We start from the raw sequence: 56748 nt of genomic DNA, 5'->3' as shown, positions 1-56748 counted from the left end.
TGGTCCTGCCGGAGACATCCGGATGCTAAGAGGGAATGTGGTGCGACTGCCATGGCAGCCAAATCCACAGCCGCCCCCGCGACTGTAAGCGGAGAGCCCCTGTTCAACCAGCCACTCCTGTTCTCAGGGGGAAGGCGAACAGAGGCATCGACCCGCAAGCCAGGAGACCTGCCAGGCGACAATTGAAACACCGGTCGTCGGGTGCGGCGGCAAAGGAGAATAAAAGATGGCAACACAAACGCAAACAGCATCCGCCTCGCGCGCTGGTATCCTTCCGGTCATGTTCGCGGTGGTACTGGGTCTGGGTATCATCACCCTGACCGGTCACGTACAGGCCGCGGCGCTGCATGACGCAGCACACGACGTGCGCCACGCGACCGGCTTCCCCTGCCACTAAGACCATGTTCAGTCGTATACTGACCAGCGCGTTGTTCGCTGGTGCTGCAGCGGGGCTGATAGCCGCCTTGCTGCAGTTGGTCTTTGTGCAACCTGTTTTGTTGCACGCAGAGCTGTACGAATCCGGTGAGTTGGTGCACTTCGGAGCCGAATCCGTTTCGGCGCATCCCGAATTGCCGGGCATGTTCTCGGAACTGACCCGTGACGCGCTGAGCGTCATTTTCACCATGCTGACCTATACCGGTTACGCGCTGCTGATGGTTGCTCTGATGTCCGTGGCCGAAGGCCAGGGCCACACGATTGATGGCCGCACCGGCGTGCTTTGGGGTCTGGCTGGGTTCATCGCCTTTCATCTGGCGCCTGGCTTTACCCTGGCACCAGAGGTGCCTGGTGTAGCGGCAGCTGACGTCTATGCCCGACAGGTCTGGTGGTTTGCCACTGTTGGTGCTGCGCTTGTTGCGCTGTGGTTGATTGCGTTTGGCGGCAACCTGATCAGCTATGTGATCGCAGCAGCCCTGTTGCTAGCACCCCATCTGATCGGTGCGCCCGAACCGGATGTGTTCACCGGCCCCGTCCCGACCGAGATCGGCGCTCTGTTCGCCGCTCGCGCCTTTGGCATTGGTCTGGTGGCCTGGGTTCTGGTTGGCGCCTTTGCCGGGTATTTCTGGCAAAGCGAAGGCAAACGCGTCGAAGCAGCGGCCTGATCCTCTTATGTAATGACGCGCCGGGTTCTGCCCGGCGCGTTTCTTTTTGCCCAAAAGGAAAGAAAAATGGCACGCTCACTTGCCCTTTTTGCAATCGGCCTTGTGTTCGGTGGTGGTGCTGGTTTTGTGCTGGCGGCAGCCAATGGCGCCACGTTTGACGGCCACGATCATGGCGATCCGTCCCATCACGGCGGCGCGCATGCCGAAGCGATGGCCCATGACCATTCGACCACGGTAAACCTGCCCGCAGGGGCGGACGCCCCCAGCGTTGCAATCGCGCTGACCCAGGACCCGATGGCCGGGTGGAACCTGCACGTCATGCCGCAGAATTTCCGGTTTGCCCCAGAAAACGCGTCAACAGCCGACGTAGACGGCGAAGGCCACGCGCATGTTTACATCAATGGCGAGAAACTGGCCCGGCTCTACGGCAACTGGATACACATCCCCGACCTTCCGAAGGGAGAGGTCGAGGTTTCGGTTTCGCTGAACGCAAACAGCCACAGCGCACTGACGGTCGACAACGTACCGGTCAGCGCTGCCGTGACCGTTCAGGTCGATTAAAGCGCCGGTATCCGCGCGCGCAAACACATCCGAAGTCGCCCGCAGGGTCGGGCGTCTTCGATCCAACCTGCGGGACTGTCCAAATAGGCTTTGCAGGTCGCGACGATGTCTTCGGCATCGGTAACGATATCGACCCCCGAAAACACGTAAGACGCCCGTCCTGCGGCCTGCAATGCCAATGCGGTCGGCTCAGCGCAGCCACTGAAACAGGCGTGATCCGAGATGACGACCCGGCCATTCAGCCCTGCACGCACCAGCGCGTCATCCACGGCCTGCCTCTCGGCCACTCGGTCACGCGTTCCCGCACAACTGCTGCAAATCAATAGGCGTATCGGGTCCACGTGTGGCCTCGTGTTTGATGGTTTGCATGTTTCTGCGGCTTTCTAGACGTCGGCGCAATCCTGAATACGCACGGAAATGTGCGTGCGCGGAACTCGGATTTCTGGCATCACTCAGACAGTCACATTGAACGAGGCACCGTCATGCGCACGCTTTTGGGTTTGCTCTGTCTTCTCGCCCTGCCTGTCCGGGCCGAGGAACCATTGTCGGGTTGGGCAGTGTATCCAACCGTCAAAAGCTATGAAGAACTGGTCGCGGATACGAAGGCTGCGGTGAAGGAAAACGGGTTGATCGTGGTCACGCAGGCTGGTCCGACCAAGGCGGCTGCGGCCCGTGGCATCACTATACCCGGCAATCTGGTGATCGGTGCCTTCAACAACGACTATGCCGTGCGCGTTCTGGAAACCTCTGTCAGTGCAATGATCGAAGCGCCGATTCGTTTTTACGTGACCGAAAACGACGACGGCACCGCCACCCTGTCCTACAAAACGCCCAGCTTTGTCTTTGCCCCCTATGTGTACGAGGGCGGAGAGCCTTTGCGCGATATTGCCCAAGAACTTGACACAAAGTTTCAGTCAGTGGCGGAATCCGCAGCCAAATAGTCACACTGACGTGAACCTGCTTGCGTCTGGCTACGTCCTCCGCAATCTGCTGAGCAACGAAAACTTCGGAGCATAACGAATGCAGGACCTCTCCCCCCGCGCGGCTGACCTTTTGGCCCAAAGACTATACGAGGCCGGATGCCGCCACGCTTTTGGCATGCCAGGCGGAGAGGTTCTGACGCTGGTGGATGCTCTGGAACAGGTTGGGATCACCTTTCACCTGACCAAACACGAAAACGCCGCCGGCTTCATGGCAGAGGCTGTCCACCACCGTGATGGCGCACCTGCCATTCTGGTGGCCACTCTGGGCCCCGGCGCGATGAATGGGATCAACGTTGTTGCCAACGCGCTGCAAGACCGGGTGCCGATGATCGTTCTGACCGGCTGTGTCGATGCGGATGAGGCACTGACCTATACTCATCAGGTGATGGATCACGCGCAGGTTTACCGCTCGATCACCAAGGGCACGTTCACGCTGACGGCCCAGGGCGCAGACGTGGTTGCTGACAGAGCGGTTTCGCTGGCCACACAGCCCCGCCCCGGTCCGGTTCATATCGACGTGCCGATCTCGGTCGCGGACACGCGCGTATCCGGGAGCAAACGCCGCCGTCTGGTCAAACCCGCTGCGGTCGCGCCCGAAGGGAACTGTGTTGAGAAAGCCCGCCGCTGGGTGACCGAGGCCGAACGCCCCATCGCGATCGTGGGTCTGGACGTGCTTTATGACGACTCGCGCAATGTGGTGCAGGCGTTTCTGGAACATTTCAACATCCCCTTCGTGACCACCTACAAAGCTAAGGGCGTCGTGCCCGAGGATCATCCATTGTGCCTGGGCGGCGCAGGTTTGTCGCCCTTGGCCGACAAGCATCTGGTGCCGTTGGTCAAACAATCCGATCTGGTGTTGTGTCTGGGGTATGACCCGATCGAAATGCGCCCTGGCTGGCGCGAGATCTGGGACCCCGAGGAAAAGCGCGTCATCGATATCTCGGCCGTCGTCAACGATCATTACATGCATCAAGCCGGGTTGAATCTGGTCGCCCACACGGGCGCCACGCTAGAAGCCATCGCCAAGGGGAACCCCGCCCGCGCGACGTGGCCGGGTGGTGAACCCGCGCAGGTTAAAGCCGCACTGGCGCAGGCCTTCCCCGCGGATGATGACTGGGGCCCGGCGGCCGTGATCGCCGAATCCCGCGCCGCCCTGCCCGCTGATACGCTGGCCACCGCTGACAGCGGCGCGCATCGCATCCTGCTGAGCCAGATGTGGGAGTGCCACGAAGAACGCGGGCTGATCCAATCCTCGGCCCTGTGTACCATGGGCTGCGCCGTACCGATGGCCATTGGTCTGAAACTGGCAGAGCCTGACCGCCCGGTCATCAGTTTCTCGGGCGATGCTGGTTTTCTGATGGTTGCCGGAGAGCTGTCGACCGCAGCCGAGATGGGCTGCAATCCGATTTTTCTGGTCTTTGTCGACGCCAGTCTTGCGCTGATCGAGTTGAAACAGCGCCAGCGTCAGATGGGCAATATGGGCGTGGATTTCGACCGCCACGACTTTGCCGCCATGGGGCAAGCCTTTGGTGGCTATGGACATACCGTCCGCAACCGCGCAGAACTGCGGTCGGCGCTGGAGCAGGCGGTCAAAGCCGACCGCTTTACCGTCATCGCTGCAGAAATCGAGCGTGGAGGATATGATGGCCGGATCTGAGGGACCGCTGAAAGGCGTCAAGGTGCTGGATCTCAGCCGCATTCTGGCTGGGCCAACCTGTACGCAGCTGCTGGGCGATTTGGGCGCCAACGTAATCAAGATCGAAAACCCGGCCAGTGGCGGCGATGATACCCGGCAATGGGGCCCTCCTTACGTTGAAGACGCTCAGGGCAACCGCTCGGACTTGAGTGCGTATTTCATGTCGGCCAACCGCAACAAGAAATCCGTCGCCATCGACATCACTACGCCCGAAGGCCAGGCTGAAATCAAACGGCTGGCATCGCATGCCGATATCCTGATCGAGAATTTCAAACCCGGCGGGCTGGCGAAATACGGGCTGGATTACGCCACGCTATCGCCGGAGTTCCCGAGCCTCGTCTATTGCTCGATCTCGGGCTATGGCCAGACCGGGCCGAATGCGTCCAAGCCCGGCTATGACCTGATGGCGCAAGGTTATGGCGGGATCATGTCGCTGACCGGCGACCCCGAAGGCGCACCGATGAAGGTGGGTGTTGGCATCGCTGATGTGATGTGCGGAATGTATGCCTGCGTTGGCATTCTAGCCGCTCTGCACCACCGGGATCAAACCGGCGAAGGCCAGCAGATCGACCTGGCATTGGTCGACTCACAAGTTGCCTGGTTGATCAACGAGGGCGTCAATTACCTGACCTCGGGCAATGTTCCGCAACGGCGGGGCAACGGGCATCCCAACATTGTGCCTTATGACGTTTACGAAACTTCGGATGGCCATGTGATTCTGGCCGTGGGCAATGACGGACAGTTCCGCCGTTTCTGCGACTTTATCGGGCGGCCCGAGCTGGCCGATGATCCGCGCTTTGCCACCAACCCGGCGCGCCTGGAAAATCGCGACGCTTTGAACGCAGTTCTGCGCCCGGCGGTTCAAGCCCATGACACTGCCACCGTCATCGCCGAGCTGGAAGACCGCAAAGTACCCGTCGGCCCGGTGCGGACTTTGGATCAGGTTTTTGCCTCGGATCAGGTCGCGGCTCGACAAATGCAGATCGCCATGCAGGCAGCACCAGGGCCGGTGCAGCTGATCGGGAATCCGCTGAAATTGTCACGCACTCCGGTCACCTATCGCGCTGCCCCGCCCGAATTCGGGGCGGACACTCAGGCCGTTTTGAACGCCAAAAATCCATTCGAAGATTGAAACACTGTGTCCGTTTCGGCGGCATGTTGCTGAAACATGCCGTTGAATCGGCGGTTTTTTTCACGTTTTACACACACGGCTTTTCACCAATTCGAGAGCAGAGGCGATACTGATACGACGCCGTCAGAGTCTCTGCTACATCGAATAGTGTAGAAAACTAAAATTGGATCGGACCAATCGCATGAAACAGGATGTTTTCGGACAGATGAACACCCTCAGCCATTCGGCAAGCGTCGAGGCGTGGAACGGTGTTCTGCTTGGGTTCATGGCGCATGCGGCCATTACTCCGCAACATCTGGGCAAGGTGCTGGAGCTTGAGCCCGACTTTGCCCTGGGTCACGCCATCAAGGGGCTGTTCATGGTTCTGCTGGGCCGGCGTGAGATGACGGCGGTCGCGGTCGAGGCCCTGTCAGAGGCCAAAGCCGCGATGGAACGGCAACCGATCTCTGAACGTGAGCGCATGTATGTCGAGGCGCTTGGCCTGTATCTGGAAGATCTGCCCTCGCAGGCGATTCAAAAATTTGAGCAGATTCTGCGCTCCCATCCGCAGGATACTCTGGCGATGAAACTCAGCCACGCAACCCGGTTCGTTCTAGGTGACCCGACCGGTATGCGCCGGTCAATCGAGCGGGTCTTGGCCGCTTATGAACCGGATCACCCAGGACGTGGCTATCTTCTGGGCTGTCACGCTTTCGCGTTGGAGGAAACGGGCGAATACCAAAAGGCCGAGATTGCCGGACGCCAAGCCCTTTGGATGGTTTCGGATGATGCCTGGGGTCTGCATGCGGTGGCCCACGTGCACGAGATGCAGGGCAATGCGCAATTGGGTCTGGACTGGTTGGCCGGACGCGAGGACGCTTGGACCCATTGCAACAACTTCCGCTATCACGTCTGGTGGCACAAGGCACTGATGCATCTGGACCTGGGTCAGGTCGACCAGGTGATGGAGCTGTACGATACCCACGTTCGCCAGGACAAAACGGACGATTACCGCGATATCTCGAACGCGACCTCACTGCTGTCGCGCCTAGAGCTGGAAGGCGTCGACGTAGGCAATCGCTGGGAAGAGCTGGCCGATCTCAGCGCGGCCCGGACCGAGGATGGCTGCGTGGTCTTCGCCGACCTTCACTATCTGCTGGCTTTGACTGGTGATAACCGCAACGAAGCGACCAGCAAAATGTTGCAGCGCATCCAGAAAGACGCGCAACGCAATCAAGGCGATACTCCGGTCCGCATGTCCGACCCGGGTATTGCAGCCTCCAAAGGGCTTGAGGCTTTTGGTGAGGGGCAGTACGCCGCCGCATTCGACTTTTTGTCGAGCGCGCGCAATGGCATGCAACTGGTAGGTGGCAGCCACGCCCAACGTGATGTATTCGAGCGCATCACCATTGATTCGGGCCTGCGCGCGGGCCGTCTGGATGCTGTCGAGCGCATCTTGGACGATCGCCGCGCCAAACGGGCCGGAGGCGAGGACAATTACGCACTTGCGCGCCGCGCATTGATCGACGCGGCCCGCGACAACGGAGACGCACAAAGCGTCCCGGCTGAATAACAAAAACAAAGACCAAGAAGGACAGAACACGTATGGCGACTGCATCGCCCGCTTCTGATTTTGCGCCTGTGGCCGCCTCGGCGGCCGCCCCTGCCCGTGTGCGTGATCCGCGCCTGGATTTTTACCGCGGCATCGCGATGTTCATCATCCTGATCGCACATATCCCCAATGACCCCTGGGCCAAATGGATCCCCGCGCGGTTCGGCTTTTCCGATGCGACCGAGATCTTCGTGTTCTGTTCCGGCATGGCTTCAGCCATCGCCTTCGGCGGGGCCTTTCTGCGCAAGGGCTGGTGGTTGGGTACCGCCCGCGTGGCGTTCCGCATCTGGCAGGTCTACTGGGCACATATCGCACTCTTCTTCTTTGTCGCCATGTCCATGGCTGCGCTGAATGAAAGTGGATTGTTCGAGAAAAACTATATCTCTTCGCTGAATCTGCAGCATTTCTTTAACGATCCTGCGCCGCAGATTGTCGGGCTGTTCACCCTGACCTACGTGCCAAATTACTTCGATATCCTGCCGATGTATCTGGTGGTTCTGGCGATGATGCCGCTGGTCATGGGCCTGTCGCGGATTGGGTTCTGGGCGGTTGCCTTGGCCTCAGTCACGCTGTGGCTCGTGGCGCAGACCGACGTTCTGGACTTGCCGGCCGAGCCGTGGTCGGATCGACAGTGGTTCTTCAACCCCTTCGGTTGGCAATTGCTGTTCTTCACCGGCTTTGCATTCATGCGCGGCTGGATTCCCGCCCCCCCGGTCTCGAAAACGCTGATCTGGGCAGCGGCGCTGTTCCTGATCTTCTCGATGCCGTTTGGCTCATGGAAAGTGTTCACCTGGATCAACGCAGCAGCCCCCGATCTGGCCGACGAAATCCGAAAAGTTTGGCCCGTTACTAAAGAGTTCCGCGACAAGACCGATTTTGGCCTGTTCCGGTATCTGCACTTCCTGTCGCTGGCTTATCTGGGCTGGGTCGTTGCGGGAGAACACGGCCATCGCCTGATCGCCACCGGTCACGGCGCGGCGGCCAAAATTTGGCAATTCCTGCTGACCGTGATCACCAAAGTCGGGCAGCAATCGCTGGCAGTATTCGTTTTTTCCATGGCAGCAGCACGGCTTATCGGCGTCGGACTGGACCTGAGTGGGCGGGATGTTGCCAGTGTGTTCATCGCTAACATGATTGGCTTTGCGATGATCATCGGGGTGGCATACATGGCCGCTTGGTTCAAATCACAACCTTGGAAGTCAAAGAAATGAATTTTACACGTCGTGCATTTCTGGCCTCGACTTCGGCGCTTGCCTTTGCGCCTGCCACATTTGCCACCGGCGGGGAAACCCCCTTTGACCGCAATGACGTCATCGCGATGGCCCGGGATCTTGCCAGCCGCCCCTATGCGGAACGCGAAATGGTGCCCCAGGAATGGCAGGACCTGACCTATCAGCAATACCGCTCGATCCGGTTCCGCCTGGACCGGGCGCTATGGTTTGAAACCGAGACGCCCTTTAACGTCGATTTCTTCACACCCGGCTTATACTTCCCGCGCACCGTCAAGGTGTCGACGGTCGAGGATGGTTTCGCAACGCCGGTCGCGTTTGATCTGAGCATGTTCGACAAATCCGAGGATGTGCCTGAACTTCCGATCGACGACACGCTGGGCTTTTCCGGTTTGCGCCTACGCACCGAGATGCATCGCCCCGGCAAAACCGACGAGTTCTGCGTCTGGCAGGGTGCCAGCTATTTCCGCGCCATCGGCCTGCACGAGGTTTACGGCCTCTCCGCCCGTGGTCTGGCACTGAAAACCGGCGATCCGGATGGTGAGGAATTCCCCGAATTCATCCGCTTCTGGCTGGAGCGCCCAAAACCTGGCCAGCGTGACATGGTGGTTCACGCGCTGATGGACAGCCCCAGCGTGACAGGTGCCTATCGGTTCAACGTCACCGCAGGCGCAGACTGCGTCATGGATATCGAGGCCACCCTGTTCCCGCGCGAAGAGCTAACACATGTCGGAATCGCGCCGGGCACTTCGATGTTCTTGTTCGACCAGACCAATCACAGCCGGTTCGACGATTTCCGCCCCGCCGTCCACGACAGCGACGGTCTGCTGATCCGCAACGGTGCCGGAGAAGTTTTGTGGCGACCGTTGGCAAACCCGACGCGTCTGCAGATTTCGTCCTTCGTTGACATGAACCCGCGCGGGTTCGGCCTGATGCAGCGGAAACGCGAGTTCTCGGACTACGCGGATCTTGAGGCGAATTACCACAAACGCCCCGGCCTTTGGGTCGAACCGAAGGGCGACTGGGGCAAAGGTACTGTAACGCTGGTTGAGATTCCGGCAGATCAGGAGATCTATGACAACATCGTCGCCTATTGGCGTCCGATGGAGCCATACGCAGCGGGCAGCCAGGTCGACCTGTCCTACCGTCTGATCTGGGGGGACGAGCCGCAGCGTACGCCGATGCCGCGCGTGATCAACACCGCCATGGGTGAAAACACCTTTGGCGAAGGGCGCCTAGCCGTCATCGACTTTGAACCCTCTGAGCTGTTCGAAGACCCCGAGGCGATGACGATCTTCGTCAACTCACCCCACGCCGAAACGTCCGAGGGCGTGCTGCAAAGCAACCCCGATACCGGCGGGCTGCGACTGGCCTTTTCCTTCCAGCCGGGTGACAGGAACCACGTGGAACTGCGCGCGCAGTTGCTGAAAGACAAACAGCCTGCCTCTGAGGTCTGGCTCTACCGTTGGACCGTATGACCGAAGATTTGCATATCATGCCGCCCGAGGCACCGCTGGCCATGCCCGCGCAAGATTTCAGCGCGGGCTTCCGTGACGCGCAAGTGCCCGAGGGTCAGCGCCCCTCGGTCGGGTTTTGGCGCGCCTTGGCGTTTTCGCCTGCGATGGCCGCGACTTTAGGCCTGCTGTGGGTAATGAGCGACTGGTTTGGGGCCGAAGGGATCAACCTGATCGAAGCCATCCTGCTGTCGCTGATCTCGTTCAACTTCTTCTGGATTTCCTTCACCGTCTGCACTGTGCTGCTAGGTATGGTTTCCCTGTCGCGGCAGGAACAGCCCAAACGCGAGGGCCGTCCACAGCCCTTGCGCGTGGCGCTGTTGATGCCGGTTTATAACGAGGTGCCTTGGAACGTGCTGGGCAATGCCCGCACGATGCTCGAGGATTTGCGCGCTCGTGGTGGTCAACACTACTATGCCATGTTCATCCTGTCAGACACCCGCGACCCCGAGATCGCAGCACAGGAACAGGCCAGTATCGAGGCGCTGCGAACGACGCTGGCCCCGGGTCTGGAACTGTATTACCGCCGCCGCGAAGAAAACACGGACCGCAAGGTCGGTAACATCGCCGACTGGGTCAGCCGTTGGGGCGCGGATTGGGATGCGATGTTGGTGCTGGATGCCGACAGTCTGATGACGGGCCGTGCCATCCTGCGCCTGACGGATTCACTGGCGCGCGATTTTGGCGCGGGCCTGATCCAAAGTTATCCGCAACTGATCGGCGCGCAATCGGTCTTTGCCCGGATGCAGCAGTTTGCCAACGGCGTGTATGGCATTGCATTCGCCGAAGGTCTGGCGCGCTGGTGTGGACAAGAGGGCAACTATTGGGGTCACAACGCGATTATCCGCACCAAGGCCTTCGCCAATTGCGCTGGTCTACCGAAACTGCTCAGCCTGAATGGTCAGGAAAAACTGATCATGAGCCACGATTTCGTCGAGGCCGGTCTGATGCGTCGCGCCGGTTGGGGCGTGCGGTTCCTGCCGCGCATCCGCGGCTCGTACGAGGAAACACCGCCCACACTGATCGACCATGCGCTACGCGACCGTCGCTGGTGCCAGGGCAACCTGCAGCACCTGAAGCTGCTGGGGTCTGCCGGGTTCCGGGCAGTGTCGCGGTTCCACATGTTCCACGGGGCGGTGGGCTATCTAATGTCGCCGCTGTGGTTCGCCTTGCTGGTGATGTGGGCGCTGATCGGTCAGGGCGAGGATGCCTCGGTCCTGCATTATTTCAGCCCCGACAACCCGCTGTTCCCGCAATGGCCCGAGATGTCGGAAACCCGCCATGTGCTGATCATTCTGGTGATGTATGCGATGTTGCTGGCCCCCAAGGTGCTGGGCGTTCTGGCGCTGCCCCTCAGCGGAGTGCGCTATGCGGATTTCGGCGGCGGTTCCAAATTCCTGACGTCGTTTCTGGCCGAGGTCATCCTGTCGATCCTTTACGCTCCGATCCTGATGGTGCAACAGATGATCGCAGTATTCCGCACGGCGCTTGGTCTGCAAAAAGGTTGGTCCCCGCAGGCGCGGGATGGTGGCAGCTATAGCCTGCAAACGCTGGTCCTGTGCCACATGCTGGAAACCATTAGCGGCATCGCATTGAGTGTGGGTATCCTGTCCGGTCTGGTGTCGATCTGGCTAGCCCCGATTGCCGTCAGCCTTGCGCTGGCGATCCCCCTGTCCGCACTCAGCGGTGTGTCGGCTGGTACCGCGCGGCGCATGGTCGGGATGAAAGAGGATTTTCACGAACCCGCCATCACGCGATCCGCCCGGCGTCATCGGAACGAACTGAAGCGCCTGATCGAGGGTAAGACGGTCATGACCCCTGCCGAGTGATTAGCCGCCCGGCAGGCCTTCGTACCAGTCCACCATCATGTCCGCCCAACCCTTGGGCACTGAGTGGCCACCGGGAAACAGCGCGAATTCCAGCATGCCGCCTTCGGCACACCCGCTCCATCTGCGTCGCATGAACTGACCGGTGGTTGAAAAACCGCTGGGCTTGGTATCGACGCATTCATTGGCAACCCGCCAGATTTCCAGCCCGGCAAAGATATCGCCTTGATGGAACCGGCCACCGCCCAGAATGCGTCCTTCTAACGGCACCACATTGTCGGTCCAGCCGTGGGTGTGGAACATCCGTACCGGGCCTTCGCAGCTTTCGGGATGCGGTCGCCAGAAACCGCCAGATACCGGTACATAGGCCGAAAACGTATCGGGTGCCGCGCAGGCCAGGTAATACACCATGAACGCCCCGGCCGAGAAACCGCCCAGAACCACGCGATCCGCATCCACATCGAAACGGTCCGAGGCATCCTGTACCGCTTCGGTCAGAAAGGCGGTTTCGTCCCGCCCTTCCCAACCGGGAAAGAAGTTCCAGCTTTGGCGGCCATTTCGTTCTGACCCTTCGGGGGCCATGACTGCATAACCGCGCGCCAGCAAAGGCTCGACCATGCTGCGGTTTTTCAAAGTACCGGTTGCCGAACCCCCATAGCCATGCAGAAAGACAACCAACGGTGGGTTATCCGCCTCGGGCAATTCGATGTGGTACCCACCCGAGGCCGTCTCACACACGCTTTCCTGATCGGCACAGGCCGCCAACCCCGCCTGCCCGGCGAATATCAAACCCGCTGCCAAGGTGAATGCCCGGATCATCCTGTCTCTCCTGTATTGTGTTCAACCGGCAAACCGGCCCGTACCCATCCCGGCCCTGCGGCGGACCCCAGCATACCCTCTGGTACGTCAATGATGTTTGTGAACCCTGCCTCGGTCAATCTGTTGCTCAGCCGAGCCGACCTGACCCCACGCGCGCAAATCAATGCAACAGGCGCGTTCCGATCACCGCCGGTCAGCTGTGCCAGCGCCTGTTCGAAATCATCGCGGCGCATATCCAACGGATGCGCCCCCTGGCCAACGCCCGTGGTCTGCCATTCCCGCGGCGTGCGAATGTCGACCAACAACACATCCCCAGACACCGCTTGCTGATGCGCGTCCTGAACACTCAGCCTGTCACCCGCATAATCTTGCGGGATCAAGCGATATTCCCGAACAGCAAAGCCAGCAACAATGGCGGCACCACCGCCCAACAGAACCCATCGGCGTGTTCGGTTTGCTTTGTCTGCCACGCAGCTCCCTCCTGATCCGATGGGATGTGCTTATCACAGCCCGAATTTCGAATCCGCGTTGAATTTCAACCGGCAGATCAAGATCGCGTCATTGTTTCGCACCCCAATCGATGGCGCTAGGACTGCGGGTAAAACTTGCAATAGCTGGACAGTTAGAAAATTATCCTTAAAAACCAGTACTACATTTGACCGCCCAGATCGGAGTATCGCACTTGTCCCTATTCCTCATCGCGGCCCTTCCCTTCCTCGGAGCTGTTTTCCCAGCCCTTCTGATCCGGGCAGGACGAAACGCAGCAGCATCAGCCGCCGGGCTGACCACCTTTCTGGCGCTTATGGGGCTGTTGATTCACATCCCGTCGGTCATGCGCGGAGATGTCGTTACGGCGCGGTTCGATTGGATACCGGCACTGGGACTGAACGCGAATTTCATGCTGGACGGTCTTGGGTTTCTGTTTGCCCTGCTGATCCTGGGGATCGGATTGCTGATCATCCTGTATGCGCGGTTTTACCTGTCACGCGAAGATCCGATGGGGCAGTTCTATACCTATCTGCTGCTGTTTCAGGGCGCGATGGTCGGGATCGTTCTGTCAGACAACATCCTTCTTTTACTTATTTTCTGGGAACTTACATCACTAAGTTCATTCCTTCTGATCGGCTATTGGAAACACCTGCCCGAGGGCCGACAGGGCGCGCGCATGGCGCTGGCCGTAACCGGCGGTGGCGGGTTGGCGATGATCGCGGGGATGCTGATTCTGGGCAATATCGTGGGCTCATATGACCTAAGCGTCATCCTACAGAACAAAGAGCTGATCCAAGCCTCACCGTATTACATGCCCGCGCTGGTCCTGATCCTGCTGGGCTGTTTTACCAAGTCAGCGCAGTTTCCGTTCCATTTCTGGCTGCCGCATGCGATGGCCGCACCGACCCCGGTTTCGGCCTATCTGCACTCGGCCACGATGGTGAAGGCCGGACTGTTCCTGATGGCCCGGATGTGGCCGGTTCTGGCGGGGACGGATGCGTGGTTCTACATCGTGGCAACCACAGGTCTGGTGACCATGCTGATCGGGGCCTGTATTGCCTTGTTCAAAGACGATCTTAAGGCACTGCTGGCGTTTTCGACCGTGTCGCATCTGGGTTTGGTGACGATGCTGCTGGGCTTTGGCACCAAGATTGCAGCTGTGGCGGCGATATTCCACATTATCAATCACGCCACCTTCAAATGTGCTCTGTTCATGACCGCCGGGATCGTGGACCACGAAACCGGAACCCGAGACATCAAACGTCTGGGCGGGTTGCGTCAGTTGATGCCGATCACATTTACCATCGGAACGATTGCCGCACTGTCCATGGCCGGTCTGCCTCCGCTGAATGGCTTCCTGTCCAAAGAAATGATGCTTGAGGAGACAGTCCACACCACCTGGCTGCACTCGCACTATCTGGTACCGGGTCTGGCGTTGCTGGCGGCACTGTTCTCGGCTGCCTATTCCTTCCGCTTTGTCGGGCATGTCTTCCTTGGCCCGCAGCGCAACGATTATCCGCACCACCCGCATGATCCGCCTGTCGGTATGTGGCTGGCTCCAGCCTTCCTGGTGGTGCTGGTTGTGCTGATCGGGCTGTATTCGGCCGCGCTCGTTGGGCCTCTGGTCGCGGTTGTATCCAGCGCCGTAATCGGTGGAGAGAAGCTGCCCTACTACTCACTGAAGCTCTGGCATGGCTTTACGCCCGCGCTTTACATGTCGGCCGTAGCCACATTAGGCGGTCTGTTCCTGCTGGCGCTACACCGTCGTGGCGAACAGCTGTGGAACGCCCTGCCCCGCCCCGAAGCGAAGGTCATCTTCGAGGCTGTCATCGGCGCGTTTACCACGCTCAGCCGCTGGATCACCGACACGCTGCATAACGGAGTGATTAGCCGCTATGCCATCATCCTTGTCGCGTTCACCGTCGGGCTTGGCTACTACGCCTATACAACCGGTACGATCGGACCCGAAACACGCGATCCTCTGCCTATCCAGATCATCCCATTCATCGGCTGGATTTGTCTGGTGGGTGCAACACTGGCGATCATGTGGTTCCACCGCAACCGCCTGCTCTCGCTGGTGCTGATCGGCGTCGTCGGTCTGATCGTCTCGATGGCGTTCAACTACCTCTCGGCCCCGGATCTGGCGTTGACACAGATATCGGTCGAGGTGGTGACGATGATCCTGTTGCTGCTGTCGCTAAATTTCCTGCCCACGGATACCCCGTGGGACAGTAGCGCAGCGCGGCGTTGGCGGGACGCGGCGATCTCAGTGGTGGCTGGCCTTGGCGCGGGCGGGCTGATCTATGCGCTGATGCTGCGGGACTTCGCATTTCCGACGATTTCCGAGTTCCACCTGGCCAATTCCTACAAAGGTGGCGGCGGCACCAATGTGGTCAACGTGATCCTGGTGGACTTCCGGGGCTTTGATACCTTTGGCGAGATCATCGTTCTTGGCATCGCCGCCCTGATCATCTTTGCCCTGACCGAGGCCGTTCTGGGCACCAATGTCCGCAGCTATCTGTTGAATCGTAAGCCGCACTGGCCGCAATCGGGGGATTCACATCCGCTGATGATGGTTGTGGCCACCCGCGTGATGATGCCAATTGCCCTGATGGTTGGTGCCTACATCTTTTTCCGCGGTCACAACCAGCCGGGGGGCGGGTTCATCGCCGGTCTGATCGTCGCGATTGCCTTCCTGATGCAATACATGGCGAGTGGCTACACATGGGCCATCGAACGGCAACGGTTCTACTATCACGGCACCATCGGCTGGGGTGTTCTGATCGCTGCCGCCACCGGGATTGGAGCATGGTTCAACGAACGCCCGTTCCTGACCAGTGACTTCGGCTATCTCCATTGGCCACCCCTGGAAGAGTTCGAATGGGCCACCGCCATCCTGTTTGACACCGGCGTGTTTCTGGCCGTGCTGGGTGCGGTGATGCTGGCGCTGGACAGCCTGTCGCGGTTCGCGTGGCAGCCGGGCATGGCGCAAGAGTTCCCGATGGATATCAACCCGCTACGGGACGACTCGAAAGACGAAGATAAGAAGGAGCAGGCCTGATGGAAGCGCTCGTAGCCTCAGCCGTAGGCATCATGACCGCCGCCGGGATTTTCCTGATCCTGCGCCGCCGCACATTCCCTGTCATTCTGGGGCTGTCGCTGATCACCTACGCGGTGAACGTGTTCCTGTTCGCCACCGGGCGTCTGGCGCTGAATGCGCCTGCGGTTCTGAACAAATACGAAGAGGTTCCTTATACCGACCCGTTGCCACAAGCGCTGGTGCTGACGGCCATCGTGATTTCTTTCGGGATGACTGCGGTGATCGTTATGATCGCGCTTTCTGCTTACTTGTCGTCGAAAGATGACCATATCGACATGACCGCACAAGACAGCGTCGACGGCGCGGGAGAAGACGCATGAACCACTGGATCGTAGCGCCGATCGTCCTGCCCGCGATCCTGGCCCCGTTCATCATCATGGTCCTGCGATATCACCTGGACCTGCAGCGCATCTTCTCGGTCGCCGGTGTAGTGGCGTTGCTAGGGATTGCCCTGACCATCACCGCGCAGGCCGCAGGTGGCGATATTCTGGTCTATGAGCTGGGCGATTGGCCTGCGCCCTTCGGCATCGTGCTGGTGCTAGACCGCCTGTCTGCGATGATGGTCTTGCTGACCGCCCTGCTCGCCTTGCCCATTGTGCTATACGCTATTGCGTCCGGGTGGGACGACAGGGGCAAACACTTTCACGCGCTGTTCCACTTTCAGCTCATGGGCGTCTGTGGTGCCTTCCTGACGGGCGATGCCTTCAACCTGTTCGTTTTCTTCGAGGTGTTGCTGATCGCTTCCTACGGCTTGATGACGCATGGGGGCGGGTCGGTCCGGCTGAAGGCCGGGGTGCAATATGTGGCCTATAACCTGTTGGGCTCGACCTTGTTCCTGTTTGCGCTCGGCACGCTTTATGCCGTGACCGGAACGCTTAACATGGCCGATCTGGCTGTTCGAGTCGCCGAAATTCCGCCCGAGGATACCGCCCTATTGCGGGTTGGAGCGGTTTTGTTGCTGTTGGTCTTTTGTATCAAGGCGGCCGTCTTGCCACTGCATTTCTGGTTGCCTGCCAGTTACGCCAATGCACCTTTGCCCGTCGCCGCACTGTTTGCGATCATGACCAAGGTGGGTGCCTATTCAATCCTGCGCGTCGATACGCTGGTCTTTGGGCCCGATGTGGCTGTAACGCAAGGATTGCTGGGCGACTGGCTGCAACCTGCCGCGCTTCTGACGCTGGCCGTGGGTGCCATTGGTATTCTGGGCTCGCAGCACATCGCACGGATGACGGCCTTTTGTGCCATCGCATCAATGGGCACATTGTTGATCGCAATTTCACTGTTTACCGAAACGGCCACAACTGCCGCGCTGTACTACATCTTTCATTCGACCCTTGCCACGGCGCTCATGTTCTTGGTGGCTGACCTAGTGATGGAACGCCGGGGCGGGGCCATCGCGCCAACGGCCCCGATGGCGCAAAGCGGGCTGGTCTCGGCCCTGTTCTTTGTTGGGGCAATCGCGATGGCGGGAATGCCCCCACTGTCGGGTTTCATCGGCAAGCTCCTAGTGCTGGATACGGCGCGCGACGCACCGGATGCAAACGCAATCTGGGCCGTGATCCTGATCGGGTCGTTCGTCACGATCGTCGGGTTGGCGCGCGCAGGCACGCTGATCTTCTGGAAAAGCCATGACGCACAACACAACCCGGCGCCCGAGGTGGAAGATGACGAGGAAGCACCAGCCCTGCCCGCACCCGAACCAAACCCCGGACTGGCCTTCACCGCCATTTTTGGCATGGTCATGGGGCTTGTGATGCTGACCTTGTTCGCGGGCCCTGCCCTGACTTACGCTGGCAAAACAGCCGAACAGTTGTTCACACCCGAAAACTACATCTCAGCCGTTCTGGGGGGAGAGGAATAATGAGACTTCTGCATCGAATTTTCCCCCACCCGCATCTGACGATCCTGCTAACGCTGGTGTGGATGCTTCTGGCGAATTCGCCTTCGCTGAACTCTCTGGTGTTCGGATTGCTGCTTGGGATTATCATTCCCTTCATTACTCAGCCCTACTGGCCCGACAGACCCAAACTACGCAACTGGCCGATGATCATCGAGTATATGCTGGTGGTGCTGTGGGATATCGTGATGGCCAATATCACCGTGGCCCGTATCATCCTGTTCAAACGCGATGCCGACCGACAGCCCAACTGGGTCTGTATCCCACTTGAACTGCGCACCCCCGAAGCGATCACTGTATTGGCCGGAACCATCACCATGACCCCAGGAACAGTCAGTTGCGATCTGTCGGCACAAGGCCACAACCTGCTGGTTCACTGCCTGGATGCGCCCAACGTGGATGAGGTGCGCGACCAGATCAAACAGCGCTATGAGCGCCGTCTGAAGGAGATTTTCGAATGATCGAGATTGCGATCTGGTTTGCCTTCGCCTGTTTCGGGGCGGCCATCATGCTGTGCCTGTATCGTATCATCTCGGCCGAGGGTGTGGGCACACGTGTTCTGGCGCTGGACACGATGGTCATTAACACAATTGCGCTAATGATTCTTTACGGGCTGGCTCTGGGGACCGAGATCTTTTTCGAGGCCGCCATGATCATCGCCATGCTGGGTTTTGTCTCAACCGTAGCCTATGCGCGCTTTATGCTGCGCGGCAATATCATCGAGTGAGGGCGCCCCAATGTTCATAATCGAGTTTCTAGTCGCCTTCTTTCTGATCGTATCCGGCATATTCGGTTTTGTCGGCTCGTATGGGATGATAAAGTTGAAGGACCCGATGTCGCGTCTTCATGCCCCAACCAAAGCGACGACGTTAGGTGTGGGTGGTGTGCTGCTGGCGTCGATCTTTCATTCGGCAGTGATCGAGCAGCATATTTCCCTGCACGAGCTGCTGATCACCCTTTTCCTGTTCCTGACTGCGCCGATCACGGCCCTGTTCATTGCCAAATGGCATATTCATCGCCATGAAAAGCCCGATAATCTGCCTGACGCAGGTGAGGATGAGCTTTGGGCCACTCACGCGGTTGAGCAGGTCGAAGACGTTCCAGACCACACAAAGACCTGAATTCCATGCATCACCCTCCGCTGCCCCTGACCCGTGATCTGGTTCTGATAGGCGGCGGGCATACCCACGCGCTTGTACTGCGGAAATGGGGCATGAACCCTTTGCCCGGTGCGCGGGTGACGGTGATCAACCCCGGTGCCAATGCCCCCTATTCCGGTATGCTACCAGGCTTCGTCGCCGGACATTACCAGCGTTGGGAGCTGGACATTGATTTGGTGCGCCTTGCCCGATTTGCCGGTGCGCGCGTGATCCTGAGCCCGGTTGATGGTATCGACATCGACCGGCGTCAGATACATGTGCCTGGCCGACCACCCGTGGCCTTCGATGTGGCGTCGGTCAATGTGGGGATCACCTCGGACATGCCCGCCCTGCCCGGATTTGCTGACCATGCAGTTCCCGCCAAGCCGCTGGGACCGTTTGCCTCCAGGTGGGCGGAGTATCTGGATGGCAGCGGCCCCGCCTCAGTCGCCGTGATCGGCGGTGGGGTCGCGGGGGTAGAACTGGTTATGGCCATGGCTCATGCCCTTCGCGCCAAAACCCGCACAGCGCAGGTGACACTGATCGACAATGCCCGGGCCTTGGCGGCGACGGGGACCAAGGCGGGCGCGACCATTCGTAAGGCGGTGGCCGATCTGGGGATTGAGCTGATCGAGCATGCCGCGATTTCACGCATCGAACAGGATCATGTTCTGCTAGAGGATGGCCGCAAGGTTCCCGCCGAATTTATAACCGGGGCTGCCGGTGCCCGCCCCTATGACTGGATCACCCAGACGGGCCTTGATCTGCATGACGGCTACATCCGCGTGGACGCCCATCTGCAATCCAGCGATCCGGCGATCTTTGCCGCCGGAGATTGCGCCCATCTTGCCGATAACCCTCGTCCCAAGGCCGGTGTCTATGCGGTCCGAGAGGCTCCGGTCCTGTTCAACAATCTGCGGGTCGCTCTGGGGGCCGGGAAGATGCGGCGATATCAGCCGCAGAAAGACTACCTAAAACTGATCTCTTTGGGTGGTAAATCGGCACTGGCCGAACGTCTTGGAACCTCGTTCAGCGGGCCAGTGATGTGGCGATGGAAGAACCATATCGACCAGAGCTTCATGAATAAATTCCGCAACCTGCCCCAGATGGCACGCCCCGCCCTACCGCGCCACCATGCAGCGGGCATGCAAGAAGCCCTGGGGGAAAAACCCATGTGCGGCGGCTGTGGGGCCAAGGTTGGACGCGGCGCGTTGCAAACAGTTCTGAGTGGCCTGCCAAAGCCGAACCGGGACGACATCACCCCCTTGCCCGGGGACGATGCCGCCCTGCTGACAACCGGCGGAGCGCGGCAAGTGATGACCTCGGACCACCTGCGCGGCTTCACGGATGACCCAATGCTGATGACGCGCATCGCCGCTGTTCACGCACTGGGGGATATCTGGGCCATGGGGGCCAACCCACAGGCGGCGACGGCAACGATCATCCTGCCGCGTATGTCCCCGCAATTGCAGCACCGCACCTTGTCCGAGATCATGACGACGGCCACCGAGGTCATCCGCGACGCCGGGGCAGAAATCGTGGGCGGTCACAGCTCACTCGGGGATGAGATGACCATCGGCTTCACTCTGACCGGACTGTGCGACAATGACCCGATCACTTTGTCCGGGGCACGTCCTGGGGATGCATTGATCCTGACAAAACCCCTGGGCAGCGGGGTGTTGATGGCCGCTGAAATGGCGGGGCAAGCTGATGGCAGTTGGGTGGCCGATGCCTTGCGGCAAATGGTTCAGCCGCAAGGCGCAGCATCGCGCATTCTGGCCGGGGCACATGCGATGACGGATGTAACCGGATTTGGACTGGCCGGACATCTGATGGGCATGTGCGAAGCCTCGGATTGTGGTGCAGTCTTGGATCTGGACACGATCCCTCTGATGACTGGCGCGCTGGAATTGGCCGCTCAAGGTGTCCGGTCGACAATCTTCGAGGACAACCGCGCAATCGTTCCGGGCATTCCATCCTCGGACAAGGCCGACCTGCTGTTTGACCCGCAAACTGCTGGGGGACTACTGGCCGCCGTCGCATCCGATCAGGCGCACGAATTGTGCGAACAGCTAAGGCACGCGTGCTATCCGGCGGTCATCATCGGGCATCTGACTGACACTCCGGGTTTGCGGCTTCAGAGCTGATCCAGAATTTCTTCAACCCGAGCGGCTGCGGCGTTCAGGCCCGCATCGTCCAGCGCCGCCACGTCGATTTGCGCGATAATCTTCGCGGCGCGTGTTTTGGAGGATTTGGCATAGGCCGGGTCATAATGTTGTTCCATCAACGCCCGCGTCAGCGCCCGTTTATCCCCCGCATCGATCAGCGCTAGCCATCCATCCACCACATCGTGTCCTCGATGGAACCGTAGCGGAGACAGGCGATCGCGCAAGCGCTCGGTATCCGAGAGGATATCGTCGTAAGCCTTGACCAGATACGCGGTACGCGCCTTAAGGGAAGCGGACACCTGAATCCGCGGTGCCGTCCGCAACGCAGTCCACAAGCTTGGCGGCAGGATCAGCGAACCGATCTTGGAGGATTCAGCCTCGACAACCACCGGGCGCGCTGGGTCCAAGCCGCACAATGCGGCGGATAGAGCGGACTCGAAGGCTTTCTGGCTGGGTTGCCCGCCCGGCATTTCACCTAGCAAAGATCCCCGGTGGTTGGCTATGTCTTCGAGGTCCAGAACCTGAACGCCGCGCGCCTTCAAATACATCAGCAGGTCAGTCTTGGCTGTGCCCGTATACCCATCGAGGGCCACCAACCGGTGCGGCAATGGATCGTCATAGAGGTAGCGATTCACCAATCGGCGATAGGCTCGGTATCCGCCATCGACCACTTCGGCCCGCCAACCGATCTGTTGCAACATCCATGTGAACGACCCTGATCTCTGTCCGCCACGCCAACAATAGACCAATGGTTTCCAGCCGCCCTCGTGGTGCGACAGGCTGTGTTCTATGTGATTTGCCGCGTTCCGAAACACCAGCGCTGCGCCCAGCTTGCGGGCCAGAAACGGACTTTCCTGCACATAGATCGTACCCACCTGCGCGCGTTCTTCGTTATTAAGCACTGGCAGGTTGATGGCGCCGGGCAGATGATCCTCTGCAAATTCAGCGGGGCTGCGCACGTCGATCACAGTGTCAAAATCATGCGCATACAGGCCGGGTAGATCAGAAAATTTCAAAGCCATGCCAACGGTCTATCCTGCGAACTTTGAAATGAAAAGGCGCCCAGTCACGCCGGGACAGGTTCAATCAGGTCCGGCCCGTTCGCCCGGTTCGAATTCACTGCTGGATCAACGCGGTAGAACTCCAAGACACCCTCGGCCCCGGGTTGCATCAAACGTGCCGCGCCTTTCCCCGCCTCCCCTAACCACAAAGGCCAATCGTCAGGCTCAAGGATCAGTGGCATCCGATGATGAACGGCGCTGAGGTGGCGATTTGCCGGTGTTGTTACGATGGCGCAAGTGCCCTGCTGCGTACCCTCAAAGCCCCAATCCTGCCAGACCCCGGCAAATGCAATCGGTGCGCCATCTTTGCGGTGGATGTACCATGGCAGACGTGTTCCCTGTTCAGTTTTGGTCCATTCATAGAACCCTGTTGCCACGATCAGGCAGCGTCGTTCGCGGCAGGCGGCGCGAAATGCAGGCTTTTCGGCCAGAGTTTCGGCACGCGCATTGATCAGCAAAGGACCGGCGGTTTCAGTCTTGTACCAATGCGGCAGGAACCCCCAGCGCAGCGAATCCAACTGGCGACCACCTTCGCCAACGCGCACCACATGCACTTGATTTGTCGGGCAAACATTGAAGTTCGGCACAGCAGGCAACGTGTTTGCGGGCCGTGCTGAAAACAGCTGCGCCATTGCGTCATTTGGAAGGGTTATTGCAAACCGTCCGCACATGGGTAATGAACCATCAATAATCGTTTCATACAGGCACAGGGTGTCACGGGGTCACATGCAAAATCAAACAGCGAATACCCTCAAAGGCAAGGCGGTGGCTGCTTTGGAAGCAGGCAAGCTGCAACAGGCGCTGAAAAAGGCACAGTTGGGCGTTAAGAAATTCCCCAAGGATTCTGATTTCCACGCCATCTCGGGCTTTGTGCTGACCGAAATGAAGCAATACAAGAAATCTATTCCGCATTTCGTCGAAGCGTCACGAATGAAGCCAGACGACCCTCAATTCGTGGAAAACCTGGCAAATGCGCTTATGCAGACCGGACAGATCCCCAGGGCGCTGGAATATACTGAACAAAAGCTGGAACAGTTCCCAAACAACAAAGAACTGAACCGCGTCCTGGATGAGATTCACCTGAAAGGCAGCAACTGGCGCCTGGTCATTGAACATGCGAGCAAGAAGCTGCAAGCCGAGCCTGACGATGTGAACCTTCTGGGCAAACGGGCCCGTGCCTATTCGAAAATTGGATTTGTCGAGGACCACTCGCGCGATGTTTCTCGCGCCTTTGAGTTGGAACCGGAAAACATAAAGATTGCTTTCGCAAAGGCCGTGAACCTGCACCAAAGCGGTGACAAAAACGGGTCAAAGGAAATCTTGCAGCGTATTCTGGATACAGATCCCGAAAACATGAGCGCTTTGCTGCAGTTGTCCCTTGTAACCTCCAAGGATGACGGCCCGAAACTGATGGAGGCGGTCGAGACCGCAATCGCCAACAAGGACGAAGACTATCAAGAGTTGGAGTTCGCCAAGGCACACCTGATCTCGGTAATTGACGATCTAAATGCCGCCATGCCTCAATTTGTGCGAGCCAACAAGGTACAACACGATAGCAACCCGTACGACGCCGCTGAGGAAGAGAAAAAGCTGAACCAGATCACCGGTCTGTTCCCCATTGGAACCGATTTACCCGCAGCCGGATCAAGCGATGGGCCGGTTCCGATCTTCGTTCTGGGTCAGCCCCGTTCGGGCACCACGTTGATGGAGATGATGCTAAGTTCGGCGCCCGATATCGCCGGGTGTGGTGAGTTGACGTTGGCGTCTGACCTGTCGCATGAATTCCAATTGGGCAATCAGCGTTTTGACGCTGAAAAAGCCACTGAATTTGCGCAGCAATTCCGCGAACTGATGCCACCGATTCCTGACGGATCGGTCGCGTTCGTTGACAAGATGCCGCACAACTATCAGCTTGTTGGTTTCTTGTTGGCCGCCTTCCCCAATGCAAAGATCATCAACATGCTACGTGACCCCCGTGATGTGGGGTTGTCGAAATGGATCCGGCGGTTCCCGGCTGGTGGGATGCGTTATGCGTCGAACCTGACAGCCATTGCTCATTCGGCGAATATGTACCGCCGCTATATGGCACATTGGGATACCGTGTTCGGTGACCGCATACTGACCGTTCCTTATGAAAAATTAGTGGCCGATCCGAAAACCTACAGCCAACAGGTTGCTGCGTTCTGCGATATCGAATGGAACGAAACCATGATGCATCCCGAGAAAAACACCAAGCAGGTCAGAACGGCCAGTATCGATCAGGTCCGCAATAAGATCTCGACCAAATCCATTGGTGGATGGCAGAGCGTGTCCGAACATCTACGCCCCATGCTTGACGGGTTCGATCCCGCGCTCTGGCCCGAATACGATTTGGGCTGAGTGCGCCCGAAACACGAAAGGCCGCATCAGGGATGCGACCTTTTTCTTTGCTATGTCGCAGAGTTACTTCTGCTTGATACGGCCGTCCAGATAAGGCTGATAGGGCGCATTTTCAGCCAAGTACTCAGCCGTGACATCTGCCAGGTCCGGACCAAAGTCATAGGCATTCTTGTCGTCGCCTTCGAACATGTTGTACCCGTCGCCGCCGTTGCGGACATAATTGTTGGTCACAACCAGATATGTCGCTGCCGGGTCAATTGGCGCAAAACCATCACCCTCGGCAACCATGACCTCGGACACGCGCCCTTCGTTCGGCGCAACCATTGGATCCCAGATGAATGTCAGACCCGCAACCTGCGGAAAGCGGCCCTTTACATCTTCGACCTGGCTTACGCCGTTCTCCAGCGCATCGATCACCCCCTGACCACTGATCTCGAAGGTAGACAGGGTATTCTGGAATGGTAGCACCGTCAGCACCTCGCCCATGGTTACTTCGCCCGGGTCGATTGAGGCCCGCAGCCCGCCTGAGTTGGCAATCGCAATCTGCACGCCTTGATCGGCCACACGCGCCAGCATGGCGTCGGCGACCAGGTTGCCCATCTCACATTCCTGCACACGACAGACAGAACGGTCCCCCTCGATGGCGTCTGCTGCATTCGCCACCACCTTGTTGCGGATTTCGTCCAGCGGCACGGCCAGTTCGGCGATACGGTCCAACGCGGACTGATCCTCGGTCACGGTATTGTCCATGATCAACGGCTCGCCCACCGCCTCAAGCACATTGCCCTCATCGTCGAAGGTTACGTTCAACTCACCCAGAAACTTGCCATAAGCATAGGCCTGCACGATCTGAACACCGTTGACCACGGTCGGGTACGGACCCGCTGCCTTGTCGGACACGTTCGACAAGTAAGTGTTCGAATGACCGCCGACAATTACGTCCACCCCGCTGGTTTCCTGCGCTACGCGTTGATCAACACCATAGCCGGAATGGCTGAGAACGATGATTTTATCAACGCCTTCGCCGGTCAACTTGTCCACTTCGGCCTGCACTGCGGGGGCCGGATCAGAAAAGCTGATATTTGGACCAGGAGAGGCAAGATCATGCGTGTCTTCCGGTGTCAGGCCAATCAGGCCGATCTTTTCCCCGCCCACTTCGATGACAGTCGATTTCTTGATCTTGTCGATCAGCAACTCTTCGTCGGCAATATCCGCGTTCGACATCAATACCGGAAATTCCACCGAGTCGATGAAGCCGCGCAGCACTTCGGGGCCATCGTCGAATTCGTGGTTGCCCACGGTCATCGCGTCATACCCCAGCTTGTTCATGAACTCGGCTGCGACCTTACCCTTGTAATAGGTATAGAATAACGAACCCTGAAACTGATCCCCACCATCGACCAGGATCGAGTTTTCGGCCCGCGCGCGCGCGTCATTCACCGCAGTAACCAACCGGGCCGAACCGCCGAAACACTTACCTTCTGCTTGGTCTTCCTCATCGCAAGCGCTGTCGTATTTGTTGATCGGCTCAAAACGCGCGTGGAAATCGTTGGTATGCAGAATCGTCAATTTATAATCGGCTGCGGCCATACCTGCGGTTAGGCCCAGAACTGCAGCAGACGCCAAAAAGCGGGTGAACATCTTCATACTCCTTGTTTTTTGTTTGGCGTGATGGTGCGCCCGCCAACAAGAAGAGTCAAAGGGGGAAATCCGTCTTGATTCTGCCCGTCGCGCGGGGCATCACCACCTCATGCTGATTTACAAGATATTCAGGGCCGAGGAATGGGCCGCACTGCAGGATCAGGGTGCCTCGGATGGCGCACCGATTGATGTGTCTGACGGATATGTCCATTTCTCGACCGCCCAACAGGCGGCTGAGACCGCAGCCAAACACTTTGCCGGTGTCGAAGGTTTGACCTTGTTGGCCTGCGATGCCGATGCCATGGACGATGATCTGAAATGGGAGATCTCGCGCGGTGACGCCTTGTTCCCGCATCTTTACCGGCAGATCCGCATGACAGATGTCGTCTGGTCGCGCCCCCTGCCTTTTGACGGGCAAGCCCACCAATTCCCCGAGGGGATGGAATGAGGTCTTTTGTCGACCCTGACCGCACCCAGTTTGAAGCGTTCAAGGCGCTGGACCGTGATCATCCGATCGAAATGTTGAATCTGGTCAAGTTTCGCGACATGGCCGAATACCCGACGGGCCACGAACTGGCGGATGCCGGGCTGACCGGCGCGCAGGCTTATCGAAATTACGGCGCGGAAACCGCCCCGATTATCGCGCGCCTTGGGGCGTCGATCCTGTGGCGCGGCGCGTTTCAGACCACTCTGATCGGCCCGCAGGACGAAGATTGGGATGAGGTATTTATCGCCCGCTATCCGACTGCACATGCGTTTTTGGAAATGGTGACCGACCCGGATTATCAGGCTGCGGTTATTCACAGGCAGGCTGCGGTTGCAACTTCGCGCCTGATCCGCTGCGCCCCGGCCAAAGGTGGAGAGACTTTCGGATGAAACTGACCGAGAAACTGGGGCTGGCGGTCCTGCACAAGATGGACCCTGAAGCCGCCCATGGCATGTCGATCAAGGCGTTGAAGGCCGGGCTTGCCCCGATGCCCGGGCCGGTCACATCGCCGCGGCTGAAAACTCACGTAGCTGGACTGGACCTGCCCAATCCGGTCGGTCTGGCTGCGGGGTTTGACAAGAATGGAGAGGTTTTGACCCCCCTCTCACGCACAGGCTTTGGCTTTATCGAAGTGGGCGCTGTTACACCACGCCCGCAGCCCGGCAACCCCAAACCTCGCTTGTTCCGCCTGACCGAGGATAAGGCCGCAATCAACCGCTTTGGCTTCAACAACGAAGGCATGGAGGTCATGGCGCGCCGTCTGGCCGACCGCCCCAAGAATGCGATCATCGGGCTGAACCTGGGCGCGAACAAGGACAGTGACGACCGCCCCGGCGATTTTGCCAAAGTGTTGGCCCATTGCGCCGAGCATCTGGATTTCGCCACGGTCAATGTCTCATCCCCCAACACCGAGAAACTGCGGGACCTGCAGGGCAAGGCCGCGCTTGGCGCATTGCTGGGCGGCGTGATCGAAACTCGCAACGGTCTGTCCCGGCCTTTACCCATTTTCCTGAAAATTGCCCCTGACCTGACCGAGGCCGAATTGCAGGACATCGCCGATGTGGCGAAGGAAACAGGCGTTGACGCGGTGATTGCAACCAACACTACATTGTCCCGCGATGGGCTGCGCAGTGGGCATAAGGGTCAAACCGGCGGCCTGTCCGGCGCGCCCTTATTCGAAAAATCGACACGTGTTCTGGCACAGCTGAGCCAGCTGATCGAGGGCAAAATCCCGCTGATTGGCGTGGGTGGTATCAGCAGCGCGGAACAGGCGTATGCCAAGATCTGCGCCGGGGCATCTGCCGTGCAACTTTATACCGCGTTGGTGTATGGCGGTATTTCTCTGGTCGCAGATATCGCGCAAGGTCTCGATAAATTGCTGGAACGAGATGGATTCAACAACGTCGCGCAAGCAGTTGGAAGTAAACGAAAGGATTGGCTTTGATTTCATATTGGCACAACCCGCGCTGTTCGAAATCCCGCGCCGGGCTGGCTCTGCTGGAAGAGAATGGCGCGCAGATCGAGGTTCGGAAATACCTGGAAGACGCACCCTCGACCGATGAGCTGCGTACGGTGCTGGGCAAACTCGGCGTCAACGCCATAGACATGATGCGCACGGGTGAGAAAAAGTTCAAAGAACTGGGTCTGACCAAAGCAACCCCTGCTAATGAATTGATCACCGCAATGGCAGAGAACCCCATCTTGATCGAGCGCCCTCTGGCAATCGCAGGTGACAAGGCTGCCATCGGACGCCCACCCGAAAACCTACTTACGCTGATTCAGGCCACTTGCGCCTCAAGCCTAGGATAGCGCCAGCCCATGGTGACGCCGCGCGCGATGTTCAGTACCATCAGCGCGGCCCACAAGCCGTGGTTACCAAAGGCCGGCACCAGTAGGAACAGGGCCGCCACATAGATCGCAACTGATTGAACCATCGCGTTGCGCATCGCACGCGTCCAGGTGGCCCCGATATAGATGCCGTCGAACATCCAGCTTGCCACCCCGATTGCCGGGGCCAGCGCGGCCCAGATAAGATAGTCTCGCGCCGCCGCGCGCACCTCGGCCGAAGTTGACATCAGATCGATCAGCGCAGGCCCAGCCAAATAGAACACAGCCCCCAGCAGGAACGCCCCACCTACGCCCCATTGGGACGCCATGATTGACGCCCGCCGGACCTGAGACCGGTTCCGCGCGCCCACGGCACTGCCGACCAGAGCCTCGGCGGAAAAGGCGAAGCCGTCCAAGGCAAATGCGGTGATCTCAAGAAACTGCAGCAAGACCTGATTGGCAGCCAGGTTAACGTCTCCCAGATCGGACCCAACGAACAGAAATGTCGTGAACGCGCCCGTCAGCAGAACAGATCGGATCATGATGTCAGCATTAACCTGCATCATCCGGCGCAATCGCGCTGCGTCGAATATACGTGGCCAGTCGCGCCATTGATTCCCTGTGAACGCTTCGCGGCACAGATACAGGCCCAGCGCCAGCCCGGTCCATTCCGCGATCAGGGTAGCAATGGCCACACCTTCGACGCCCCAGCCCAACCCAAGCACGAACCACAAGTCCAGCAAGATGTTCAACCCGTTCATCCAGACCTGCAGGAGAAACACGCCCCTTGTCTGCTCTATCGCGATCAGCCAACCCGTAACGGCAAAAAGCGCGATGGTTGCCGGGGCACCCCAAATGCGGATTTGCAGGTAATCCTGCGTCAACGCCTCAACCTCGGGGCTGGCGGGTGACAGGGCAAACGCCCCCCAGAACAGCCCGACTTGCGTGAGAATAAAGAACAGCCCCGCCGCGCCGCCCAACAGCAGCCCGCGCATCAATAGCGCACCGGTTTCCGCCGTATCCCCTGCCCCGCGCGCCTGCGCCGCCAGACCGGTCGTGCCCATGCGCAGAAAGCCAAAGATCCAATAGATCGCAGACAGGATAACCGCGCCCATACCGACGGCCCCGATGGGCGCAGCCAACCCCATCTGACCGACTACACCGGTATCCACAGCGCCAAGTATCGGAACCGTGGCATTCGACAGCACAATCGGAACGGCGATTTTCAACACCCGCGTATGTGTCAGGGGTGCCGAGGCGTGCTGCGTCACGGGTTACTCTCTTTCCGCTTTCGGCTGCGGCATCAGGAAATGCCCCGTGGCCTGCGCGATGGGTCGTGCGTGATTGTCCTGCCAGGCCTCGACCCGGACCGAGGCATAGCGCCTGCCGGACCGGCTGACAAAGGCGCGCGCATAAGCATCCCGCGGCAAGCCAGAGCGTAAGTAGTCAACCGTGAAATCAACGGTTTTTGGAAATCTCACCGCATCGGCTTTGAACAAATCTTCGGCCTCGATCTCACCGCTTTCGATGCGGGGAAAGAAGTGTTCCCAACTCAGCGTGATGACGGCCGTCACCTCAAGAAATGCGGCTGTAACCCCGCCATGCAGCGCGGGCAGCAATGGATTTCCGATCAGCTTGTCGTCAAAGTTCAGCACCCCAGTCAGCTCATCGCCGCGTCGGTCGAAGGTGATATTGAGAAAGCGGATGTAAGGAACTCCGTCGACAATCGCCTTCAGGGCCGCGTCGCGACGTTGCTTGACCACCTGCATGGGTTCGGGTCGGGGACGCACCATTACAATCCCTCCACCGTAAAGGCGCCTGCCGCTGTTGCGACCGGGCGTTCTTGATCGTCGTCCATCGCGGTTGCCCGAACAAAAGCAACATTGCGCGTAATGTGGTAGCAGGTCGCACGCGCCGTAATGCTCTGCCCCGGCGTCGCTGCGCGCATATAGTCAATTCTCAGGTCAATTGTGGCCGTCCCGCCCGGAGCGGACGGATGGGACATAACGGCCGCCCCACAGCATGTGTCCAGGGCGGCAAACACAGCGCCGCCATGGATAACGCCAGTTCTGGGGTCTCCGATCAGATCCGCATTATACGGCATTGAAATTTCAGCCTCCCCATCGCTGATGGTCGTCAGTTTCAGACCAAGCGCTTTGGCATGCGGAATCGCCTCAATGAACTGGCGGGCAATCTCTACTTTGTCGACCATGTATACGTGTCCTTTGAATTCCGTCCTTTATGAGCCTGCGCTTTGCAAAAGAGCAAGACCGCCTGTTGCGCTTGCCGCCACGACGCCCTAGTTTGCTGCTGAGGAGACAACAAATGACTGACAACCGTTTGTCATTAAACGAGATGTGCGAAGAGTTCGACGTAACCAAGCGCACTTTGCGTTATTACGAATATATCGAACTGCTGCAGCCCGAACGCGAAGGCCGCTCGCGTTATTATGGGCCGCGGGAATGCGCGCGGATGAAACTGATCATGCGTGGGCGCCTGTTTGGATTCTCGCTGGAAGAGATTCGCCAGTGGCTGCTGATCTATGAAGATCAGGGGGATCAGGCGCAAATGGCCGAGTTTATAAAACTGGCCGACCGGCAGATGCCTGAACTGCAAAAACAGCGTCAGCAACTGGACGAGGCGATGGAAGAACTGCAGCGCCTACGCGACCAGACCGCTAAATCTCTGGGTTGATATTCGACAGGATCAACTGGCCTCTCTTGACCTTTAGAACATTCTGCAAGCGCAGCGCTGCGTCAGAATTACTGTCTGACCGTTAGGCGTCAGCCCCCGCCCCACAGCTAAATTCCGTTACGTAACGATTTCAATTGGGCGTTATCCGCACCTTGACGCGAGAGGATGCTACGTCAACTTTCATAGTGACGTAGCGTTTGCATTACGTGAACGTCATCTACGTGTTGTAACGTGCGCATCAACTGCGCAACTGACTTTGATAGACGCCAGTGACAAGAGTGCTGAAACCATGACCGAAGATCTGATGACCATCCGTGAAATGTGCGAGACATATGATGTCACGCCGCGCACTTTGCGATTTTACGAGGCCAAGGAACTTTTGTTTCCGATCCGCGAGGGCCAGAAACGTCTGTTCACCAAACGTGACCGGGCGCGCCTGAAACTGATCCTGCGCGGCAAGCGCTTTGGCTTTAGCCTGGAAGAGATCCGGCAGCTACTGGACCTGTACCATGTGGGCGACCAGCAAATGACCCAGATGACCCGTACGTTTGAAATCGCACGGGAACGTCTGGCAGATATGGAAGCCCGCCGCGAAGAGCTGACGCAAGCCATTGACGATCTGAAAGAACAGCTGCGCTGGGGCGAAAAAGTCATCGCCTCGATGAAGAACGAGAACAAAGCCGCCGAGTAACTCTGGCGGCCCAATCCCCGGACATCTGAATTTAAGGGAGCTTCAAATGCCCGTCTATAACGCGCCTACAAAAGACACTCAGTTCATTCTGCACGATGTTCTGAAAATCTCAGACTCGGATATTCCGGGGTACAGTGAACTGGAATCCGAATTCACCGGTGCCGTTCTGGAAGAGGCCGGCAAGGTCGCGGCCAATGTTTTACATCCCCTGAATGTGGTGGGTGACACCGAAGGGTGCCGGTTGGAAAATGGCATCGTGTACACGCCCACAGGCTTCAAGGACGCGTTCGAGCAGATGAAAGAAGGCGGCTGGACCGGCCTCGACATGCCCGAAGAGTATGGCGGTCAGAACATGCCCTACGTCATCGGCACGGCTGTGGGCGAGATGTTCTCGGGCGCAAACCAGGCCTTTACAATGTATCAGGGCCTGACCCATGGCGCGGCCTCGGCCATTCTGGCGCATGGCTCGGACGAGCAGAAGAACAAGTACCTGCCCAACATGGTCAGTTGCGAATGGACTGGCACCATGAACCTGACCGAACCGCATTGCGGCACCGATCTGGGCCTGATGCGCACCAAAGCGGAACCGCAGAGTGACGGCAGCTATAAGATTTCCGGCCAGAAAATCTTTATCTCGGCCGGCGATCACGACATGGCCGACAACATCATCCATCTGGTGCTGGCCAAGATTCCCGGCGGTCCCGAGGGTATCAAGGGCGTGTCGCTGTTCATCGTGCCCAAGTTCATCGTGAACGAAGACGGGTCACTGGGTGAGCGCAACGGCGTCTCAGTCGGTAAGATCGAAGAGAAGATGGGCATCCACGGCAACTCGACCTGCGTCATGAACTATGACGAGGCCACTGGCTGGTTGCTGGGCGAAGAACACAAGGGCATGCGCGCCATGTTCACCATGATGAACGAGGCGCGTTTGGGTGTCGGCATGCAGGGTCTGTCTCAGGCCGAGGCTGCGTTCCAGAACGCCTTGGAATACGCCAAGGACCGCCTGCAGGGTCGCGATGTCACCGGGGTGAAGAACCCGGACGGTCCCGCCGATCCGCTGATCGTTCATCCCGATATTCGCCGCAATCTGATGGATCAGAAAAGCTTCACCGAAGGGGCCCGCGCTTTCATCCTGTGGGGCGCGACGATGATCGACAAGGCGCACCGGTCGGGTGACAAGGACGCGGACGGTCTGATCTCGCTGCTGACGCCGGTTATCAAGGGCTTTTTGACGGATGAAGGCTACGACATGACCGTTCAGGCGCAGCAGGTCTATGGCGGCCACGGATACATCGAAGAATGGGGTATGTCGCAATACACCCGCGACGCCCGCATCGCGATGATCTACGAAGGTGCCAATGGCGTTCAGGCGCTGGACCTGGTCGGTCGTAAGCTGGCGCAGGACGGCGGCAAGCACGTCATGGCGTTTTTCGAGATGGTGAAAACCTTCTGTAAGGAAAACGGCGGCAAGGATGAGGCTTATGATAAGGCGTTCATCGAACCGCTGAAGGCCGCGTCCAAGGATCTGCAAGCTGCCGGCATGTATTTTATGCAGGAAGGGATGAAGAACCCCAATAACGCTTTGTCAGGTTCGTACGACTTCATGCACATGTTCGGCCATGTCTGCCTGGGCCTGATGTGGGCGCAGATGGCCAAGGCAGCGCAGGACGCGCTGGATGGTGGTGCGTCGGACAAAGAGTTCTACGAGACCAAGCTCAACACTGGTCGATTCTACATGGCGCGCCGCCTGCCCGCCACGGGCATGCATCTGGCGCGCATCCAGACCGGCGCGGAAACGGTCATGGCGCTGGAGGCCGCCAACTTCTGAACATAACCCGGCCTTGGGGTCCTACCCCCGAGGCCGGACTTTCGAAAGAGAGACAATGCCAAAACGTTTTCGCCTGACCCGCCGCTTTCCGGTCGCTATGACCGAGGACAGCTATCGCAAACTGCGCGGCTTTGCGCGCGAGGCCGGGTTGGACGAAGGTGAGGCGTTATCCTTTCTGTTCGAGAATTTCAACAGTGTGATCAATGAGGACAAGCTGACCCGAAGGCTGCGCGAATTCAATTCTGAGCTTGAGGCGCGCAAGCGATGATCAAGGCGCAACAGATATTTGCTCGCGCTCAACTCGAGGTTGGGCGCCTCCGGCGGGAGTATTTTTGAAAAGATGAAAATGTGATGCGTCCCTGCCACCGGGCGCACTCACCTTCAGGACAGGGACGACTTCACCTTTTACGGTCATCGGCTCTCCAGCCTGTACCGCTCGGCCATATCAAAGGAACAAGGTTGATAAACAGTGAACGCGAAGTCTTCATCTTTTCAAAAATACTCGAATCCAACCTGACCACGCACACCACGGGAGGGGTGATCGCATGACTATCAAACTGCACTGTTTCGGCGAAAGCGGAAATTCCTACAAGGCCGCGCTGGCGCTTGAGATGTCGGGACTGGACTGGGAGCCTGTCTTTGTCGATTTCTTCAACGGCCAGACCCGCACATCCGAATACCGTGCCGACGTCAACGAGATGGGCGAAGCACCCGTTCTGATCGATGGCGATTTCCGCACCACGCAATCCGGTGCCATTCAGGCCTATGTGACCGAGAAATCTGGCAAGTTCGGCGGCAAGGATCGCGACGAGAATTACGAGATTTTCCGTTGGGTTCTGTGGGACAATCACAAGCTCAGTTCGATGGCCGGGCTAACCCGCTTTCTGATCAACTTCTTGCCTGAACAGCACCGCAACCCGGATGTTATCGCCTTTAACCAAGGGCGGTTGAAGGCGGCCTATCAAATCCTGAACGACCATTTGGACGACCGTGACTGGATCGTCGGTGATGGCGTGACCAACGCCGACATCAGCTGCTGCGGCTACCTCTATTACCCCGAACCATTCGGCTTTGACCGCGCCGATTGGCCCCATATCGATGCCTGGCTGACGCGCCTTAGCGAGCAGCCCGGTTGGAAACACCCCTATGACCTGATGCCCGGCAAACCGTCGGATCGAGCTTGAGGAGAAGACCCATGACCGAAGCTTACATTTATGATGCCCTGCGCACCCCGCGCGGCAAAGGCCGCAAGGATGGCAGCCTGCACGAGGTAACCTCAGTGCGCCTGTCCGCCCTGACCCTGAACGCGATGAAAGAGCGTAACAACCTGGAAGGTCACGCCGTCGAGGACGTGATCTGGGGCAACGTCACGCAGGTGATGGAACAGGGCGGCTGTTTAGCGCGATCGGCCGTGCTGGCCTCCGATCTGGATCAATCGATTCCCGGCTTGGCGATCAACCGTTTCTGTGCCTCGGGGATGGAAGCCGTAAATTTGGCGGCAAACCAGGTCAAAGGCGGCGCCGGCCAAGCCTATATCGCAGGCGGCGTAGAAATGATGGGCCGTGTGGCAATGGGCAGCGATGGTGCCGCGATTGCCGTTGATCCAACGTTGGCGATGGATACCTATTTTGTGCCGCAGGGTATCTCGGCCGATATTATCGCAACCGAGTATGGGTTCAGCCGTGATGACGCCGATGCGCTGGCCGTTGAATCTCAGAAACGCGCTGCGGCCGCTTGGGAAGACAACCGGTTCGAGAAATCGGTCATCACCATCAAGGATCAGAACGGCCTGACCATTCTGGACCGCGACGAGTACATGCGCCCCGGTACCGACATGCAGAGCCTTGGCGCGCTGAACCCCTCGTTCGCGATGATGGGTGAGCAGATGCCGGGCTTCGACAAGGTCGCGATGATCAAATACCCGCATCTTGAGCGGATCAATCATATCCACCACGCGGGCAACAGCTCGGGCATCGTGGATGGTGCTGCCGCCGTACTGATCGGCAACAAGGAGTTTGGTGAGAAATACGGCCTCAAGCCGCGTGCCCGCATTAAGGCAACTGCCAAGATCGGTACCGATCCGACCATCATGCTGACCGGCCCGGTTCCGGTGACCGAGAAGATTTTGGCCGACAATGGCATGCAGATTAGCGATCTGGACCTGTTCGAAGTGAACGAAGCCTTCGCTTCGGTCGTGTTGAGGTTCCAGCAGGCATTTGACGTCGACCCTGCTCTGGTTAATCCAAACGGCGGCTCAATCGCGATGGGTCACCCGCTGGGCGCGACCGGTGCAATGATCATCGGCACGTTGCTGGATGAGTTGGAGCGTCAGGACAAAGAAACCGGTCTGGCCACGCTCTGCATTGCATCCGGCATGGGTGCGGCAACCATTATCGAGCGGGTCTAATGCCCAAGCTGGACCTCTCACAGATCCCGTTCAAGGGGGGCTCGTCTTATCCCGGCAAACTGGCGCAGGCGACCGCCGGTCGTTTTGTGCAGCGTGTGGGCGATGCGGGCGGGCTGACCCAATACGGCGTTAACATAGTGCGGCTGGAACCGCAGGGCATGTCCTCACTTCGCCATTACCATATGGAGCAGGACGAGTTTGCCATCATCCTCAGTGGCAGTTGCACACTGATCGACGACGATGGCGAGCATGACTTGCAGCCAGGCGATTGCGCCGCTTGGCCTGCAGGTGAGGCCAATGGCCACCACCTTGTGAACAAAACCGATGCGCCCATGACCTTTCTGGTCGTGGGCACACGGACCCCGACCGAGACCGGCTATTACAGCGACATAGACATGATGGTGAAGGATGACGAAAACGGCTTCGCCTTCACCCGCAAGGATGGCAGCCCGCTGACGGCTGACCAGATTGGAGATGACAATGACTGATTTCACTCTGACCAAAGACGCGGACGGCGTCGCCTTCATTACCTGGGACGCTCAGGGCAAATCCATGAACGTCATGACCCGCGAGGCATTCGAACTGGTCAGCGCACTGGTCGATCAGGCGCTGGAAGATGATGAGGTCAAAGGCGTCGTTATCACAAGCGGCAAGGAAGGCTCATTTGCTGGCGGCATGGACCTGAGCACGTTGGCCACCATCCGTGAGGAAGCAGGCGATGAACCGGCGCAAGCCCTGTTCGACTTTGTCATGGGCGGCCACCACATCCTGCGCAAGCTGGAACTGGCGGGCATGGACCCCAAGACGAAAAAGGGCGGCAAACCGGTGGTCTGCGCCATTAACGGCACCTGCGCCGGGATCGGGACCGAGATCGCGCTGGCCTGTCACCACCGCGTTATGACCAGCAACCCCAAGGCCAAGATCGGCCTGCCCGAGATTCTGCTGGGCATCTTCCCCGGCGGCGGCGGCACCACGCGCTTTAGCCGCATGGTTGGCGCGATGGCTTCGGCCCCTGTTCTGCTGGAAGGCAAGATGATGGACCCGGCCAAAGCCAAGGGCGCGCAGTTGATCGACGCCGTGGCTGACGATCCGGTAGCTGCCGCGAAAGAGTGGGTTCTGAACGCAAAAGACGCCGATCTGGTAAAGCCGTGGGATGCCAAGGGTTACAAGATGCCCGGCGGTGCGCCCTATCACCCTGCCGGGTTCATGACCTTCGTCGGTGCCAACGCCATGGTGAACGGCAAGACTCAGGGTGCTTTCCCGGCAGCCAAAGCATTGCTGAGTTCGATCTACGAAGGTGCACTGGTCGATTTCGACACCGCCCTGCGGATCGAGGCGCGGTGGTTCACTTCGATCCTGATGAACCCGTCATCTTCGGCAATGATCCGGTCGCTGTTCCTGAACAAAGAGGCATTGGAGAAAGGCGCGGTGCGTCCCAAGGATGTGCCCGATCAGCGCGTCAAAAAGGTCGGTGTTCTGGGCGCTGGTATGATGGGGGCTGGTATCGCACTGGTCAGCGCTCAAGCAGGTATGGAAGTGGTTCTGGTCGACCGCGATCAGGAAGCCGCTGACAAGGGCAAGGCCTATACCGAGAGCTATCTGGACAAGGGTATGAAGCGCGGCAAGGTCACGGCTGAAAAGAAAGAGGCCATGCTGGATCGCATCACCGCGACCCCGGATCTTGATCACCTGAAGGGCTGCGATCTGATCATCGAAGCAGTCTTCGAAGACCCGGGCGTGAAGGCCGAGATGACCCAGAAGGTCGAGGCGATCATCCCCGAGGATTGCATCTTTGCCTCGAACACCTCGACTCTGCCGATCACTGATCTGGCCAAAGCATCCTCGCGGCCTGAACAGTTCATCGGTATCCACTTCTTCTCACCGGTCGAGAAGATGTTCCTGGTCGAAATCATCAAGGGCAAGGAAACCGGGGATCGCGCGGTGGCCAAGGCGCTGGATTATGTACGTCAGATCAAGAAGACGCCGATCGTGGTCAACGATGCGCGCTTCTTCTATGCCAACCGGTGCATCATTCCCTACATCAACGAAGGGGTTCGGATGATCGCTGAGGGTGTAAACCCTGTGCTGATCGACAATGCCGCACGTCAGTTGGGCTTCCCGGTGGGGCCAATCCAGCTGACCGATGAGACCTCGATCGATCTGGGGGCCAAGATTGCCCGCGCGACCAAGGCGGCGATGGGCGATGCCTACCCGGAAAGCCCCTCGGACGATCTGATCTTCTGGATGGAAGAACAGGGTCGTCTGGGTCGCAAGGCAAATGCGGGCTTCTTCGACTATGACGACAAGGGAAAGCGCGTCGAATACTGGAAAGGCCTGCAAGAGAAATATCCCCATGCGGAAGACCAGCCTGACCTGATCGAAGTGCAGGAACGTCTGATGTTCGCACAGGTTCTGGAAGCGGTCCGCGCGCTGGAAGAAGGTGTTCTGGAAGACATTCGCGAAGGTGACGTGGGCGCGATCCTTGGTTGGGGCTTTGCGCCTTGGTCGGGTGGTCCGCTCAGCTGGTTGGACATCATCGGCACGCCGTACGCGGCCGAGCGCTGTGATCAGTTGGCCGAGGCCTATGGCGAACGTTTCGCCTGCCCACCGCTGCTGCGTGAGATGGCTGAGAAAGGCCAATCCTTCTACGGCCGCTTCAACCCCGAGGCAAAAGCCGCCTAAAGAAAAACGCTGGCGCATGCCCCCATGCGCCAGCGTTACTTTGCAGTCTCAGATACAGCTTCCCAGTCAGATCATCATGACGGGCCGTCCCGGGCGCCCAGGACGACGTGCACCTCTGGCCGGTCTGGTCGGTACAATCGGGTGATCAAAGATCGGTGCAGGCAGCGAGCCCAGTGAATTGGCCAGAACGGCAATATCGCGACGTCTTCCGGTCAGATAGATCAAATCCGCAGCAGCCTCGGCCGAGACAACCTTATATGACGCCCTACCAGAGACATTACGTGATCCAAAACGCCCCGACGGGCAGAAGGCCCGGAAGCCGCCCTCGATATAGATCACCTCATCCTGATCGAAGAACAGGGTGCTGATATCGAAACAGGACGCAGGCACATTCGAAGTGATGCGAAACAAGCCGCTCAGCAACCTTGCCGAAACAACAGGCAGGCTGACCGGCAGCGCGATCGGATCATGGTCCAGCTTGGTGTTATCCAACGCCACGCCCTGTTCCGGCATCAGCCAGACCGGCCGACCATTATAGGCCGCATGTGAAGGTATGCGCACCGGCATGCTATCGGCATTGGTTTCATCGGGCGGCACCGTAATGCAATCCGTCGCAATGCGATTTATCGCCTTGAAACCATTGTCCAATGTACGAATGAGGTCGCCAACCTGAAGCTCTTCTACCAGCTTCCATCCACCTTTGGTTGCAACCTTGGTTCCATGTACCAGACCGCCCCGGCGTGCGTTCAACGCGGCCTGCGGTTCAGCGGTGCCCTGGTACTCAGAACGCTCTGCAAAATCAATGACACTCTCTACTTTCAACAAGAACCGAACCCACTCTTTACTCACTACAACTACGTTCGATGATTAACACAGGATTAAGTGGGATGACTTATTTTTGACATATTACGGCCAGATTTGCACCATTTCGGGGTCGATAAACGACCTACACCCAAACAACACCGCGAAAATTAATAAAATTGGGCTCGAATTGGAAACTATGCGCGGTCAATCGCATCAAATGCATAGCCGAATCTAGCGATGTCTTCAGCACAGGCTTCGGCCACAGCATTGGCGGTCTGATCCGAATAATACTCGCGGTAATCTTCCAATCGCTCGGATCGATTGAGCCTGGGTAAGCTTAGGTGAAAACCCAAATGGTCGAACAATGGGGCCGCGTCCTGATCGAAGTATTCCAGCCGAATGTAGAACCGGCATTGTTCGACTCCATCCACACGGGTCATATAGTGCCGCGCCGGGTTCCGCCGGAATGACTGCGTCGTATCGGGGTGCAAGACAAACTGGTCAAAAGTCAGAGCCTTTGCCAGCGAAACCGCTGGGTGGTCAAAACCTTGCACGCGCAGCCAGTGATAATAGCTGACGATCCGGTCCCACGGGTTGCGCACTATGGTGAATGTGGTCAGCGACTGCAACTCCTGGACCGACAGAACTCCGTCAATATCGGTCAGGGTCGAATGTTTCCATAACCGTCCCCTGCCCTTCAGCGCCTTGGCCCGTTTGCGGCGCTTCACAGCTTTGGGCGTATCCCCGATCAGGATGTCATCCTTCATTGCCCGTGCTTCCAGCGCCTGTGCCAAAGACGTGCCGCCAGTTTTGGGAATATGGACGAACACATAGCCGCGCCCGCGCGAGATGATCACGCTGCCTCTCCCACCGCGGCCGCGCGCTTTGAGCGCCAGCCCAGCAACGCTCCCGCTGCCGCGATCAAGCCAATCCCCAAAATTTGCATGACACCAATCGTCTGATTCAGTGCCACCCAGGCGAATAGCGGGCCGAAAATCATCACCGAATATTCGAACACAGCTACATAAGAGGTCTCACCGATCTGATAGGATTTGATCAACATGAAGACTGCAATGGTTGAGCCGACCGCCTGTATGACGACCCAGATCAACGCGGGTTGCATCTGCCAGACCATACCGCGCGTCACGAACCCGTCGGGGAAGGAATGTGGCACGAACGAGAACACAGCCAACCCAATCGCCCCAGCAAGCCCAAGCGTGATAATCATGGCCGCCAACAGGGCGACCGTGCTTTCCTGTGCGCAGTGGCTGCGTGTGACGAGGGAACAGAGGGCATAAAATAACCCTCCGGCCACTGGTAGCAGCGTCTTGGCGTCAAACTCATAAGGGTTGAGTTGCAATACGCACAAGGTCCCCGAGAACCCGATCACAACTGCCAGAATGCGCCAGGGGCCGATCCTCTGCCCCATTGCCAGTGCCGAGATCAACATCACAAAAATCGGGGATGTGAACAGGCCCGCCAGTGCCTGCGCAATCGGCATCAACGCCAGTGAGGCGAAGTAGAACAGCATCGCCAGTGTGATCAGTACACTGCGCAGAATAACTGGCCCCAACCGCCGCGGGCGCAAGCTGCCCATTCCCAACAAAGACAGGACGACGATCAGAGGCAGCATCATCAGGGCGCGGATCAGGTGGAACTGCCACAGGCCGATCGTTTCGGCCAACAAGATCACCACGTTGTCGATGACCCCAAGGATCGCCATGGCGCTGACCATCAGGACCGAGGCCAATATCGGTGAGGTCTGAGTATCTGCCTGCATTTTGCACCCCAGTAGCAAAGTGGTGCGTGACACTCTGATCTGCCGCGCGTCGCGATATACAGCACAATTACAAATCGGCGCGCAACAGGTTTGCGCCTTTGGATTTTACCATGCTAAGCTGAAACAAAATTAGTACGAGCATTCCTCACCTTGAAGACAGCACTTAAACAGTACCAGCGGATCGAAGCGACCGGTCTGTGGCGTCCCTCGCCCGATGTGCAGCGGCGCGAGGTGGTGGTGTCGATTGGTGAGGCCACGCTGACGATCTCGGACTTCAACGAACAGGCGCTGACTCATTGGTCCCTGGCCGCGTTGGTGCGCCAGAACCCCGGCGATTTTCCGGCCCTGTTCAACCCCGACGGTGACCCGGACGAAACGCTGGAGCTGGAGGAAGCCGAGACCACGATGATCGAGGCCATCGACCGCCTGCAGCGCGCCATCGACCGGGCGCGACCGCATCCCGGCCGGTTGCGTTGGCTCAGTGTTGCAGGTGTGGTGGCCGCCGTTGCCGCGCTGTTGCTGCTTTGGATGCCGGCTGCGCTGCAAAACCATGTCGTCTCGGTTGTGCCTGACATCAAACGCGCGGATATCGGGAATACCATCCTGCAGCGGATCGAGCGGGTCTCGGGTCGGGCCTGTACTTCCGAAGATGCGCAGGCAGCGCTTGATCAGTTGGCCGCGCGCACCGGCGTTCGGAAAATCGTCATTCTGCCCGCAGGCGTGCAGACAAGCCTTAGCCTGCCGGGTGGGATCGTTTTGCTGAACCGGGCGCTGGTCGAAGATCACGAGGACCCATCGGTCGCAGCTGGCTACGTCATCGCCGAACGTGCCCGCACGCAGGCGCAGGACCCGTTGGATGATCTGCTGGACCGCACCGGCGCCACAACGGCTTTCCGCTTGTTGACGACCGGAGAGCTGACGCCGGCGAATATCGACGCTTACACCGAACAGGTTCTGTCCGAACCCCGCCCGTCCCTGCCCGAGGATGATCTGTTAGAAGTGTTCGCCCAGGCCGCGCTACCGTCGACACCATACGCCTATGCCGTGGATGTCACGGGTGAGACGGTTCTGGGCCTGATCGAGGCCGACCCGATGGCGGGCCGCCCCTTGCAACAGGTACTGCCGGACCGCGATTGGGTCCGGCTACAAAATATCTGCGGCGAATAGCTTACTTGGTGCCAAACATCCGGTCACCCGCATCGCCGAGACCAGGCATGATATAGCCTTTTGAATTCAATTCCCGATCCAATGCCGCGGTGACAATTTTGACATCCGGGTGGGCTTCTTTCATGCGCTCCACGCCTTCTGGTGCGGCCAGCAGGCACAGGAACCGGATATCGGTGGCCCCGGCCTCTTTCAGCAGATCAATCGCTGCGGCCGAGCTGTTGCCGGTAGCCAGCATCGGGTCAACGGCGATGACCAGACGGTCCTTCAGCCCTTCGGGGGCTTTGAAGTAGTACTGTACCGGTTTCAGCGTTTCCTCATCCCGGTAGAGACCAACAAACCCAACGCGGGCCGAGGGTATCAATTCCAACACCCCGTCCAGCATCCCGTTCCCGGCGCGCAGGATCGACACCAGCGCCAGTTTCTTGCCGGCCAGAATGGGGGCGTCCATCTCCTCCATCGGGGTTTCGATGTGGCGTGTGGTCAGCTTCAGCTCGCGCGTGACCTCATAGGCCAGCAGCAATGTGATCTCACGCAGCAATTGGCGGAACACGGCAGTGGACGTGCCCTTGTCCCGCATGAGCGTCAGTTTGTGCTGCACCAGCGGGTGGTCAACGACGGTCAGGTGTTCGCTCATGATCTCTCCAGTCTTTTCTTGACCCGCGCGCGGGTGTCATCATCGCAAAAGGCAGCCGCAAGGGCCGTGTCGTTCAGGGCGGCAAAGTCCTCGGCCTCCCAACCGAAGGCTTTGCCCAGCATCTCATATTCACGCCGCATGGTGGTATGGAAAAACGGCGGGTCATCGGTGGAAACGGTGACTTTGACGCCTGCATCGCGCAGTTTCGCAATCGGGTGGACGTCGAAATTGGGAAACAAGCCCAGAACCACATTTGATCCGGGGCAAACCTCGAGCGTGATTTCACGGTCGACCAGTTCGCGGATCAGGTCCGGGTCTTCGATGGCACGGACACCGTGACCGATCCGTTCCACCCCCAGATCGCGGACCGCATCGCGCACGCTTTTGGGGCCGCCGAACTCTCCGGCGTGGGTGGTCAGGCGCAACCCGGCCTCGCGCGCGCAGTCAAAGGCCCATTTGTAATCGCTCTGCGTGCCAACAGACTCATTACCACCCATGCCGAAACCCGTAATCCAATCTCCGGCGGTTTCTGCAGCGCAATGGGCGCTGATCTTGGCCTGCTCCGGCCCAAAATGGCGGACACAGGTGACGACGCCACGCAAGGTGATGTCGAACTTGCGCTCAGCCTCGTCCGCCGCGTCCTGAATAGCACTCAGGTAATCGCGCCAAGCATCCAAATCCCCGCCACCGCAGAAATCAGGACTCAGGAAGGTTTCGGAATACACTACACCATTCGCCGCGCTTTCTTCGAGGATCGCGAGGGTGAGACGGCGGAAATCCTCGGGCGTTTTCAATACTTCGCAAGCGGCCTCATAGACGCTGAGAAAATGGGCGAAATCGCGGAAGTCATAGCTACCGTCCGGCTTGAAAATTCCGCTCAGGTCTATGCGCTTTTCATGCGCCAATTGGCGTATAAAGGCGGGCGGGGCCGCGCCTTCGTGATGCAGGTGTAGCTCGATCTTTGGCAAGTCTGCGACGGTCATAGAAAACTCTTCCCTGGCCCCTGTGCCGGAATATTCAGGTGGTGTGCAATGCTGGCTGCGACGTCGGCGAAATTGATCGCACCAATCCGGCCTGCACCTTGCCCTGCGATCAGAACAGGCACTTGTTCGCGCGTGTGGTCCGTGCCGATCCAACTGGGATCGTTACCGTGATCAGCGGTCAGCAGCATCAGATCTCCGGGGCGCAGCTTTTGCAGGATCAAGCCGATTTCACGGTCGAACCATTCAAGCGCGCGGGCATACCCGCTGATGTCGCGACGGTGGCCATAGAGGCTGTCGAACTCAACGAAATTGGCGAATGTCAGGCTGCCCTCTTCGGCGTCATCAACCAGATCGGACAAATGCCCCATCAATTCGGCATCCGAGCCCTTACGTAAAGTGTCGATCCCCTGCATCGAGAAAATGTCACCTATCTTACCCACCGCATGCACGCGCCGACCGGCATCTTGTGCCCAGTTGGTCAGAACCGGCGCCGGTGGTAGGATGGCGAAATCTTTGCGGTTAGTGGTGCGGGTGAACCCGTCTTCTGGCGATCCGACGAAGGGTCGCGCGATAACGCGCCCAACTTTCATTTCATGCAGACGTGGGGCCAACGCTTTACACATGCCTAACAAGCGGTCGAGACCAAAGCTTTCCTCATGCGCGGCGATCTGGAACACGCTGTCGGCTGAGGTGTAGCAGATAGGCCATCCGGTCCGCATATGCTCGGGCCCCAATTCGGCAATGATGGCCGTACCCGAGGCGTGGCAATCACCCAGAATGCCGCCGGTTCCGGCGGCCTCGGCGGCGGCACGCGCTAAATCAGGCGGGAAGGACGGCGTTTTATCCGGGAAATAGTACCAATCCCACGGCACCGGCAGCCCGGCCAGTTCCCAATGTCCCGAAGGCGTATCCTTGCCCGGTGAATGCTCGCGCGCGCAGCCCCATAGACCTGCGGGAGTGACCTGCAATCCGGGCGTTTCTGCGCCCGATGCCAGGCGTGTCGCGGCCCCCAAGCCCAGCGCATCCAGATTGGGCAGGTGCAATGGCCCTGTGCGACCGTCTTCTGCCCGTCCGTCAGCGCAGGCCTGAGCTATATGGGCCAGCGTGTTGGCCCCGGTATCGGGGGTTTCTCCGTTAAAAAAGCGGTCCGCATCCGGTGCACCGCCGATGCCCACCGAGTCCATCACCACCAGAAAGGCACGGGTCACGGCCTGATCCTTTCATGCACAAGCATTGGGGTCATGGCTGTGTCTTTGCCTATCGTGATGGCCCGCAGGACCGTGTCGGCCGCCTGTCGTGCCGCGTCTTCGCGGGCTGCGTGGACCACGGCCAAGGGAGTGCCTTTGTCGACCTTGTCCCCCAGACGAACAATGCCCGACAAACCAACCGCGGGGTCGATGACGTCGTCTTCGACCTGCCGCCCACCACCCAAGGCGACCACGGCGAGGCCCAACGCCTCACCGTCGATTGCCGCAATGTAGCCCGCATCCGGTGCCGGAACTTCAAGGATCACGCTTGCTTCGGGCAGGTAGCGTGACCAGTTGTCTACAAACTGTAGCGGCCCGCCCACGGCGGCCATCATACGGCCGAACCGTTCCGCCGCACGGCCATCGCGGATCACACCAGTGATCTTGTCGCGCCCCTCATCGGCGGTTGAAAACATACCTGCATCGGCCAGCAAAACCCCGCCCAGTTCCGCCGAAATTTCAGCCAATGGAGCGTAATGGTCGTGGGTCAGGACATTCATCACCTCGGCCACCTCCAACGCATTGCCCAGCGCCGGAGCCAAAGGTTGGTGCATGTCCGTAATCACCGCCGACGTCCGGCACCCTGCTGCATTTGCAGTTTCCGTCAGGGCCTTTGCCAGCTTGCGGGCGTCTTCCAGCGTTTTCATGAACGCGCCGCTGCCCACCTTGACGTCCAACACCAAAGCTTCGGGGCTCGCCGCCAGTTTCTTGGACAAGATCGACGCGGTGATCAGGTCCAGGCTTTCCACCGTCGCCGTTACGTCGCGGATCGCATAAAGCCGCTTGTCAGCAGGCGCGATCTGCCCGGTCGCGCCGACAATGGCCGCACCGGTATCGCGCAGGATCTGGGTCAGACGATCCTGCCCGATCTGGGTACTGACGCCCGGAATGGCCTCAAGCTTGTCCAGCGTACCGCCGGTATGACCCAACCCACGGCCTGAGATCATCGGGACAAAAGCCCCCAATTCGGCCAGCGCTGGGGCCAGCACCAAACTGACGCTGTCGCCGACCCCTCCGGTCGAGTGTTTGTCGATTACCGGGCCATCGAAATCCCAGCTTAGAACGTCTCCGCTGTCCCGCATCGCCACCGTCAGATCGGCGCGGCCCTGCGCGCCCAGCCCACCCATGCAGACGGCCATGGCAAAGGCCCCGGCCTGCGCGTCGCTGACACCACCGTCGGCAAGGCCCTGCGCGAACCAGGTCAGTTCCTCCGCGCTGGGCACTTGTTCGCGGCGCAACTTGGCAATGATCGAACGGGCGTCCATAGCCTCAGACATCCGCCATGTGCGAGGCGTCAAATGCACCCGGCAGAAGGTCACCGATGGTGGTTTCCAGTTCGGCGCCATCGACGCTGGCCAAGGTCACCTTGACGTCACGCTTGCCGAACTCGGCCAGTTTCTGTCGGCACCCCCCACAGGGCGGTACCGGCTGCGGCGAGGAGGCAACCACGTAGACTTCGGTCAATTCCTGTTCGCCTGCCGCGACCATAGCAGCGATGGCACCAGCCTCGGCGCAGGTGCCTTCGGGATAGGCTACGTTTTCGACGTTACAGCCTGCAAATACCTGGCCCGACGCTGCTCGGATCGCTGCGCCAACCTTGAAATTGGAATAGGGCGCATAGGCTTTTTCCCGGACAGACAGTGCTGCATCTTTCAAAGTCATGGCGATTCCCCAATTTTTGATCATCTGGTCAGAAAGTCATACCCTAAATGAAACCGACCGGGGAGTTGAAGCCCCGGACAGCAGATTCCTGGGCCAAAATACTCTTAGTCCAGCGTTGTGTTGAACGTACCGGGCAAGGTGACCTCAAGCAGTTCAATATCCTCGGACGGGTCGGACAGACGTGTGCGCATGCCGGGTGGGATGACAAAGGCGTCGCCCTGCTCCAGCCGATAGGGATTACGGCCTTCGCCCTCCAACGTGACCTCGCCCCCCATGACAAAGGTAAAATGGATATCGGTGTTGTGTGCAGCCCAAACCGGATCACCCTGCCCCTTGCGCACGACCTGCACCCCGGCAACGCCTTTGGTGTTCTCGGCAATCGTTGTGTCGCGGCAGATAAAACCCGGCAGGCGGAACGGGGCCCATTCGGCCCCTTCGGCCTGATTGAAGACAAACCGTTGACCCTGCCATTCCCGGTCAGGGCGGTAATGGGGCGTGGGCAGGTCCATTTCATGATCAATTTCGGTGACGTGTTCTGCGGGGACACCAATTTCGATCACCTGCACATTGTCCGAGGCCTCAAGCACGCGGTGGCGGATTTCAGGCGGCTGGATAAAGCAATCGCCCGCGGTCAGGCGCATCTTGTCGCCTTGATCCTCATAAACCACATCCACCCATCCGTGGATGCAGAAAATCAGCTGAAAACCGACCTTGTGAAAATGCACCATGTCCGGCACTGGCCCGCCGTCAGGAATGCGGATATGGCTGGCGATGATCGATCCGCCCAACCGGTCTGGCACCAAATCACGGTAGTGCATTCCGGCCCGCCCGATGATCCACGGGGCCTGATCCTTGAGCCTGCGCACCACGAAAGAATGCACCGTTTCCGGCATGACCATTGGCGGGTTCAACTCATCAATCTCGATCCGTGTGCCGTTCGGGGCCACCAGATTGCGCTGGCCACCTGCAAATTCATCCGGGTTGTCTGTCAGGATGCGCAACGTGCCGGGGGACTCGGGCGCGTCTTTTTCGATCCGCACACGCAGGCCGTGGCCGGAAAACACGGCGGTGCGCGGATCGTCGGCGGGATAGATCATGTCCATCCGCATCCCCAGAACCTTTGTATAAAACGGGATGTCGTTGCGCAGTTCCTGCGTGGGCAGGCGGATTTCAGCGCATGTCCGAGTTTGGGATTTGCTCATCTGATGTTCCATCGGGTTTGGATTTTGGCCATCCGATCAGAACGGCGGCCAAAATGCCAATCGAAAAGAACATCTCCAGCGTTTCTTCCAGCACGAATAGGCGAGTTGCCATGATGGTCGTCATCTGGTCACCCAAGGCGCTGCTGACCTCTTCCAGACCCTGCGCCACGACGGCACACATACCCGCCAGAAAGAACACCAGCAGAAATGGCGCCCGTTCTTTTAGTGCCCGCCACCCATTTGGAACCCCATGCCAGACGACCCCGCCCAGCACGATCACCGCCAGGGTTACACGCACAATCGTCATATCCAGAAGAACATCCATCCCGTGCAGAATGAAGTACGGAACACTGTCTACGGCATAAATATCAGCCTCAAGCTCTCGTTCCGCCAACAGCAGCAGAACCACGCCGATGTATAACCGGCTGATCCCGCGATACCGTACCAATGCGGCGATACCAGCCACCAGCAATGCCGCGGCCGAACCCGTTTCGATCAGACCGCCTTCCTGGTTGAATGCCTCGGCCTGCATCGGCCACACTGAAATCGCACACAATACCAACATGGCCAGAACAAGGGCTGCGCGAAACGCAAAATGTTCAGTTCCAAACTTGCCGGTATTCAGCGATAGAGTCTTATCAACCTCGCCGTTTTCTTTAGAGCGCATGCTGTTATTCTCGGTCCAGAAGGGGGTGTGTTCGAAAGTCGCGGGAGTTTAAGTCTTTTGCCACGGAAAGCAACCACAGCGACAAAACGGCCTTGTTTGCCGAATTAAGTCGCACAACGTAGCCAAGCAGAAAAAAATAGTTTAAGGCTAAATCAAATTTGAAAACGGAGCTGAGACGCCATGTCCGACACACCCAGCCTGCGGCAGGCCGCGCTTGATTACCATGCCTATCCAAAGCCCGGAAAGTTGGAGATCAAGGCGACAAAACCCATGGCAAACGGCCGTGATCTGGCCCGCGCGTATTCCCCTGGCGTGGCCGAGGCCTGCCTTGAGATTAAGGCTGACGCGGCTGAGGCCGAACACTATACGGCACGCGGCAATCTGGTGGCGGTCGTCTCGAACGGGACAGCGGTTCTGGGGTTGGGCAATATCGGCGCGCTGGCATCCAAGCCGGTGATGGAAGGCAAGGCCGTTCTGTTCAAGAAATTCGCCGGGATCGACTGTTTTGATATTGAGGTCGATCAGCCCGACCCTGAAAAGCTGGCCGATATCGTTTGCGCACTGGAACCGACCTTTGGCGCCATCAATCTGGAAGACATCAAGGCACCCGATTGCTTTACCGTCGAGAAGCTGTGCCGTGAGCGGATGAACATTCCGGTCTTTCACGACGATCAGCACGGCACCGCCATCGTGGTAGGCGCCGCTGCCAGAAACGCACTGCACGTTTCAGGGAAGAAATTCGAGGACATCAAGGTTGTCTCGACCGGCGGCGGAGCGGCAGGGATCGCATGCCTTAGCATGCTGGTCAAACTGGGCGTAAAGCGCGAGAACATCTGGCTGTGTGACATTCATGGGCTGGTCTATGAGGGCCGCGCCGAAGATATGAATCCGCATAAGGATCAATTCGCGCAAAAATCCGACCTGCGCACTCTGGACGACGTGATCGGTGACGCCGACCTGTTCCTAGGCCTCAGCGGCCCCAACGTCCTAAAACCGGAAATGGTCGGAAAAATGGCCAAGCGCCCGATCATTTTCGCATTGGCGAACCCGACACCGGAAATCTTGCCACAAGCCGCGCGCGAGGTGGCCCCGGATGCCATCATCGCCACCGGGCGCAGTGACTTTCCCAATCAGGTCAACAATGTTCTGTGTTTCCCATTCATCTTCCGCGGTGCCTTGGATGTAGGCGCGACCGAGATCAATGACGAGATGCAAATTGCCTGCGTAGAGGGTATCGCGGAAATGGCCCGCGCTACCACCAGCGCCGAAGCCGCCGCAGCTTACAAGGGTGAGCAACTGACATTCGGGCCGGATTACCTGATCCCGAAGCCCTTTGACCCCCGCCTTGTTGGTGTGGTCTCTTCGGCCGTTGCCAAAGCTGCGATGGAAAGTGGCGTGGCCAAGCGCCCGATCGCCGATCTCGAAGCGTACAAAGAGCGCCTGAACCAATCCGTGTTTAAATCCGCCCTGCTGATGCGCCCGGTCTTTGAGGCCGCATCGGTCGCCTCGCGCCGGATCGTCTTTGCCGAGGGCGAGGACGAGCGGGTGCTGCGCGCGGCCCAGGCCATTCTTGAGGAAACCACCGAAACCCCGATCCTGATTGGCCGCCCCGAAGTGATCGAAACTCGTTGTGAACGGCTAGGGCTGGCGGTACGTCCGGGTCAAGACTTTCAGATCGTCAACCCACATGACGACCCGCGCTACTACGACTATTGGTCCTCGTACCACCAGATCATGCAACGCCGCGGCGTCACCCCAGATCAGGCCAAGGCGATCATGCGCACCAACAACACGGCCATCGGGGCCATCATGGTGCATCGCGACGAAGCCGACAGCATGATCTGCGGCACGTTCGGCGAATTCCGCTGGCATTTGAACTACGTGGAGCAGGTTCTCAACGATGGCGACTTGCGCCCCCATGGCGCCCTGTCGCTGATGATCCTGGAAGATGGCCCCCTGTTCATCGCAGACACCCATGTGCGGCAACTGCCCACCCCTGAAGAACTGGCCGAGACCACAATAGGCGCGGCCCGCCATGTGCGCCGTTTCGGAATCGAGCCCAAGATCGCCTTCTGCTCACAATCGCAATTCGGCAATCAGGCCGAAGGGTCCGGCAGGCGACTGCGCGATGCCATTGCGATCCTGGACAGCGAACCCCGCGATTTCATCTATGAGGGCGAGATGAACCTGGACACTGCTTTGGATCCAGAACTGCGCGAGCGGATCTTCCCGAACTCACGTCTAGAAGGTGCCGCAAACGTGTTGATTTTTGCTCATGCGGATGCGGCCAGTGGCGTGCGCAATATTCTGAAGATGAAAGCCGACGGGCTTGAGGTCGGGCCGATTCTGATGGGCATGGGGAACAAGGCACATATCGTGACCCCGTCCATCACCGCGCGTGGATTGCTGAACATGGCCGCGATTGGCGGCACTCCGGTCACGCATTACGGCTAGTTCGCCCCCCGGTCGAAATGTAGAACAGGACTAAAGAGCCCTGTCATTGCTACGCGGTGCACAGGAAACGTTATGGTATTGCGACCAGTGTTTCAGATGCCATCGCGTCGCTTGATGCTGTGTCGCCGTGTCTTTTATACTAGGTACTTGCCAGAGACGGCCCAAGGGGCACGGCCCTATGCCCCGTCAAAACGCCAGCCAAGTTGATTCCTGCGTAGCGCATGATTTGCATGGTAGAGTTTGCACATTTGCAAAACCGCTGTACGCCTGCCAACAAACCTTTCAAAAGCACGCATTTTGCAAAAATTTGCATAGCAATGTGACCGAAGTTGCAAATATTTTGCGATAAACTGACGCGCCATCTGCTGCACGGCTTGCCCGGTTTGCTAAGGATGCCTAACACATTCCAAAAGCTGTGTTGGAGGAGGGCGCCATGGCCTATCAGGACGTATATGAAAGCTGGAAGAACAACCCAGAAGGGTTCTGGATGGAGGCCGCCAAAGGGATCGATTGGGTTCAACCTCCGACCAAGGCTCTGTTTGACGAGAACGCGCCGCTTTATGAATGGTTCTGCGATGCCAAGGTCAACACCTGCTGGAATGCAGTAGACCGCCATGTCGAAAGTGGCCGAGGCGAGCAAACGGCCATCATCTATGACAGTCCGATTACCCACACCAAGCGCGAGATTTCATATGTCGAGCTGCGCAACCGCGTGGCCACGTTGGCAGGGGCATTGCGGGCGAAGGGTATCGAAAAAGGCGACCGGGTCATCATCTACATGCCGATGATCCCCGAAGCGCTTGAGGCGATGCTGGCCTGCGCCCGTTTGGGGGCCGTGCATTCAGTGGTGTTCGGCGGCTTTGCCAGCAACGAGCTGGCGGTTCGGATCGATGACTCCAGGCCCAAGGCAATCATCGCCGCGTCCTGCGGGATGGAGCCGGGCCGCGTGGTTCACTACAAACCGTTGCTGGACGGTGCTATCGACATGGCCAGCCACAAACCCGATTTCTGCGTGATCTTCCAGCGTGAGCAGGAAGTAGCGCAACTGATCGAGGGGCGTGACTTTAACTGGCATGGCTTCCAATACGGGGTCGAACCTGCGGAATGTGTGCCTGTGGATGGCAACGATCCGGCCTATATCCTCTATACCTCGGGCACTACCGGCGCACCCAAGGGTGTGGTGCGCCCCACCGCCGGTCATTTGGTGGCACTGAACTGGACGATGAAGAACATCTATGACGTCGACCCCGGAGACGTCTTTTGGGCGGCGTCGGATGTGGGTTGGGTCGTGGGGCACTCCTATATCTGCTATGCCCCGCTGATCCATGGCAACACCACGATTGTATTCGAAGGCAAACCTGTCGGCACCCCCGATGCGGGCACCTTCTGGCGGGTGATTTCCGAACACAAGGTCAAAAGCTTCTTCACCGCCCCTACCGCCATTCGCGCTGTCAAGCGCGAGGATCCCTCGGGTGAGTTGATCGCAAAATACGACCTGTCCAACCTGCGCGCCTTGTTTCTGGCCGGTGAACGCGCCGACCCCGATACGATCGAGTGGGCACAGGACGCGCTGAAAGTGCCGGTGATCGACCACTGGTGGCAAACCGAAACTGGCTGGACTATTGCCGGAAACCCGCTGGGGATCGAAGAATTGCCGGTCAAGCTAGGGTCTCCCGCCAAGCCGATGCCGGGTTATGACGTGCAGATTCTGGACGAAGGTGGCCATCCGATGAAGCCCGGCGAACTGGGTGCGATTGCTGTGAAGCTGCCGCTACCCCCGGGTACGCTACCAACCCTGTGGAATGCGAAAGAGCGGTTCAAAAGCTCGTACCTCAACCAATTCCCCGGCTACTATGAAACCGGCGATGCGGGCATGATTGATGAGGAAGGATACCTCTACATCATGGCGCGCACCGATGACGTGATTAACGTGGCCGGTCACCGCCTGTCTACTGGCGGGATGGAAGAGGTTCTGGCCGCCCACCCTGACGTCGCCGAATGCGCAGTGATCGGTGTTTCAGATCAACTCAAGGGTCAGATGCCAGTAGGCTTCTTGTGTCTCAACGCGGGTTGCGATCGCGACCACGGCGAGGTGGTGCAGGATGTGGTCAAGCTGGTGCGCGAAAAGATCGGCCCGGTGGCTGCATTTAAACAAGCCGTTGTGGTGGATCGCCTGCCCAAGACCCGATCCGGAAAAATTCTGCGCGGGACTATGGTGTCGATTGCCGACAGCAAGGAATTCAAAATGCCCGCAACTATCGATGATCCGGCCATTCTGGACGAAATCACCGTGGCTTTGAAATCCATCGGCTTTGCGCAGTAGACAAGCCTCGGGCGGCCTTTGGTCGCCCGCTGCACGGCTTTCCCTTGCAACCGGACACAAGGCCCCTACTGTCTGCTCAAGACAGTGAGGCCCCATGACACATACAGACATCTGGCGTCTGACCGCCACCGACCTGACCGCCCTGACCCGCAGTGGGGATCTGAGCGCCGAGGACGCGGTGCAAAGCTCCGTTGACAGAATGCATCAGGCCAACCCCGGCCTGAACGCAGTGGTCGAGGACTTGAGCGCCGAGGCGTTGGAGCGCGCACGCGCCCTTGATCAGAAGCGGACACAGGGCGCACAAACCGGTCCGCTGCACGGGGTGCCAGTCACAATAAAAATCAATGTCGATCAAAAAGGCCATGCCACCTCAAATGGCGTTGTGGCCTTGAAAGACGTGATTGCGCCTGATGATGCGCCGATTGTCCGTAACCTGCAAAACGCCGGGGCGGTGGTGATCGGGCGCACCAACACGCCCGAGTTCTCGTTTCGCGCTGACACAGACAACCCGCTGCATGGGCGCACGCAGAACCCCTGGGGTCGGCACATCTCGCCCGGCGGCTCGTCAGGGGGCGCAGGGGCTGCCGTAATGGCCGGGATCGGGGCGTTGGCGCATGGCAACGACATTGGCGGCAGCTTGCGGTTTCCAGCCGCCGCCAACGGTGCAGTTACCGTAAAGCCCGGCCTGGGCCGCGTGCCTGCCTGGAACCCAAGCCAACAAACCGAGCGCGGATTATTGGCGCAATCCATGTCAGTACAAGGGCTGATCACTCGCTCTGCTGCCGACCTTCACCTGTCGATGCCCAGCCTGATTGCAGCAGACCCGCGTGATCCGTTTCACGTCCCGATGCCTTGGCGCGGTGCGCCGATGGATGGCCCTATCAAGGTAGCCTTCACCAAAGACACCTTTGGCTATGCGCTGCATCCCGAGGTCGACAGGGCCCTTGACACCGCGCGCGATGCGCTGAATGACGCGGGCTATCAGGTGGAAGAGGTCTCGCCGCCGGACGTATTCGACTGTGGCCGAACCGGGTACCGTGCGCTGATGGGCGAAGTTTTGACCCTTTTGAAAAGCGATATCGAGGCCGCCGGATCTGAAACCATACGTAATATCTTTGACGTTTATTTTCAGGAGTTTCCGCCCATTCTCGGCACCGAACTGCTGCAAGTAATGGCAAAACGCAGCCACTATGCGCGGGAATGGTCGTTGTTCATGCAGGATTACCCTTTGGTCCTGTCACCCTTCCTGCCGCAGCCCTTCTTCAAACCTGACCGGGACACCGAAGGGCCAGAAGGCGTGCATGAGGTTCTGGGTTGTGCGGTCTATTCCTACGCAATGAACTTCCTGGGGCTTCCTGCCGCTAGTGTGCCCGCGCGTCTGGCCGAATTGCCGCAAGGGCCGCAACCGATCAATATCCAGATCGCTGCGCGTCAGTGGCGCGAGGACATGGCAGTTGACGCCGCCGCCGCGATCGAAGCGCGCGTGGGTCATATGTGCCTGCCGCTATGGCAAAATATGGAAGAGCGCACTTGAATACGCTCAATCACAAAAATAGACCCCGGGTTCTTGTACCCGAGGTCCGCTTGCTTAAATAAGCCCGGAAATCTGACAACGAGCGTAGCACCACCTACCCTCGCCGGCGCGAAAACTGCGCAATCATTCGAAAACGCCGTCTGGTGGCCACTCACTCCCACCTTGGCGTGTTCTCCGGGCAAGTTAAGATTACCAAAGGGTGAGTCAAACGCCTGTGAACTGGATCACACAAGTTCGAAAAAGTTCACTTTTGAGAGATCAGGTGAACTGCTCCGAGATCAAACGCTCTTCTAATCCGTGCCCGGGATCGAAAAGAATACGGTGTTGGATCGTGGGTTCCGAGCGAATCTCAACCCAGTCTATATCCGGAAAGGAAACAGAATCCGCGTCAGCCATGACTGGACGTTTATCCGCGTCCAGCACGTCGAAACGAACCTTCGCGATCTTGGGCAACAGGGCCCCACGCCAACGGCGTGGACGGAACGCGGCAATCGCCGTCAAGGCCAGAACATCCGACCCAATAGGCAATATCGGCCCGTGCGCCGAATAGTTGTAAGCCGTTGATCCGGCGGGCGTAGATAGCAAGGCCCCATCGCAGACCAACTCATCCATCCGCACCCGACCATCGACACTGATCTTCAACCGCGCGGCCTGCGGACCGGCCCGCAGCAGCGATACCTCGTTGATCGCAAGCGCTTCGTGCATTTTGCCGGATTGATCCATGGCCTTCATCGCCAGCGGATTGATCACCTCTTCTTCAGCCGCGGCCAAACGGTCCAACAAGTCGTCCTTGTGGAATTCATTCATCAAGAACCCGATGGTGCCGCGATTCATGCCATAAACGGGCGTGTCCAGATGCTGCATGTTGTGCAGCGTGTGCAACATGAATCCATCGCCCCCCAACGCGACCACTACATCCGCATCTCGGGGCGCTGCATTGCCATACCGTTTCACAAGGCTTTCCCGTGCAGATTGCGCCACTTTGACGTCGCTTGCGAGAAAGGCGATTCTCTTTGTCATCTTTTCCGGTTTCCGGTGTTGTACATTTGGTTCCGAAACAAACATACCTTTCCCCAATAGGCCAGACTTGACGCCGTAGCGGGCCAAATCGTCGCTTTACAGCTTTTGCATATGAATCGTTTCCGATAGGAAATCCGCAAGATTCTTACCCAGCCCTGTGGAGCCCCAATGAACGCTAATCTTCGTGATACCGGTTTTTTCACCCAATCCCTATCCGACCGTGACCCTGAGCTTTTTGGTTCGATCACATCTGAGCTGGGCCGCCAGCGCGACGAGATCGAGCTGATCGCGTCCGAGAACATCGTCTCTGCCGCCGTGATGGAAGCGCAG

At 58.7% G+C, this 56748-nt stretch carries 54 protein-coding genes, 1 pseudogene and 1 riboswitch (1 of these 56 only partly in view); of the genes and pseudogenes, 35 read left to right on the top strand and 20 right to left on the bottom strand.

The features are described 5' to 3' along the window. Nucleotides 1-190: riboswitch (cobalamin riboswitch) on the top strand (it extends 17 nt beyond the left edge of the window). 36 nt (nt 191-226) lie between these two features. From ACR0AJ_RS05690 to ACR0AJ_RS05680, 3 genes are all read left to right on the top strand, one after another. After that, complete coding sequence (locus tag ACR0AJ_RS05690) at nt 227-397, top strand: CbtB domain-containing protein (protein ID WP_170349258.1); 171 nt, start codon at nt 227-229, stop codon at nt 395-397. 4 nt (nt 398-401) lie between these two features. Then, complete coding sequence (locus ACR0AJ_RS05685) at nt 402-1100, top strand: CbtA family protein (RefSeq protein WP_170349259.1); 699 nt, start codon at nt 402-404, stop codon at nt 1098-1100. A gap of 66 nt (nt 1101-1166) precedes the next feature. Then, on the top strand, nt 1167-1661 hold the full coding sequence (locus ACR0AJ_RS05680; RefSeq protein WP_170349260.1) for a hypothetical protein: 495 nt from the start codon (nt 1167-1169) through the stop codon (nt 1659-1661). On the opposite strand, the gene ACR0AJ_RS05675 is transcribed toward ACR0AJ_RS05680, so the two are convergent. Continuing rightward, the gene (locus ACR0AJ_RS05675) at nt 1658-2002 is read right to left on the bottom strand and encodes a DUF1636 family protein (protein ID WP_170349261.1); all 345 of its coding nucleotides are present in this window, start codon (nt 2000-2002) and stop codon (nt 1658-1660) included. The two genes, ACR0AJ_RS05680 and ACR0AJ_RS05675, sit on opposite strands and share 4 nt — an antisense overlap. Nucleotides 2003-2143: 141 nt before the next feature. Here ACR0AJ_RS05675 and ACR0AJ_RS05670 point away from each other — a divergent pair, with 141 nt between their 5' ends. The 7 genes from ACR0AJ_RS05670 to mdoH all read left to right on the top strand — a co-directional run bounded on the left by ACR0AJ_RS05670 (nt 2144) and on the right by mdoH (nt 11635). Next, nucleotides 2144-2602 (top strand): DUF302 domain-containing protein, encoded by a 459-nt coding sequence (locus ACR0AJ_RS05670; protein WP_170349262.1) that lies wholly within the window; start codon nt 2144-2146, stop codon nt 2600-2602. Nucleotides 2603-2681: 79 nt separating this feature from the next. After that, entirely contained in the window at nt 2682-4301 is a 1620-nt protein-coding gene (locus ACR0AJ_RS05665) for a thiamine pyrophosphate-binding protein (RefSeq protein WP_170359226.1), read from the top strand. After that, the gene (locus ACR0AJ_RS05660) at nt 4288-5472 is read left to right on the top strand and encodes a CaiB/BaiF CoA transferase family protein (RefSeq protein WP_170349264.1); all 1185 of its coding nucleotides are present in this window, start codon (nt 4288-4290) and stop codon (nt 5470-5472) included. Before ACR0AJ_RS05665 ends, ACR0AJ_RS05660 begins: the two co-directional genes overlap by 14 nt. Before the next feature lie 181 nt (nt 5473-5653). Beyond that, nucleotides 5654-7024 carry a tetratricopeptide repeat protein gene (locus ACR0AJ_RS05655; RefSeq protein WP_170349265.1) on the top strand — a complete coding sequence of 457 codons (1371 nt, stop codon included), beginning with the start codon at nt 5654-5656 and terminating at the stop codon, nt 7022-7024. A gap of 32 nt (nt 7025-7056) precedes the next feature. Next, complete coding sequence (locus tag ACR0AJ_RS05650) at nt 7057-8274, top strand: OpgC family protein (protein WP_170376005.1); 1218 nt, start codon at nt 7057-7059, stop codon at nt 8272-8274. After that, a complete protein-coding gene (locus tag ACR0AJ_RS05645; protein ID WP_226688252.1) occupies nt 8271-9770 on the top strand; it encodes an OpgD/OpgG family glucan biosynthesis protein in 1500 nt (499 codons plus the stop codon). Before ACR0AJ_RS05650 ends, ACR0AJ_RS05645 begins: the two co-directional genes overlap by 4 nt. Next, a complete protein-coding gene (gene mdoH, locus ACR0AJ_RS05640; protein ID WP_480647169.1) occupies nt 9767-11635 on the top strand; it encodes a glucans biosynthesis glucosyltransferase MdoH in 1869 nt (622 codons plus the stop codon). Before ACR0AJ_RS05645 ends, mdoH begins: the two co-directional genes overlap by 4 nt. Here the strand turns inward: mdoH and ACR0AJ_RS05635 are convergent, their stop codons facing one another. After that, nucleotides 11636-12451 carry a CE1 family esterase gene (locus ACR0AJ_RS05635; RefSeq protein ID WP_480661551.1) on the bottom strand — a complete coding sequence of 272 codons (816 nt, stop codon included), beginning with the start codon at nt 12449-12451 and terminating at the stop codon, nt 11636-11638. It lies immediately after the preceding gene. After that, entirely contained in the window at nt 12448-12921 is a 474-nt protein-coding gene (locus tag ACR0AJ_RS05630) for a rhodanese-like domain-containing protein (protein WP_170396413.1), read from the bottom strand. Before ACR0AJ_RS05630 ends, ACR0AJ_RS05635 begins: the two co-directional genes overlap by 4 nt. A gap of 212 nt (nt 12922-13133) precedes the next feature. Here ACR0AJ_RS05630 and ACR0AJ_RS05625 point away from each other — a divergent pair, with 212 nt between their 5' ends. Genes ACR0AJ_RS05625 through selD form a run of 7 tightly spaced genes read left to right on the top strand, consistent with a single transcriptional unit; the run spans nt 13134 to nt 21223 of the window. Continuing rightward, nucleotides 13134-16001, top strand: coding sequence for a monovalent cation/H+ antiporter subunit A (locus tag ACR0AJ_RS05625; protein WP_480740329.1), 2868 nt, complete (start codon nt 13134-13136; stop codon nt 15999-16001). After that, complete coding sequence (locus tag ACR0AJ_RS05620; RefSeq protein ID WP_170517312.1) at nt 16001-16360, top strand: Na+/H+ antiporter subunit C; 360 nt, start codon at nt 16001-16003, stop codon at nt 16358-16360. Before ACR0AJ_RS05625 ends, ACR0AJ_RS05620 begins: the two co-directional genes overlap by 1 nt. Further along, nucleotides 16357-17901 (top strand): monovalent cation/H+ antiporter subunit D, encoded by a 1545-nt coding sequence (locus ACR0AJ_RS05615; RefSeq protein ID WP_170549680.1) that lies wholly within the window; start codon nt 16357-16359, stop codon nt 17899-17901. Before ACR0AJ_RS05620 ends, ACR0AJ_RS05615 begins: the two co-directional genes overlap by 4 nt. Further along, a complete protein-coding gene (locus ACR0AJ_RS05610; RefSeq protein ID WP_170349274.1) occupies nt 17901-18398 on the top strand; it encodes a Na+/H+ antiporter subunit E in 498 nt (165 codons plus the stop codon). Before ACR0AJ_RS05615 ends, ACR0AJ_RS05610 begins: the two co-directional genes overlap by 1 nt. Then, a complete protein-coding gene (locus tag ACR0AJ_RS05605; protein ID WP_058282485.1) occupies nt 18395-18664 on the top strand; it encodes a K+/H+ antiporter subunit F in 270 nt (89 codons plus the stop codon). Before ACR0AJ_RS05610 ends, ACR0AJ_RS05605 begins: the two co-directional genes overlap by 4 nt. A 10-nt stretch (nt 18665-18674) precedes the next feature. Beyond that, complete coding sequence (locus ACR0AJ_RS05600) at nt 18675-19058, top strand: Na+/H+ antiporter subunit G (protein ID WP_170549683.1); 384 nt, start codon at nt 18675-18677, stop codon at nt 19056-19058. A gap of 5 nt (nt 19059-19063) precedes the next feature. After that, nucleotides 19064-21223, top strand: a complete 2160-nt coding sequence (selD, locus tag ACR0AJ_RS05595) for a selenide, water dikinase SelD (RefSeq protein ID WP_480740327.1) — start codon at nt 19064-19066, stop codon at nt 21221-21223. Here the strand turns inward: selD and mnmH are convergent. Both mnmH and ACR0AJ_RS05585 read right to left on the bottom strand, forming a co-directional pair. Then, on the bottom strand, nt 21214-22266 hold the full coding sequence (gene mnmH, locus ACR0AJ_RS05590; RefSeq protein WP_480740325.1) for a tRNA 2-selenouridine(34) synthase MnmH: 1053 nt from the start codon (nt 22264-22266) through the stop codon (nt 21214-21216). The genes selD and mnmH overlap by 10 nt on opposite strands. A 44-nt stretch (nt 22267-22310) precedes the next feature. Next, nucleotides 22311-22976 (bottom strand): SOS response-associated peptidase, encoded by a 666-nt coding sequence (locus ACR0AJ_RS05585; protein ID WP_170349278.1) that lies wholly within the window; start codon nt 22974-22976, stop codon nt 22311-22313. 55 nt (nt 22977-23031) lie between these two features. Here ACR0AJ_RS05585 and ACR0AJ_RS05580 point away from each other — a divergent pair, with 55 nt between their 5' ends. Further along, nucleotides 23032-24684 (top strand): tetratricopeptide repeat-containing sulfotransferase family protein, encoded by a 1653-nt coding sequence (locus ACR0AJ_RS05580; RefSeq protein ID WP_170410505.1) that lies wholly within the window; start codon nt 23032-23034, stop codon nt 24682-24684. A 63-nt stretch (nt 24685-24747) separates the two neighbouring features. Here ACR0AJ_RS05580 and ACR0AJ_RS05575 read toward each other — a convergent pair whose 3' ends face one another. Next, on the bottom strand, nt 24748-26325 hold the full coding sequence (locus ACR0AJ_RS05575) for a bifunctional metallophosphatase/5'-nucleotidase (protein ID WP_170349281.1): 1578 nt from the start codon (nt 26323-26325) through the stop codon (nt 24748-24750). Nucleotides 26326-26434: 109 nt separating this feature from the next. On the opposite strand from ACR0AJ_RS05575, the gene ACR0AJ_RS05570 reads away from it, so the two are divergent. The 4 genes from ACR0AJ_RS05570 to arsC are packed head-to-tail and all read left to right on the top strand — an operon-like array spanning nt 26435 to nt 28621. Next, a complete protein-coding gene (locus ACR0AJ_RS05570; RefSeq protein ID WP_170349283.1) occupies nt 26435-26773 on the top strand; it encodes a DUF952 domain-containing protein in 339 nt (112 codons plus the stop codon). Beyond that, nucleotides 26770-27201 (top strand): DUF1330 domain-containing protein, encoded by a 432-nt coding sequence (locus ACR0AJ_RS05565; protein WP_170349285.1) that lies wholly within the window; start codon nt 26770-26772, stop codon nt 27199-27201. Before ACR0AJ_RS05570 ends, ACR0AJ_RS05565 begins: the two co-directional genes overlap by 4 nt. Then, complete coding sequence (locus tag ACR0AJ_RS05560; RefSeq protein ID WP_480740322.1) at nt 27198-28256, top strand: quinone-dependent dihydroorotate dehydrogenase; 1059 nt, start codon at nt 27198-27200, stop codon at nt 28254-28256. Before ACR0AJ_RS05565 ends, ACR0AJ_RS05560 begins: the two co-directional genes overlap by 4 nt. Further along, nucleotides 28253-28621 carry an arsenate reductase (glutaredoxin) gene (arsC, locus tag ACR0AJ_RS05555; RefSeq protein WP_170349289.1) on the top strand — a complete coding sequence of 123 codons (369 nt, stop codon included), beginning with the start codon at nt 28253-28255 and terminating at the stop codon, nt 28619-28621. The genes ACR0AJ_RS05560 and arsC overlap by 4 nt, the downstream gene beginning before the upstream one ends. Here arsC and ACR0AJ_RS05550 read toward each other — a convergent pair. From ACR0AJ_RS05550 to ACR0AJ_RS05540, 3 genes are read right to left on the bottom strand one after another with little or no spacing between them, the layout of a single operon-like run. Then, entirely contained in the window at nt 28591-29910 is a 1320-nt protein-coding gene (locus ACR0AJ_RS05550; RefSeq protein WP_170349291.1) for an MATE family efflux transporter, read from the bottom strand. The genes arsC and ACR0AJ_RS05550 overlap by 31 nt on opposite strands. A gap of 3 nt (nt 29911-29913) precedes the next feature. Beyond that, nucleotides 29914-30432, bottom strand: a complete 519-nt coding sequence (locus ACR0AJ_RS05545; protein ID WP_170349293.1) for a PaaI family thioesterase — start codon at nt 30430-30432, stop codon at nt 29914-29916. Next, nucleotides 30432-30851 (bottom strand): PaaI family thioesterase, encoded by a 420-nt coding sequence (locus ACR0AJ_RS05540; protein WP_170349295.1) that lies wholly within the window; start codon nt 30849-30851, stop codon nt 30432-30434. The genes ACR0AJ_RS05545 and ACR0AJ_RS05540 overlap by 1 nt, the downstream gene beginning before the upstream one ends. A gap of 113 nt (nt 30852-30964) precedes the next feature. Between ACR0AJ_RS05540 and ACR0AJ_RS05535 the strand changes: the two genes are divergently transcribed. The 8 genes from ACR0AJ_RS05535 (at nt 30965) to ACR0AJ_RS05500 (ending at nt 38941) form a co-directional block, all read left to right on the top strand. Beyond that, nucleotides 30965-31333 (top strand): MerR family transcriptional regulator, encoded by a 369-nt coding sequence (locus tag ACR0AJ_RS05535; protein WP_170349296.1) that lies wholly within the window; start codon nt 30965-30967, stop codon nt 31331-31333. 289 nt (nt 31334-31622) lie between these two features. Beyond that, nucleotides 31623-32024, top strand: coding sequence for a MerR family transcriptional regulator (locus ACR0AJ_RS05530; RefSeq protein ID WP_170349298.1), 402 nt, complete (start codon nt 31623-31625; stop codon nt 32022-32024). A 46-nt stretch (nt 32025-32070) separates the two neighbouring features. Beyond that, complete coding sequence (locus ACR0AJ_RS05525) at nt 32071-33852, top strand: acyl-CoA dehydrogenase C-terminal domain-containing protein (protein WP_480647182.1); 1782 nt, start codon at nt 32071-32073, stop codon at nt 33850-33852. Nucleotides 33853-33907: 55 nt separating this feature from the next. Beyond that, entirely contained in the window at nt 33908-34120 is a 213-nt protein-coding gene (locus ACR0AJ_RS05520) for a hypothetical protein (RefSeq protein WP_170349301.1), read from the top strand. Between the two features lie 277 nt (nt 34121-34397). Then, nucleotides 34398-35036: a glutathione S-transferase family protein gene (locus ACR0AJ_RS05515; RefSeq protein WP_170410522.1), complete on the top strand. Its 639-nt coding sequence runs from the start codon at nt 34398-34400 to the stop codon at nt 35034-35036. An 11-nt stretch (nt 35037-35047) separates the two neighbouring features. Then, nucleotides 35048-36259 (top strand): acetyl-CoA C-acetyltransferase, encoded by a 1212-nt coding sequence (locus ACR0AJ_RS05510; protein WP_170549710.1) that lies wholly within the window; start codon nt 35048-35050, stop codon nt 36257-36259. Further along, the gene (locus tag ACR0AJ_RS05505) at nt 36259-36747 is read left to right on the top strand and encodes a cupin domain-containing protein (protein ID WP_480647185.1); all 489 of its coding nucleotides are present in this window, start codon (nt 36259-36261) and stop codon (nt 36745-36747) included. The genes ACR0AJ_RS05510 and ACR0AJ_RS05505 overlap by 1 nt, the downstream gene beginning before the upstream one ends. After that, nucleotides 36740-38941 carry a 3-hydroxyacyl-CoA dehydrogenase NAD-binding domain-containing protein gene (locus ACR0AJ_RS05500; RefSeq protein WP_480740318.1) on the top strand — a complete coding sequence of 734 codons (2202 nt, stop codon included), beginning with the start codon at nt 36740-36742 and terminating at the stop codon, nt 38939-38941. Before ACR0AJ_RS05505 ends, ACR0AJ_RS05500 begins: the two co-directional genes overlap by 8 nt. A 66-nt stretch (nt 38942-39007) precedes the next feature. Here the strand turns inward: ACR0AJ_RS05500 and ACR0AJ_RS05495 are convergent, their stop codons facing one another. The 3 genes from ACR0AJ_RS05495 to ACR0AJ_RS05485 all read right to left on the bottom strand — a co-directional run bounded on the left by ACR0AJ_RS05495 (nt 39008) and on the right by ACR0AJ_RS05485 (nt 41525). After that, nucleotides 39008-39790: a Hint domain-containing protein gene (locus tag ACR0AJ_RS05495; RefSeq protein ID WP_480740316.1), complete on the bottom strand. Its 783-nt coding sequence runs from the start codon at nt 39788-39790 to the stop codon at nt 39008-39010. A gap of 149 nt (nt 39791-39939) precedes the next feature. Next, a complete protein-coding gene (locus tag ACR0AJ_RS05490; RefSeq protein ID WP_480740315.1) occupies nt 39940-40602 on the bottom strand; it encodes a sulfotransferase family 2 domain-containing protein in 663 nt (220 codons plus the stop codon). Continuing rightward, entirely contained in the window at nt 40599-41525 is a 927-nt protein-coding gene (locus ACR0AJ_RS05485) for a DMT family transporter (protein ID WP_480647191.1), read from the bottom strand. The genes ACR0AJ_RS05490 and ACR0AJ_RS05485 overlap by 4 nt, the downstream gene beginning before the upstream one ends. Before the next feature lie 150 nt (nt 41526-41675). On the opposite strand from ACR0AJ_RS05485, the gene ACR0AJ_RS05480 reads away from it, so the two are divergent. Beyond that, nucleotides 41676-42692, top strand: coding sequence for a hypothetical protein (locus ACR0AJ_RS05480; RefSeq protein ID WP_170349313.1), 1017 nt, complete (start codon nt 41676-41678; stop codon nt 42690-42692). A gap of 1 nt (nt 42693) precedes the next feature. Here ACR0AJ_RS05480 and upp read toward each other — a convergent pair whose 3' ends face one another. The 7 genes from upp to ACR0AJ_RS05445 all read right to left on the bottom strand — a co-directional run bounded on the left by upp (nt 42694) and on the right by ACR0AJ_RS05445 (nt 49087). After that, complete coding sequence (upp, locus tag ACR0AJ_RS05475; protein WP_170349314.1) at nt 42694-43326, bottom strand: uracil phosphoribosyltransferase; 633 nt, start codon at nt 43324-43326, stop codon at nt 42694-42696. Then, entirely contained in the window at nt 43323-44309 is a 987-nt protein-coding gene (locus tag ACR0AJ_RS05470; RefSeq protein WP_480647193.1) for an adenosine deaminase, read from the bottom strand. The genes upp and ACR0AJ_RS05470 overlap by 4 nt, the downstream gene beginning before the upstream one ends. After that, nucleotides 44306-45517 (bottom strand): phosphopentomutase, encoded by a 1212-nt coding sequence (locus ACR0AJ_RS05465; RefSeq protein ID WP_170376047.1) that lies wholly within the window; start codon nt 45515-45517, stop codon nt 44306-44308. Before ACR0AJ_RS05465 ends, ACR0AJ_RS05470 begins: the two co-directional genes overlap by 4 nt. Next, nucleotides 45514-46821, bottom strand: coding sequence for a thymidine phosphorylase (locus ACR0AJ_RS05460; protein WP_480740552.1), 1308 nt, complete (start codon nt 46819-46821; stop codon nt 45514-45516). The genes ACR0AJ_RS05465 and ACR0AJ_RS05460 overlap by 4 nt, the downstream gene beginning before the upstream one ends. 4 nt (nt 46822-46825) lie before the next feature. Continuing rightward, nucleotides 46826-47218 (bottom strand): cytidine deaminase, encoded by a 393-nt coding sequence (locus ACR0AJ_RS05455; RefSeq protein ID WP_170349317.1) that lies wholly within the window; start codon nt 47216-47218, stop codon nt 46826-46828. A gap of 104 nt (nt 47219-47322) precedes the next feature. After that, nucleotides 47323-48420: a cupin domain-containing protein gene (locus ACR0AJ_RS05450; protein ID WP_480647198.1), complete on the bottom strand. Its 1098-nt coding sequence runs from the start codon at nt 48418-48420 to the stop codon at nt 47323-47325. Continuing rightward, nucleotides 48389-49087, bottom strand: coding sequence for a hypothetical protein (locus ACR0AJ_RS05445; protein WP_170396462.1), 699 nt, complete (start codon nt 49085-49087; stop codon nt 48389-48391). The genes ACR0AJ_RS05450 and ACR0AJ_RS05445 overlap by 32 nt, the downstream gene beginning before the upstream one ends. A 180-nt stretch (nt 49088-49267) precedes the next feature. Here ACR0AJ_RS05445 and ACR0AJ_RS05440 point away from each other — a divergent pair, with 180 nt between their 5' ends. The 3 genes from ACR0AJ_RS05440 (at nt 49268) to ACR0AJ_RS05430 (ending at nt 55398) form a co-directional block, all read left to right on the top strand. Continuing rightward, nucleotides 49268-51541 carry an NADP-dependent malic enzyme gene (locus ACR0AJ_RS05440; protein WP_480688444.1) on the top strand — a complete coding sequence of 758 codons (2274 nt, stop codon included), beginning with the start codon at nt 49268-49270 and terminating at the stop codon, nt 51539-51541. A 433-nt stretch (nt 51542-51974) separates the two neighbouring features. Further along, the gene (prpE, locus tag ACR0AJ_RS05435) at nt 51975-53864 is read left to right on the top strand and encodes a propionate-CoA ligase PrpE (protein WP_480740312.1); all 1890 of its coding nucleotides are present in this window, start codon (nt 51975-51977) and stop codon (nt 53862-53864) included. Between the two features lie 94 nt (nt 53865-53958). Further along, nucleotides 53959-55398, top strand: coding sequence for an amidase family protein (locus ACR0AJ_RS05430; RefSeq protein WP_480647204.1), 1440 nt, complete (start codon nt 53959-53961; stop codon nt 55396-55398). A gap of 258 nt (nt 55399-55656) precedes the next feature. On the opposite strand, the gene ACR0AJ_RS05425 is transcribed toward ACR0AJ_RS05430, so the two are convergent. Beyond that, nucleotides 55657-56418: an NAD kinase gene (locus tag ACR0AJ_RS05425; protein WP_254438711.1), complete on the bottom strand. Its 762-nt coding sequence runs from the start codon at nt 56416-56418 to the stop codon at nt 55657-55659. A gap of 168 nt (nt 56419-56586) precedes the next feature. Between ACR0AJ_RS05425 and glyA the strand changes: the two are divergent. Further along, a pseudogene (glyA, locus tag ACR0AJ_RS05420) lies at nt 56587-56748 on the top strand (serine hydroxymethyltransferase); the annotation flags it as partial.

The organism is Ruegeria sp. CJ9 (assembly GCF_056536625.1).
Note: the sequence above shows the minus strand (reverse complement) of the source record. Positions and strands in the feature narration are given on the sequence as shown.

Excerpts from the sequence above, each read along its gene's own strand:
- ACR0AJ_RS05685 (WP_170349259.1), top strand. The coding sequence starts at position 402 with ATGTTCAGTCGTATACTGACCAGCGCGTTGTTCGCTGGTGCTGCAGCG.
- ACR0AJ_RS05650 (WP_170376005.1), top strand. The coding sequence starts at position 7,057 with ATGGCGACTGCATCGCCCGCTTCTGATTTTGCGCCTGTGGCCGCCTCG.
- ACR0AJ_RS05665 (WP_170359226.1), top strand. The coding sequence starts at position 2,682 with ATGCAGGACCTCTCCCCCCGCGCGGCTGACCTTTTGGCCCAAAGACTA.
- ACR0AJ_RS05530 (WP_170349298.1), top strand. The coding sequence starts at position 31,623 with ATGACCGAAGATCTGATGACCATCCGTGAAATGTGCGAGACATATGAT.
- ACR0AJ_RS05655 (WP_170349265.1), top strand. The coding sequence starts at position 5,654 with ATGAAACAGGATGTTTTCGGACAGATGAACACCCTCAGCCATTCGGCA.
- selD (WP_480740327.1), top strand. The coding sequence starts at position 19,064 with ATGCATCACCCTCCGCTGCCCCTGACCCGTGATCTGGTTCTGATAGGC.
- prpE (WP_480740312.1), top strand. The coding sequence starts at position 51,975 with ATGGCCTATCAGGACGTATATGAAAGCTGGAAGAACAACCCAGAAGGG.
- ACR0AJ_RS05535 (WP_170349296.1), top strand. The coding sequence starts at position 30,965 with ATGACTGACAACCGTTTGTCATTAAACGAGATGTGCGAAGAGTTCGAC.
- ACR0AJ_RS05500 (WP_480740318.1), top strand. The coding sequence starts at position 36,740 with ATGACTGATTTCACTCTGACCAAAGACGCGGACGGCGTCGCCTTCATT.
- ACR0AJ_RS05680 (WP_170349260.1), top strand. The coding sequence starts at position 1,167 with ATGGCACGCTCACTTGCCCTTTTTGCAATCGGCCTTGTGTTCGGTGGT.
- ACR0AJ_RS05570 (WP_170349283.1), top strand. The coding sequence starts at position 26,435 with ATGCTGATTTACAAGATATTCAGGGCCGAGGAATGGGCCGCACTGCAG.
- ACR0AJ_RS05430 (WP_480647204.1), top strand. The coding sequence starts at position 53,959 with ATGACACATACAGACATCTGGCGTCTGACCGCCACCGACCTGACCGCC.
- ACR0AJ_RS05455 (WP_170349317.1), bottom strand. The coding sequence starts at position 47,218 with ATGACTTTGAAAGATGCAGCACTGTCTGTCCGGGAAAAAGCCTATGCG.
- ACR0AJ_RS05610 (WP_170349274.1), top strand. The coding sequence starts at position 17,901 with ATGAGACTTCTGCATCGAATTTTCCCCCACCCGCATCTGACGATCCTG.
- ACR0AJ_RS05645 (WP_226688252.1), top strand. The coding sequence starts at position 8,271 with ATGAATTTTACACGTCGTGCATTTCTGGCCTCGACTTCGGCGCTTGCC.
- ACR0AJ_RS05525 (WP_480647182.1), top strand. The coding sequence starts at position 32,071 with ATGCCCGTCTATAACGCGCCTACAAAAGACACTCAGTTCATTCTGCAC.
- ACR0AJ_RS05505 (WP_480647185.1), top strand. The coding sequence starts at position 36,259 with ATGCCCAAGCTGGACCTCTCACAGATCCCGTTCAAGGGGGGCTCGTCT.
- ACR0AJ_RS05620 (WP_170517312.1), top strand. The coding sequence starts at position 16,001 with ATGGAAGCGCTCGTAGCCTCAGCCGTAGGCATCATGACCGCCGCCGGG.
- mdoH (WP_480647169.1), top strand. The coding sequence starts at position 9,767 with ATGACCGAAGATTTGCATATCATGCCGCCCGAGGCACCGCTGGCCATG.
- ACR0AJ_RS05600 (WP_170549683.1), top strand. The coding sequence starts at position 18,675 with ATGTTCATAATCGAGTTTCTAGTCGCCTTCTTTCTGATCGTATCCGGC.
- ACR0AJ_RS05425 (WP_254438711.1), bottom strand. The coding sequence starts at position 56,418 with ATGACAAAGAGAATCGCCTTTCTCGCAAGCGACGTCAAAGTGGCGCAA.
- ACR0AJ_RS05450 (WP_480647198.1), bottom strand. The coding sequence starts at position 48,420 with ATGAGCAAATCCCAAACTCGGACATGCGCTGAAATCCGCCTGCCCACG.
- ACR0AJ_RS05540 (WP_170349295.1), bottom strand. The coding sequence starts at position 30,851 with ATGGTCGACAAAGTAGAGATTGCCCGCCAGTTCATTGAGGCGATTCCG.
- ACR0AJ_RS05690 (WP_170349258.1), top strand. The coding sequence starts at position 227 with ATGGCAACACAAACGCAAACAGCATCCGCCTCGCGCGCTGGTATCCTT.
- ACR0AJ_RS05615 (WP_170549680.1), top strand. The coding sequence starts at position 16,357 with ATGAACCACTGGATCGTAGCGCCGATCGTCCTGCCCGCGATCCTGGCC.
- ACR0AJ_RS05560 (WP_480740322.1), top strand. The coding sequence starts at position 27,198 with ATGAAACTGACCGAGAAACTGGGGCTGGCGGTCCTGCACAAGATGGAC.
- mnmH (WP_480740325.1), bottom strand. The coding sequence starts at position 22,266 with ATGGCTTTGAAATTTTCTGATCTACCCGGCCTGTATGCGCATGATTTT.
- upp (WP_170349314.1), bottom strand. The coding sequence starts at position 43,326 with ATGAGCGAACACCTGACCGTCGTTGACCACCCGCTGGTGCAGCACAAA.
- ACR0AJ_RS05485 (WP_480647191.1), bottom strand. The coding sequence starts at position 41,525 with ATGCAGGCAGATACTCAGACCTCACCGATATTGGCCTCGGTCCTGATG.
- ACR0AJ_RS05515 (WP_170410522.1), top strand. The coding sequence starts at position 34,398 with ATGACTATCAAACTGCACTGTTTCGGCGAAAGCGGAAATTCCTACAAG.
- ACR0AJ_RS05545 (WP_170349293.1), bottom strand. The coding sequence starts at position 30,432 with ATGGTGCGTCCCCGACCCGAACCCATGCAGGTGGTCAAGCAACGTCGC.
- ACR0AJ_RS05470 (WP_480647193.1), bottom strand. The coding sequence starts at position 44,309 with ATGACCGTCGCAGACTTGCCAAAGATCGAGCTACACCTGCATCACGAA.
- ACR0AJ_RS05605 (WP_058282485.1), top strand. The coding sequence starts at position 18,395 with ATGATCGAGATTGCGATCTGGTTTGCCTTCGCCTGTTTCGGGGCGGCC.
- ACR0AJ_RS05660 (WP_170349264.1), top strand. The coding sequence starts at position 4,288 with ATGGCCGGATCTGAGGGACCGCTGAAAGGCGTCAAGGTGCTGGATCTC.
- ACR0AJ_RS05635 (WP_480661551.1), bottom strand. The coding sequence starts at position 12,451 with ATGATCCGGGCATTCACCTTGGCAGCGGGTTTGATATTCGCCGGGCAG.
- ACR0AJ_RS05445 (WP_170396462.1), bottom strand. The coding sequence starts at position 49,087 with ATGCGCTCTAAAGAAAACGGCGAGGTTGATAAGACTCTATCGCTGAAT.
- ACR0AJ_RS05580 (WP_170410505.1), top strand. The coding sequence starts at position 23,032 with ATGCAAAATCAAACAGCGAATACCCTCAAAGGCAAGGCGGTGGCTGCT.
- ACR0AJ_RS05460 (WP_480740552.1), bottom strand. The coding sequence starts at position 46,821 with ATGGACGCCCGTTCGATCATTGCCAAGTTGCGCCGCGAACAAGTGCCC.
- ACR0AJ_RS05510 (WP_170549710.1), top strand. The coding sequence starts at position 35,048 with ATGACCGAAGCTTACATTTATGATGCCCTGCGCACCCCGCGCGGCAAA.
- ACR0AJ_RS05565 (WP_170349285.1), top strand. The coding sequence starts at position 26,770 with ATGAGGTCTTTTGTCGACCCTGACCGCACCCAGTTTGAAGCGTTCAAG.
- ACR0AJ_RS05575 (WP_170349281.1), bottom strand. The coding sequence starts at position 26,325 with ATGTTCACCCGCTTTTTGGCGTCTGCTGCAGTTCTGGGCCTAACCGCA.
- ACR0AJ_RS05520 (WP_170349301.1), top strand. The coding sequence starts at position 33,908 with ATGCCAAAACGTTTTCGCCTGACCCGCCGCTTTCCGGTCGCTATGACC.
- ACR0AJ_RS05670 (WP_170349262.1), top strand. The coding sequence starts at position 2,144 with ATGCGCACGCTTTTGGGTTTGCTCTGTCTTCTCGCCCTGCCTGTCCGG.
- ACR0AJ_RS05585 (WP_170349278.1), bottom strand. The coding sequence starts at position 22,976 with ATGTGCGGACGGTTTGCAATAACCCTTCCAAATGACGCAATGGCGCAG.
- ACR0AJ_RS05440 (WP_480688444.1), top strand. The coding sequence starts at position 49,268 with ATGTCCGACACACCCAGCCTGCGGCAGGCCGCGCTTGATTACCATGCC.